We start from the raw sequence: 57,671 nt of genomic DNA, 5'->3' as shown, positions 1-57,671 counted from the left end.
ATGCGCGAGAACCTCGCGGAGATGAAACGGCAGGGCTTCGATGTTCCCGTGATTCTCGGTGGCGCGGCTCTGACTCGAAACTACGTCGAAGAAGAATGCGCCCTATCTTACGGAGATGGCGAGCCAGGCCGCGTCGCATACGCCAGAGATGCGTTTGATGGATTGTCCCTGATGGACAAGATCGCGCAAAAAGAGTTTGACGGCTATCTGGGAGCAATTCAGAGCCGCCGTGCGGGCAAAGCAAGCCGCAAGAATGCGCGTGCTCCGGAAAGTGCTGAAACGCGTGGCTTCGGCACAGTTGATCCCGCCGCCGCCCGGGAGCGTCGCAATCGGATCTCAGGCGAACTGCCTCCTCTCACGCCACCTTTCTGGGGCGCCCGGGTTGTGGAAGCTGCGCCGAACGCCGTGCTGCCGTTCCTGAATGAGCGCTCACTCTATCAGTTCCAGTGGGGCTTCCGGAAACAGGGACGCTCCCTTGAGGAGTTCATGGAGTATGCGAAGATGGAACTTCGCCCCGTCCTGAAGCGCATGCTGGCGCTCAGTGCGGAGCAGGAAATCCTGCGCCCGCAGGCCATCTATGGATACTGGAAAGCCGCCGGTGACGGAAACGACCTGATCCTGTTTGAAGAAGACGGCAAGACTGAAGCCGCGCGCTTCACCCTGCCCCGCCAGCCGAAGGACGACGGCGAGTGCATCGCGGACTTCGTGCGTGACATCAATGATGAGCACCGCGACGTTGTTGGGCTTCAGGTTGTCACCGTTGGGCAGAAAGCATCAGACCTTGCCCGGGAATGGTTCGAGGCCAATCGCTATCAGGATTACCTCTATCTGCATGGCCTTTCAGTCGAGATGGCGGAAGCCATGGCTGAATACACCCACAAACGGATCCGTGCAGAGCTTGGTTTTGCGGCGGAAGATGATCGTGACATGGAGAAAATGCTCTCCCAGTCCTATCGTGGGTCACGTTATTCCTTCGGCTATCCTGCCTGCCCTCGCCTTGAGGATCAGGAGCCAATCCTGCGCCTTCTGGATGCCGAGCGCGTCGGGATTTCCCTGTCTGACGGGTTCCAGCTTCATCCTGAGCAGTCAACGTCTGCTCTCGTGGTGCTGAATCCGCGCGCCAAATACTTCACTGTCTGACTCAACGGAGAACCACGGTCATGGCATCACAGCAAATCGGCGGGCTTCTTGCCCAGCTTCGACTCATCAACGGTGAACGTGGCTTCTTCGCCAACTTTTTTGGCCTCTTCTGCGTGGCCTGTCTTTTAGGACTGGCCAACATGTTCAGCCGCTCTGTCCTGCATGCAGATATGGGCTGGCTGCTCAAACCACTCATGGTGGTCATGGCCCTGTATTTCTTTCTTCCCTATCTTCTTCTGCTCATTCTCGACAGACGCAGCACCAACTAACCCTGAGTTCAGCCTACACTTCCGCGAAGACGCCCCAACATGGGGCGTTTTTCTTATCTGGAGCATGGGACAACACCGCATATAGATTGTCTTTTCAGTCATCAGATTTATAATAATTTTACAAAATTGACGACTTTCCATTTCGGATATTCCATGACGGTTCTTTCTCCTTCCGCTGAAGAACGCCTTCAGACTGTTCTTTCCCGGCTCGCTGCAACACTGGGAAGCCGGATCAGCACAGCCCCCTCCGTGCTGGAAGAACACAGTCACGGCGAAGCCATGGAAGCAGCTCGCCTGCCTGGAGCCGTCATCTTCGCTGAGAGCACGGACGATGTTTCAACCGTTCTGAAGGAATGTCATGCCTCCCGCGTTCCTTTAGTCGCGTTTGGTGCTGGCACTTCTGTTGAAGGGCATGTCACGCCGCCAGAACACGCCATCAGCCTCGATCTCTCCCGCATGACCGGCATTGTAGAGATAAACCCGGAGGATCTGGACTGCCGCGTCCAGGCTGGTCTCACCCGACAGGCTCTCAACACACAAATCCGCGATACCGGACTTTTCTTCCCTGTCGATCCGGGCGGTGAAGCTACGCTGGGCGGCATGTGCGCGACCCGCGCTTCCGGAACGGCAGCCGTGCGCTACGGCACGATGAAGGAAAACGTGCTGGGTCTGACTGTCGTGCTTGCAACAGGCGAAGTGATCCGAACCGGAGGGCGCGTCCGCAAATCTTCCACCGGTTATGATCTGACGTCCCTCTTCATCGGCTCTGAAGGCACGCTCGGGATTATTACGGAAATCCAGCTCAAGCTGCATGGCCGCCCTGACACCCTCTCCGCTGCAGTTTGCCAATTTGAATCTTTGAACGATGCTGTTCAGACTGCAATGGAAATCATCCAATGCGGCATTCCGATTAACCGTGTGGAATTAATGGATAGTGTTCAGATGGATGCATCCATCCGATACTCCAAATTGACCGGCTATCGCCCTCTTACAACATTATTTTTTGAATTTGCGGGCGCGCCTGCTGCCGTACAGGAACAGGTTACAGCGACCCAGGAAATTGCTCTCGCAAACAATGGGCTTGGTTTTGCCTGGGCCGAAAGCGCGGAAGACCGGGCACGTCTATGGAAAGCGCGCCATGATGCCTACTGGGCCGCAAAGGCCATCGATCCAACCGCCCGGGTCATCTCAACAGACTGCATTGTTCCAATCTCACGACTGGGGGAACTGATTGCCGGTGTCTCAAGCGACATTGCCGCATCCGGTCTTAAGGCCCCGCTTCTCGGCCACGTCGGAGACGGAAATTTCCATACGCTCATCATCACCGAACATTCCCCGGACGGCTATGCTCAAGCCCTGGATCTGGACCGGAAAATTGTCGGTCGGGCGCTGGCTCTCGGGGGTTCCTGTAGTGGCGAGCACGGTGTTGGACTGGGGAAACTGGAGTTTTTGGCTCAGGAGCACGGTGAAGGCTCACTCGGCGTCATGCGTGCGCTGAAGAATACGATGGACCCTCACCATATTCTCAATCCGGGAAAGCTGCTTCCCAACGGGCCCGTTTATCGGGGATAACACCACCCTTCTGATATTCTGCTTTTACGGACCCTGCCTGCAATGTCTTCAGCTTCTGCCGCGTTCCCGGATGTCGTTCTGATTGGAGGCGGCATCATGAGCGCAACTTTCGCCGCCCTCCTCAAAGAACTGTCCCCCGAACTCTCCATTACGCTGTTTGAAACACTGGAGCAGTGTGGGCAGGAAAGTTCAAAGGCCTGGAACAATGCCGGGACCGGGCACGCAGGAAACTGTGAACTGAATTACACGCCGCAGCGTGCAGATGGCAGCGTGGATATTTCCAAGGCTCTGGCGGTCAACACCGAGTTCGATATTTCCCGCCAGCTCTGGGCGCATTGGGTGCGGACGGGCCGCATTGCAGATCCGAGCACGTTCATTCACGCCTGCCCTCACGTCAGCCTTGTCTGGGGCGAGGCCGACGTTGCTTTTCTTAAAGCGCGCTACAACGCCATGGCTGGCCACCACTGCTTTGACGGGATGGAATACAGCGAAGATCCTGCAGTGATTGCGAGTTGGGCACCTCTTGCGATGGAAGGTCGGGATCTGTCCATTCCTGTAGCAGCAACCCGCATTAAAAGCGGAACGGATGTCGATTTCGGGGCCCTGACCAGAAGCCTTCTCTCTGGCATGCAAAACACCACCGGCTTCCACAGCTTTTACCGTCATCGCGTGACGGACCTGACCAAAACAACCGATGGTCGTTGGCGTGTCACTGCCGTCAATATGCAAACGGGGGCGCACAGGTCTGTGCTGACGCGGTTTGTCTTTATCGGCGCAGGTGGTGCAGCACTGCCCCTCCTTCAGAAATCCGGTATTCCTGAAGCACGCCGGTACGCAGGCTTCCCAGTGAGCGGCTTGTGGCTGCAATGCACCAACCCTGCCATCACGCAGCGCCATCATGCGAAAGTTTATGGAAAAGCGCCCGTCGGATCTCCCCCGATGTCTGTCCCACATCTGGATACGCGGGTGATCGACGGGAAATCCTGCCTTCTTTTTGGTCCGTATGCGGGTTTTTCCACCAAGTTTCTCAAGAGCGGCTCCTGGCGGGACTATTTCCACTCCTTGAACAACAGCAACATCATTCCCGCCATGACCGCAGGCAAAGACAATCTTTCGCTCCTGAACTATCTGGTGCGCGAAGTAACACAGAGCAACCACAAGCGCTTCCAGTCCCTTCTGAACTTCTACCCTCAGGCTAATGAAAGCCAGTGGACGAAAATTGTGGCCGGGCAGCGTGTTCAGATCATCAAGCCGGACAAAGGCCTTCATGGTGTCCTGCGCTTCGGCACAGAGCTGGTCCGCAGTTCCGATCAGTCGCTTGTTGCAATTCTCGGTGCATCGCCGGGGGCATCCATCGCAGCCTCAGTAGCTCTGCAAGTCGTGGAAAAGTGCTTTTCTCAGAAGATTTCTCCAAATGAGTGGCTGCCACGTCTTAAAGAGATTTTCCCAGCTTATGGGGTGGATCTGAAACAGAACGCTACCCTTTGCCGCGAATTACGTACGAACACCGCTGCTACCTTGAATATTGATGCCTGAGTGCGTCTAAAATTGTAGAAAAGCATTCATCCGTTGTGTATACACAACATTGATGCATAACCGTATTGCTCTCTTCCGGGCTGAACGAGGTCTTTCGCGTAAAGACCTCGCTGAAGCCGTAAAGGTTAACCCCCAGACGATCGGCTATCTGGAACGCGGCGATTACAAACCCAGTCTGGAACTCGCGATGAAGATCTGTGCGGTTCTGAAAGCAGAGGTCGAAATGGTTTTCTCTCTGACGCCATTTGATTCACTTGTCGAACAGATGCGCGCGCGCATGGAGGCTGGAAAACAGTGACATTCTCTCCTCGCCCCACTGACAAATTTTTCAGCGTCATGGACAATGTAGCCAATATCATTGGCCGTCCTGTTTTCTGGCTTGGGGGACTGTTTCCAGACGGAACACCCGTGTCACCGACAAGCACAATTCCCCTCTGGAAACCTGTCACGATTGCAGTCTGCGCGACCATACTTTTCCCAAGTGCAATATTCCTGCTGAGCCCCGGCTGGATGATGTCAGTATTTTTTATTAGCGGAACGTTTCTTTTGAATATTTGCGCCCGGATAAAACTGCAGCATCCTTTATACAGACTGAGTGCCTGGGACAGGGATGAACGAGAGCAGCAAACCATCCTGACATGCCGAAACTCTGCCCTCGTCGTGATGAGTGCAGGAGCTGTCATCATGCCTCTGTTACTGGCTTTTACGCTCATTCATGACCAGTTTCAGCTGAGCCAACTGAAAACAATCAGCCTCATTACTCAAGCTTTTCTCTGCCTCAATTATCTTGTGACCCTCGCGTCGGCAGCACAAATTGGCACACTCGCCTGGCTGGAACGCGATCAGCCATCATCACCGGACGCCGCCTGAAATTCCAATTTTTCCTGTCCGACCCAGAACATAAAAAAGGCCGGCCTTCGTCCCCCGACGAATAGACCGGCCATATCAAGCAGACCTGAAGAGCGGTCAGGCTGCCTGAACTGTATCAACCTTTGGCTTACTGGCGCGCACCGGGGCAGCACTTGCCGCATGCGGCGTCAGGGTGCGCTGAACTGCATTCTGCCAGCCGTCCAGCATGATGCGACGCTGTGCAGGATCCATACGCGGAGAGAACAGACGCTCCTGAGCCCAGGTTGCCGCAACTTCTTCCAGGCTACCCCAGACACCAACATACAAGCCGGCAAGGAAAGCAGCGCCAACGGCCGTCGTCTCGACGTTTACAGGGCGCTCCACATCGGCCTTGAGCATGCTGGCGAGGAACTGGGCAAACCAGTCGTTAGCGGCCATGCCACCGTCAATACGCAACGTCTTGGCCCGCATCGCACCGTCCTGACGCATGGCGTGAACGAGGTCATAGGTCTGATACGCAACAGATTCCAGCATCGCGCGGGCAATGTGTGCCTGCGTCGAGCCCAGCGTGAGACCACAGATCATGCCACGGGCTTCAGGATCCCAATGTGGCGCGCCAAGTCCGACAAAAGCTGGCACCATGTAAACGCCATGGCTGTCCGGAATACGGGTTGCCATATCATCGGTCTGTGACGCATGCGTGATCAGTTGCAGACCATCACGCAGCCACTTGATGCCGGCGCCTGCCACGAAGATGGATCCTTCGAGAGCATAGGTCGTCTTGTTACCAATCCGGTAACCAATGGTTGTCAGCAGACGGTTATTGGACTGAATTGGCTTTTCGCCTGTGTTCAGGAGCATGAAGCAGCCCGTACCATAGGTCGCTTTCGCCATGCCTTCTTCAAAACAGGCCTGCCCGATCAGAGCAGCATGCTGGTCACCCGCCATACCACCGATCACGATGGACTCACCGAACAGGTCAGGCTCTGTTTTGCCAAACAGGCCGCTATTGTCCTGGACTTCAGGCAGAAGCGCACGAGGCACATTGAACAGGTTCAGCAGTTCATCATCCCACTGAAGGGTGTGAATGTTGAACAGTGAAGTACGGCAGGCATTCGTGATGTCGGTTGCATGGCGTTTGCCACCCGTCAGACGCCACAGAAGGAAGCTGTCGATCGTGCCCGCGGCCAGTTCCCCTGCTTCAGCACGCTTGCGGGCACCTGCAACGTTATCAAGAAGCCAGGCAATCTTGCTTGCTGAGAAGTACGGGTCCAGCAGAAGGCCCGTCTTATCACGAACAATTTCTTCGGCGCCCTGCTCACGCAGGCGATTGCATTCCTGAGCCGTCCGGCGATCCTGCCAGACAAGCGCATTATGAATGGGCTTGCCGGTCTTGCGATCCCAGACCACGACTGTTTCGCGCTGATTGGTAATGCCAATCGCAGCAATCCGCCCAACACCACCAGCTGTGGAAATCGCTTCACGCGCCGTCTCGAGAACGTCTTCCCAAATATCTTCCACGTCATGCTCGACCCAACCCAGCTCAGGATAGTGCTGGGGGAATTCGCTACGTGAGATGGACACGGCGCGGGCATTGCTGTCGAAAACAATACTGCGGGTCGATGTCGTGCCCTGATCGATCGCGAGAATGTAGTCTTTCTTTGCCATGCTACTTACTCCGGAAACGGACAGATCAAGAGACCTTGTCGATGACGGGACCTGTCGAGGCAGGTACGGAAGGGTTCGAAACGACGAGCACAGGCTCGGCCAGGTTTAGCGCTTCAGATGATGGCGCAGATGCTACCACAGAAATCCGAGGCATGAAGGGGCGAAGACCATACTGGTAGATCGCGGCACCAATCGGACCACCGACCATTGGCGCTGCAATTGGCACCCACCAGTAGTTAGACGGAGCCGGAATGGCAGCCTGCCCCCACCCTGCAAAGAAGCAGAACAGGCGTGGACCAAAGTCACGAGCCGGATTGATGGCCCAGGCTTCCAGATACCCGGCAGACGCACCGATGATTGCAACCAGAAGACCAATGATCAGCGCACCGGAATTCGCCTGCGGAGCCTGTGTATTGTATTGGCAGGTCACGGCGAAAATACCGAACACCAGAATACCGGTCAGAACAGCCTCATCCCAGAACGCATGAGCGACACTGATGAAATCGCCCGGATGCGTGAAAAACACCCCAGCAGAGCCGCCATCCAGTGCACGCGTCAGGCCATGAGCCGCATTGTAGTGGTCAATGACCGGCACATAGAGCGAGTACACAAGTGCCGCGCCCGCCAGACCACCCAGAACCTGAGCACCAATGTAGGGTACGACCTTCTTCCATGAGAACCCACGGAAGAGCGCAAGTGAGAGCGTCACAGCCGGGTTGGCGTGCGTGCCGCTGACTGCCCCGGTCGCGTAAATCGCAACTGTAACGGACAGCCCCCAGACGATACAGACGCCCCAGTAGGCCGTCTTGTACGGGCTGGGATCGTAAAGCGAATACATGGCAGCGACGCCATCTCCGAAGAGAATAATGATGGCGACAGCAAAGAACTCAGCAAGGAGTTCACCAAGGTAGCGTTTATTCTCTGACATGACCGGATGTCCGACATGAGAATTGAAGGAAAGATCAGGCGACGTCCTGCCGCCATGTTCCGGAGGTCTCGGAGCCAGCCGAACGTTCTGTTCCGGCACGCTCCTCGATATAGGTCTGGAGTGCGGCTTTCTCGGCATCGGTCATGAACAGACCCAGCTTCGAGCGGCGCCACAGCACGTCCTGCGCAGACCGTGCCCATTCGTTGTCGATCAGATAATCGACTTCGCGCGCACTCAGTGTCTTGCCGAACCACTGCCCCATATCGGCTTCTGCCTGCGTAGCGATATCAAACGCCCGCAAACCGTAATTCCGCATGAGCCGCCATGCTGTGTAAGGGGCCAGATGAGGCGCATACGCCTGCAGCTTCGCCACCTGACGGTCAAAATCAGCCGGTGCAAAATCACCGCCAGGCAATGGCGTCTCAGCAGTCCAGGATGGACCGCCCAGCACAGGAAGATGTGGAACCAGCTTTTCAAGTGCATGCTCGGCCAGCTTGCGGAACGTCGTGATCTTGCCGCCAAAAACAGACAGGATCGGCGCACCAGACGCATCAACATCCAGCACGTAGTCGCGCGTTACAGCGGAGGCATTGCCAGAGTTGTCGTCATAAAGCGGACGAACACCGGCATACGTCCAGACCACATCATCCGGACTGACTGACTTCTGGAAATAGCGGCTGACGCTCTCGCAAAGATACTTGATTTCATCTCCTGAGATTTCAACCTTGCCAGGGTCCTGTTCCCAGGGAACGTCCGTCGTGCCAATGAGCGTGAAATCCTGCTCGTAGGGGATCGCGAACACAATCCGCTTGTCCGGATTTTGCAGGATATAAGCCTGCTTGCTCTCGAACAGGCGTGGCACCACAATGTGGCTTCCCTTGACGAGACGCACCTTGTTACGGCTCTGCACGCCAACACGATCCTGAAGAAGCTCTGCGACCCATGGTCCAGCTGCATTCACAATGGTCTTGGCCTGAACTGTCCGTTCTTCACCACTGTCGCGGTCAAGAAGCGTTGCGGTCCAGAGCTGTGGCCCACGTTCAGCTTTCACAAGTTTGGTGCGCGTGTTGATGGAGGCCCCCAGACGGGTGGCATCCATGGCATTGAGCACAACCAGACGGCTGTCCTGCACCCAGCCATCGGAATATTCGAACCCACGCACGTATTCGCTCTTGAGAGGGCGCCCCGTCACGTCCGTGCGGAGGTTCACCGCGCGCGTTTTCGGCAACGTCATGGTCGTGCACAGGTGATCGTACAGGAACAGGCCGGTCCGTAGCAGCCAGGCAGGACGCAGCATCTTGGAGTGTGGCAGAACGAAACGCATCGGCCAGATGATGTGCGGCGCAATCTTTAACAGACGCTCACGCTCAATCAGGGCCTCACGCACCAGCCGGAATTCGTAATATTCCAGATATCGCAGACCACCGTGGATCAGCTTGGTGCTGGCAGAAGACGTATGGCTTGCAAGGTCATCCTGCTCGACAAGGATAACCTTCGCACCACGGCCTGCGGCATCACGGGCAATGCCGCAGCCGTTGATGCCCCCACCGACCACAAGCACGTCATAAGGCGCGCTGTGCGGGCTTGAAGGCGAAACTTCACGAATCGATGACATAACAATCTCCTGCCACCACGCTCCAAAACGAGCATCTGATGTTCGTTTTCGCGCATATTGAACGATAAAGTAAAGAGGGATCTTCGGTTTATAACAGATTAGTGTTCTTTTTTTCGCGCACTACTGTGATGTTTGAGCGATATGTAGCGTCACATTTGCCGCGTCCAGAAGCGCCTGAAATGCGTCCGAGACGGGGCGATCGGTAATCAGATCGTCAATATCTGCCAGTCCACCCACGCGCCCCATGGGCTGCCGACTGAATTTTGTATGATCTGCCAGCAGCAGAACACGGCGAGAATTTCGGATAATCGTACGGGCACACTGAATTTCATTCAGGTCGAAATCCAGCAATGTCCCGTCATCTGCGATACCACTGATGCCGATCACGCCGAACTCTGTCCGAAAAGAATCCAGGGTCTCAATCGCAGCAGCGCCCAGAATTGCCCCGTCCTTGGGACGGAGCTCTCCCGCTGCGATCACGGTTCTAAAATCAGGTCTTCCGGAAATAAGAGACGCAACATGGAGGTTGTTAGTCACGACCCGCAGGTCCCGATGGCCGCCGAGAGAACGAGCGAAAGCCTCGGTTGTCGTACCAATATTAATAAACAGGGACGAGCGGTCAGGAATGAGAGACGCCGCGCAACGGCCAATCGCATCCTTGGCCTTCAGGTTCAGTATCTGCCGTTCATTGTAGGCGATATTTTCAATGGTGGAGTTCGGTGTCGCTCCGCCGTGATGTCGAGTCAGTAGCCCCTGCTCTGCCAGAAACCCAATGTCCCGCCGAATGGTTTGCACCGCCACATCGAACTGCTGTGCCATGTCTTCGTTCGACACATAGCCCTGACTGCGAACCAGTCGGATGATCTGTTCCTGACGAGGGTTGATCCTGATGGTGGGGTTGCTCATGTACACTGACCTGAAGTGATTTACAGAGCAGTGTGACAACACGAACAAAAACGCGCAATCACGAACTTTGTCAGCGACAGACCCCGTGACGCTTTTTAATCACCCCACCATCAAAGACATTTCAGATTTCGATATTCTGAAGAACCTTGAAGCCTTCAAAGACTGGCGGCCCTACGGTCAGCACTTTGCCTTGCCCGGCGCCCGCATGAGCAGCGCGGAACTGCTCAGACTGTGTCCAGCCAACAAAGGCCTCATAAGATTCCCAGACCGTATGAGACGCATAAAGAACATGATCTTCTTTGGCTGGCCCCTGCAGGAATTGAAAACTGACAAATCCTGGAACGGTCTTCAGCAGGACCTCCCGCTCCAGCCAGCGCTGCCGAAAAGCATCTTCGCTATCAGGCCGTACCTTGAAACGGTTCATTGCAATATACATGATGTCTCTCTCTTGTTGATATCTTCCGGCATGACGAGATCATGCGGAACAATGAACGGACGCCCCGTGCTGCAATGTTGATGAATGCAGCCATCAGGAATCCCAAAAACGTCGTGGAGAAGTTCAGAAGTCAGGATGTCACGGGGGAGACCGTGTGATTGTATCCGCCCCTGATGCATAACGACGATACGATCGGCACAGGCCGCAGCCCAGTTCAGATCATGCAGAACCAGCAACACGCTTCCGCCATGCGCGGCATGCATCTTTGCAATCTGAAGAATGAGGCGCTGCCGTGCCATATCCTGTGCGGACAAAGGTTCATCCAACAACAGACAGCCGGGCACGCCGTCCCGCGCTGCGGCCTCAAGCTGCGCCAGCACCCGCGCAAGATGAACGCGCTGCCTTTCCCCCCCGGATAGCGTCATAATGTCGCGTTCCATGAACGATGACAGCCCGACGCGATCCAGCGTGTCCTGTGCAATCGCAACACGCGCAGCCATCGGGCGGCCCTGCCCCGAAATAGCTGTCCCCATAAGAACCAGCTCCAGCGCCGTGAAGCGCGCGCGCATCGGACACTCCTGGGGCAAGAGCGCCCGGCGGCGAGAAAGTTCGCCTGCGGAAAGCGATCCAATTTTTGAGCCATCAAAGCGGATCTCACCGCCATGTAGCGACATCAAGCCGCATGCGAGCTTCAGGAGCGTACTTTTGCCCGCGCCGTTAGGTCCCACAACAGCAACAATTTCTCCTGCCGCGAGCGCCAGATCAAGGTTGTGAACAATCTCACGACCACCTGCTCTGGCTGAGACGTTCTGAATTTCCAGTGTCATGATGGAATGTCCGCTCCATGAATGCGGCTCAAAAGCCAGACAAAGACCGGGGTTCCGAGTGCTGCGGTAATTATGCCAACAGGCAGTTCCGCAGGGGCCGCAACCAGTCTGGCAATCGTATCAGCCGCAGTGAGAAGAATAGCCCCAAGAAGAGCGCTGCCAGGCAGAACCAGACGGTGGTCTGGACCGGTGACCAACCTCACAAGGTGAGGAACTACAACGCCAACAAAACCAATGGCGCCCACAAACGCGACTACCGGCCCGACGGATGCAGCCACCCCCAGCATTGCCAGCCGTTTTGTCCGCTCGACAGGATACCCCATCAAAGCAGCATCTGCTTCACCCAGAAGCATGGCGTTCAGAGGAACAGCAAGACGTGTCGCAATCACGCCTGCAAGGACAAGAAATGGCGAGAGCAGGCCAATACGTTCCCAATTTGCCCCCGAGAAACTCCCAAGAGTCCAGAACGTCAGATCTCGCAGCGCCGTGTCGTTGGCGCGAAAAATGAGAATGCCCGTCAATGCACCAGAAAAAGCTCCGAACGCGACGCCAGCCAACAGAACAGTCGTGACAGAGGTGATGCCAGCGCGGGTCGCAAAGACGTAAAGGAGGAGTGTGACGAGAAAGCTGCCCAGCATTCCGGCCAAAGGCACGGCCCAACCGTTTAGAAACCCTGACTGAGCCATATCAACGCCCAGTACAATGACGCACGAAGCAGCCAGAGCCGCCCCGGAAGACACGCCAATCAACCCCGGATCAGCCAATGGATTCCGAAAAAGCCCCTGCATCGTTGCACCCGCGGCCCCCAAAGCTGCACCAGCCATGGCGGCGAGCACGACACGTGGTGCACGAATATGCGCGATCACCATCCAGGCTAGATTTCTGGTCGCAACGTCCGGTGCATGCAGGAGCGTACCAATGCCTGCCCCGCTTGCACCAACCTCGACTGCGACCAGCATGACAAGAATTAGCAGCGGCAGAAGCGATAGTAAGATCCAGCCCGCATGCACGCGCATTGCCCTCACGCAGGATGCTCCGCTTTTGCCATCAGTCGTGCCAGATCCAGCGCAGCTTCGGGCGTTCTCGGACCAAATCCTAGAAGGCGCTCCCCTTCCATTTCTACAATGGCTTTTTTTTGCCCCGCTGGCGTCAAACTGAATCCGGGGTCGCTCAAGAAAGCTTTGCGGATATCCTCGCCCCCCTGGTTCATTGTGAGAATGATATCGGGCTTCAGGGCTACAAGGGATTCTGTGTTCAGGAGCTTGTAGCCCTGCAGATCCGCTCCGACATTGACGCCTCCTGCAAGCCGGATAACGGCATCGGCAGCGGTGCCACGCCCCGCCGCGAGCGGACGGTTATTCGTCATGCGCATAATAAACAGGACGCGCGGTGACGCAGCATGTGTGTCGCGCCAGTCTTTAAGAGCAGAAAACTTCTGCTGAATATCCTGAGCAAGCTGCGTGCCCGCCTGCTCACGGTTCACAACTTTTGCCAGAAACTGCGTCCGGCCGATAATAGCGTCAGGCGAAGGCGTTGAATCGACAAACACAATCGGAATACCTGACGCCACCAACTGAGACATGGCATCGGCCGGGCCTGCTGCGTCCATCGCAAGAATGAGATCCGGCTTTACGGATAAAACCCCTTCCGAGGAGATGGCTCGCATATAGCCCAGAGATTTTTTATCTTTCAGTGCAGTTTCCGGCCAGGTCGAAGTCGTATCAACGGCGATAATTTGATCGGCGGCCCCAAGACGATAAAGCGTCTCGGTGATTGTTCCTCCAATACAGGCAATTCTGGAAGCGGCTCCCAGAACAACCTGACGACCGCGACTGTCCGTAACCATACGGGTTGCAGCATGCAGACAGGATGGCATTAAAGCGCTGGCGCAGATCAGACTTAGAAAATTGCGGCGTTCCAAACCAAATCCATTCATCGCCCCTGCCCTTCTCGCATCAAGAAACATCTGTCGCCTGGAACCATGCAATCGAAAGTCATTCTCATTTAAAGGCTAGCTCTTTCATTCCGGCTGAACGAAAAATCACGCCCAGAACTCAAAGCGACCATCTGATCAATACAACTGGAGAAGCGCGCAAAGGCTTCTTCAGCCGCAGCAACACACATAGCCCGGTCCAGTTCTGCGTTATCGATTGCCGCTTTGAACATTTTCCACGATAAGCCCCGCCCTTCCGGGGCTGGCGCCAAATGACGAGCTCCAAAACTTTCTGTCAGGCCCAGAGCCATCGCCATCTTGGACAGAATATTCGCCCCAAGCTTCGATCCTTCCGCGACATATAACCAACCTACGGCAACCGAAGGATTGAGCGGAATCACATTCCCACGATGCGCCATCGGGGCAGTAAGACCAAGATCTCTCATGTCAGCTTCCACCCAGGGAAAGCGGTTACGCGCCTTAAGATCAGGGAGAAGATTTCGCAATATTTCGTTTTCGTAAATATTTGTCATATCTCGCAGGAAAACATACTGAGACAAAAGAAAGATCCGATATCCATCCAGACTGGAAAAAATTCCCATGGACATGATCTTATGATCGGTCCGGTCATGAATGGATTTTGTCTTTTCCCGGAGCGCCAGGGACAGCGTATTGTCGGTGAAAAACGCGCTCATATCCGCCATTTCTCCTTTTGATCTCAGCCGGAATGAATACCTGAATCGTTGGCTCGCCTTCTCGAAGAAAAGAGTCGACGCGGCTCTGTGTGGCATATTCATCCGGCACCTTCAATGAAAATGAGAATCACTATCATTTAGATTGACGCTATAAAAATCCCTCGCCATTAGATGCGACCGGTTCTCATTTAAGGGTGATGGCTTCCATGAGCAGACATAGCGTTCGTCCAACACGTTTTCTGCGACAGCCCATGCTGGCGACCTCCGCGCTGGTCTGTATTTTTGCATCGTTACCGTCTGCTCAGGCACAGTCCGGCACCGGCTTGGAGAATGTCGGAGATGCAAAAACAGACAGCATTCCACCGCACGCCGAAGCGGCGCCTACAGTTCAGCTCAAGCCCCTCCATGTTCGAGGGCAGGCCGTTGCAGACATCATTGGGTCAATGAAAGTTGACCCGGATGCGGACTATAGTGCCGTCGGGAAACCGCGTGTCATGACTCTGACAACAACGCTTAAAACACTTCAGTCCCGCATGATTGACAGCATTTCAGACTATGCTCGTCGCGTGGACGCGGGAGTAAATTACAACAATAACAATCTCAGCATTAATATGCGTGGGCTGGATCAGAACCGCATTCTCACCACCATAGACGGCATTCGAACGATCTGGGCGAATGACGGCGCACGTGGTGTCAGCGGCGGTGTTTCATCCTACGATTTCAATTCTCTTGGCTCGATCGACATTGTCAAAAACGCGAACTCCGGCTTTTTCGGAACAGGTGCACTCGGCGGTGTTGTTTCACTCAAAACGCTGGACCCGGAAGACCTTCTGACAGGCAACAAGGCTTATGGCGGCCTGACCAAGCTGACATATGATGGCTCCAGCGAAAGTGGATACCTCAACCAGGCTCTTGCCGGACGTTATCATAACACAATGATCCTGGTTCAGGGCGGCTATCAGACCGGCAGCCAAACCGGAAATATGGGGGGCACAGGCGGCGTTGGGTCCACACGATCAGACAAAGATCCAGCCTCCTACACACAAGGAAACTTCCTGGGTAAAATTCATCAATACGTGGAAGGCGGTCATCGCTTCGGCTTAACGGGTGAAGTGTTTGATCGGAATTACAACGAAAATACTCTGAGCAGTATCAGCTCAACTTACAGCCGCTATCACACACTGGAAGAAAGCAAGCGCACGCGCGTTTCCGGTAGCTACGATTATAAGTCTGAGAAGCCCACAGCCTTTATCAGCGAAGCGCATCTCATTGCTTACTGGCAAAAGGTTAATTCAATCACAGACACAGCCGCCACTCGACTGACAGCTCCCATTGGGGAGTATGACAGGAACAGCAATCTAGCTGTTCAGTCATACGGAACAACCGGCTCCATCACGTCAAATATTTTCACTGGCCCATTCCATCACGTCATTACCCTTGGCGGAGAAGCCTATATTACAGACACCAGCCAATATGCTGCGGGTCTCGATAATTGCAGCCCACGGATCTATTCGTGCAGTTTCTTGCATGTAAACCAGTCCGATATGCCTGATGTTCATGGCACAGATCTTGGAGCGATAGTGCAGGACCGAATTGGTTTCGGGAAAATGGAATGGCTCCACGTTACGCCGGGATTCCGCTTCGATCATTACAGACGCAGCCCACAATACACTGCAAGCTATGCTAGAAATGCCGCATATGAAGGTACACCGGACGGGGCCAGCGGCTCGCATTATTCTCCGAAAGTTCTGGTCGAAGCCCGGGTGCTGAAAAACCTTACGCTTTACGGACAATACTCACAGGCTTTCCGTGCGCCCTCCGCAACAGAAATGTACCTGACCTATGGTGGTACAGGCAGCTATGTCTCGATCGGGAACCAGAACCTCAAACCCGAGACCAGTCGTGGCTGGGAAGTCGGGGCGCGATATGGAGATTCCAAACGCGGCGCAACAATTTCATTCTTCGATAATTACTACCACAATTTCATCGATACGATCACGACAACAGCGGCAGCCGCCGGCATCGGCGGATACTACCCATTTGGTGTTTTCGAATACGTCAACCGCCAGCATGTCCGTATCTACGGCGTAGAAGCACGCGCTAACTGGACTTTCGCCAATTACTGGCAGGTATGGACGTCCCTTGCCTATTCTGATGGCCAGGATACCGATGAACATGTTCACCTGAACTCGGTTGCACCATTCCGCGGAATTGTGGGCGTAGCCTACAATCGGGAACACTGGGGCGCCAATTTCTCCACGACATTCGCGGCTGCACGCAACAAGGTGCAGAACATGGCGTCTAATGTGAACAAGACACCGGGCTATGCACTCTTCGATTTAACAGGCTGGTACTCGCCAAAATTCTTCCCGAACCTGCGCGTGCAGGCCGGCATGTATAATATGTTCAACAAACGTTACTATAATGCATTGGATGTACCTGACAGCATTAGCGTTCCCAAGTCCTATTACACGCAGCCCGGCCGCAGTTTTAAAGTGACAACGCTCATCAATTTCTAAGCGTCAGAACCCCGACCTGAAACACCGTGACCCACGCCAGAATACGTCACGGTGTTTCAAAAAAAACCAAGTGTCTCGCACCCGAAGCCAGCTTTCACTGTTCGCAGCACCTTGCGATTGGAAAGTTGGATTTCAGTCAATGTGCCATCATCTTCATTCGCCACAAGCACTGTTGTGCCATCGGGTCTAAAGGCCGCATCCATCGGTTTCCGACCAACGGGAACGGGGTACTGGTCCCATTGAGGAAGGCTGATCAATGTTACAATCGGTTCAAAATCTCCAATCACAAGAAGCCATTTTCCATCGGGGCTAACCCGCACGATCTGTGCACTTTTATGATGATGCTTCAGTTCAACTTCCTGACGCAGCTCTCCCCCATCGACATCCATTAGAAATAACGAAGGATGCAAGGCATTGCTGACCACGAGAAATTTTTCATCCGGCAGATGATCAATACCAGCAGAGGGCGCAGGAAGAACAATCGTACGCCTGAAGCTATCATCGCCAATACGCAGAACCGTCAGTGTCGCATCTTCTTCGTTTTCCGTGACGATAAGCTTACGCTGCGGAAGAACAGCGAGCCTATGTGCATTCCGGGAAAATGCCTGCAGAACACGTATTACTCTCTTCGTCTCCGGATCTATCACCGCCACGGCAGCGCTTGCCTCACAGCAGACATACAGCAAACCATCTGGACCGAAACGCAACGTATGCGGAGATTCAAGAGGTGTCAGATCAATGTCTGAAAATCTGGTTCTTGCATGCAGATCTATAACTGAAACGAAATGGTTTGGGACAGGATTGTTGCCGTGAAAACCATTTCCGTAGGCTGGTACAAATGCGAGCCCACGACCATTATCTATGGCCAGTTCATGTGGCAGGCTCGGCATGCCGCCAATATGATCCAGCACTTCGAGCGTTATCGGGTCCAGGAAAAGAAGCTGTGCGCCCTTCTTGTCCACGACAATTAATCCGCTGCAATGACTGGAAGTCATAAACCGTCCTTGCTTTTACTTGTCTCAGGATACTCCTGATACAGAACAATATAAAAAGCATTTGGTTTTAGATGGTCCGGCCGAAATGCTGTCACAAAAATGCCAGCGTCAATCAAAACCAGACCATACGTTTTACAAGTTGTACGTCAGACCGAACTAAGATGCGATAAATTCTGCATTATTTCGAAAGACGGATGATCAGGCCATCATAGCTATTGGCATGTCTTTGGCAGAAATGTCTGCAATATGCAGTTTGACGCCCGCTCCCATCATCTTGTCCGCGACATTATCTGGCAGGCCAGAGTCCGTAATGACGGCATCAAAATCCGTCAGATTTGCCAGATGATTGAGCGCACTGATTCCGAATTTACGGCTATCCACCATCAGAACTCGCCGATCGGCCATGTTCATCAGCGCACTTTTGGCTTTGATGAGGTCTTCATCCTGATGGTAGGCCGAAAGTCCGTGAATAGCTGAGGTGGACATGAATAATGTGTTGATCCGAAGCGACGTGACACTGCGTTCACACAAAACCCCGAGAAACGCATCAAAGGTTGGATTATATCGTCCACCCAGCGCAATCAGGCTGATATCACGAGAACGCCCAATCTTCGTGCTGATCCCCAGACTGTTCGTCACAACAGTAAGCTGACCGATTGCCGGCAAGCGTTCGGATAAAAAGCGCGATGTTGTTGAGTCATCCAAAGCGATCGTATCGCCTTCTTCGATCAAACCCGCAGCGATCGCTGTAATACCCAGCTTTTCCTGCACAGCCTGGCGAGCACGCAGCATGATGCTGCTTGCCGCCACAGCATTGGAGAGCGTCGTAACGCTTTCACCAACTTTACGGATCAGGCCCTGCGTTGCAAGCGCGTGGAGGTCACGGTTCATGGCTGCGCGGGTCATAGTGAACTGAACCAGCAAATCCTGGATCAGAACACAGCCATGCGCCGTGACATAGTCCAGAACAGCCTGACGCCGCGCGGACAGAGCCCGGCTTCCATGAAGGATATCGGGTATCATGCAGGTGCTCTTTCCTCGATCACACGATCAATCAGCTTTTCGAAGTCTGGAACTGACCAGCCTGCGCGCCCCACAAATACGCCATCCACATTTGGCTGGTTCACATAGCTACGGGCGTTATCCTGCGTGACACTTCCGCCATAGAGTAGTGGTACGCGATCACCGATATCCTTCCCGGCAATTTCACACAGAACGGCCCGCAACCCCGCGTGAACTTTTGCCACACAGTCAGTGTCGGCAGCGCGCCCTCCTGCACCGATCGCCCAGATCGGTTCATAGGCAATCAGAATTTTCGGGAGATCTGCATGAGCCACATCATGCAATGCAATCTTGAGCTGTCGGGCGAGAGTTTCGGCCGTGACACCGAAATCGTACTCTTCAAGGCTTTCGCCAATGCACAGCAAAGGCCGTAAATCATGACGAAGTGCCGCAGACATCTTGCGACTAACAGTCCAGTCCGTTTCCGCGAAATGCTGACGACGTTCCGAATGGCCGATCAGGACGATATCCGCCCCGCACTCTTTCACCATGGCGGGAGAAATTTCACCCGTCCACGAACCGCTCTCTTCCCAATGCATATTCTGCGCACCGACGAGCACGTCCGCGTCCTTCAGAACACTCGCAACAGCCTGCAGGGACGTAAATGGTGTGATGATGAAGGGCTTCACGCCATCCGGCGCTCGATAGGCCTTAAGCGCTTCTGCAGCAGCCAAGGCCTCGGCAGGTCCCTTGTTCATCTTCCAGTTCGTACCGATCCAGACTGTTTTGCGAGTCACCATTCATCTCCCGAAAGAAGGCAGCGACCATCGAATCTTGATCGCTAAACCTAAGCCATGTTTAGCGTTAAATCATAACACTCCAAAGACATGAAGTTCCGAAATGAATGATATTTTCAATTCAACTCTCCGTACCCGCTCTCCAGGAGGGCCCTAAAGGCAGGTACGAAGATGCTGAAAACAGGAACTTTATTGCCCTTGTAAGTTTTTAAGCTGCCCGCTCCAGAAGAACACTCTCCGTCACCAGACTATCGGCATCCGCAGGACGAAGTGTGGCAATTCCTTTGCGGGCAAGGCCATCATGATAGAAATGCGTTGCCTCATTAGGAGAGAGATCCCCATCCGTGACGCGGCGCATGGCTTCAATCAGCAAAAGCGGGTCCGCAGCATCCACAATCTTGCGACCAAATAGCGCTGCACGAGCACCGCTGCTCTGGGCTTGATGAATCAGCTCCAGACAATCGCGCGTCGTACCACTTCCGCCGCCCATAATTCCGACGATAACGCTCGGGTCATATTCACATAGCTCCGCAAAAGCCTCGCTGCCATTGAACGGCACTTTCAGGAAGACAGGCTTCTCTTCTTTGCGAAGACCAGCAAGTGCACGGGTAACCATATCATTCAGGAACACCCCGAAATCTTCTGGCGCGATATGCCCTTCATTCGGATTGAAGACTTCGAGGAAGTAAGAGAACCCGTTGATTTTGGCTTCTTCGCGGAAGCGCGCAAACTCTTCCAGAGCCAGCGTATCCTGATCAACATCACCGTTAAATGTCATCGAATAGAGGCCAAGATTTGTCTGTGCCCGCTCCAACGATGCAGAGCGGAACGGAACAGATTTTTGCGCGCGGTAGTGTCCACCACGCCCACGCCACAGGTCCGTCGTATCGTTGGCACGGATCGCCTTCTGGATTTTCGTACCCTCGAACGCATCACGCTCCAGCAGATCTTCCAGAATGGAGACCGAGGTCAACATAATATCCACAATATCCTGGCGGATAATGGACTGGATTTCGGACAAATATTGCGGCCGCGTCCGGAACCGGGACTGCCCAGCCCGCGGATTACGGCGATTGCCCATCGCGCTGATGCCCGCTGCCATGTCTGAATCCTTGGCATCCGCAAGGATGAAATCATAACGCGTGTCTTTGCCAGCGCGCATGCGTGCAATTTTTTCTTCGTAGCGGTTCATGGCTCAAGCTTTCAGAGTTTCAAGGGGTTCAGATGACAGGGGAAATTGATCGCGGAGATTGTGGCGTTCCTGCCCTTCTCTCCATGCATCCTGAGCCTGACGGGCGGCTTCCCGCTCGTCCCAGCCCAGCGTTCCTCCAATGATGTTTGCAACCTCCTGCACGACTGCCGGCGTCATGGCGCCACTGAGTGCAATTGTCGTGCGACGGTAGAGAACGTCCGACAGACGCCGAACCAGTTCATTTTCAGCAATGAACATCAATTCACGACGGGTGTAGGACGGGAGCGTTCGCAGAGGGGCGTCTGCCACCTCCTGACAAAATGCTGCGATCTTTCTGGCTAGCGTTCCGTACCGGTCGAGCAGCACGGACGCACGCGGGCGCGGCAGCCCAAAAGACGTCGCAAACCTGTCCAGATAGGCGGTATGCTGATCTGCCTGCGGGAAACCACGGCCGCCGCCGATGGCCAATTCCTGTGTTGACGTGCTTCGCGGATGCCCCAGCAGCGCCAGTACACGATCCGCGACTTCTTCACCTAGCCCGCGAAAAGTCGTCCATTTTCCACCCACGAGAGACAGAACAGGCGTCGCACCCAGCCTGTCTTCATGAACGATGTGATCGCGACTGATCGCAGATGGATCGGCCGCATTGGTGGCCGGTAGCGGACGAACGCCGCTATAACGGTAGGTGACCTGCTCGCTTCCGATATGGAAACCGGGGAACAGATCAGCCAGCATCCGCAGCATGTAATCCTGCTCCTCGTCCGTACAGACAGCCTTGTCCGGATCGTCGATCCGGATATCGGTAGATCCAACCAGGACATGCCCAAAAAACGGATATGCGAGACAGATCCGTCCATCCGGCGTCCCGAAATAGACCATCCGGCCTTTCAGTTCTCGCAGCAGTTCATCATGCTTCAGCAGCAGATGAGACCCCTTGGTACCGCCAATATATTTCGTTGGATGACCCAGGATCGCGTTGATCTGATCAATCCAAGCACCACCAGCATTGACCAAAACGCGTGTTTTTACCGTTCGCACCTCGTCGGTGAGCACATCTCGCAAGACAAGCTGTTCGCCCTGAAAGGACTCTGGAACAACATAGGTTACGGCCTCACAGTTCGGAGCCGTTTCCAGTGCATCCTGCACGCACTCATATCCAAGGCGTTCAGGCTGCGTGATCGCAGCATCGTAATATTGTGCTGTTGCCACAACATCCTTAGCCATATGCGGCCATTCACGGCGCGTTTTCTGGCTAAGAGACAGGGAATGTCGTGGCATGACGCGAGCACGGCGTCCTAGGAAATCGTAGATCTGAAGTCCGACTTCCAGAACCAGCGCGCCACGATCCGTCATTTTGCCACCCAGGTTCAGGAAGCGACGAAATGATGTGACAATTCCCCCAAGCCAGGTGCGGATTGGTAGAACAGTCGGCAATGGCCGAACGAAATGCGGTGCATTCCGCAAGAGCAGATTTCGCTCCAGCGTCGATTGCGCCACAAGCTTGAACTCGCCCGTTTCGAGATACTTGATGCCACCATGGATTAAACGAGATGGTGCACAGGACGCCCCCGTACAGATATCGCTTCGATCCAGAATGAGCGTCTTCACGCCCTGAAGAGCCAGTTCACGAAACAGGCCAGCGCCATTAATGCCCGCCCCAATAATGACGACATCAAATTCGGCATTATCTGGCACGGCTGAAAGTGTCTTCACGAATGCATTTCCTTCGCGATTTCGGCTGAGAGCGCATAATTCATGACCGGTCCCACGGGAGTTTCCGGTTCGCCGCTGACTTCGCTACCGGCCTCGTACAGACCAGACCAGAAAGGCTTCATCGCCAACGTCAATGCGACATATCGGCGATAAATAGCCTCGTAGATTCGTGCGCGAGCGGGATCCGGCTGATAAATATTCATCGGAATTTCCTGAGCGGCCACCGCCTCCTCAAGATCTCCATAAAGCCCGACAGCTACACTCGCTGTGAGAGCAGCTCCTAATGCTCCCGCCTCACGAACACTGGAAATTTCGACAGGCATGTTGAGGATGTCCGCAAACATCTGGGCAATAGATGCTTGGCTACTACCCCCGCCTGACACACCAAGGCGATGCACAGCACCTGTCTGACGCAGGGTTTCAACATGCTCGCGATGGTTAAAGATTGTCCCTTCAATCATCGCCTGAAACAGATCCGCTCGATCATGCCAGGACTGCACCCCGAATAGCGATGCACTTGCCGGTGCCTCATAAGGTGATCCGAAAAGAAACGGATGATACAGCGGGATCGGTCGTTCGCCGCGAGAACGCCCAAGCTTCGCCTCAACTTCCTTTGTGAGAACTTGAGCGGCCTCTTTTTCCTCGGGAAGAAGCATGCGCGCGAGCCATTCCAGATTGCTGGACGACGCGGGCGAAATAGCCATGCAGTTCCACAACCCGCGCCGATAGCCTGCGCGGCAGGACCAGCCATCACCTATGACAGGCCGACTGCGGAAAATTTCATTGATAGAAAAAGTGCCCGCCGTGATCGAAAGATCACCTGGTCGTGTGTAACCTGACCCTACAGCCGCCGCCGTCACATCATGCAACCCGACAGCAACGGGCGTTCCTTCCCGTAGGCCGGTCGCACGAGCAGCTTCTGCCGTGATCGTTCCCCCCTGGTCACAGGACAGTAGCATTTTGGGCAGCGCCCCGCGGATTTCACGCAGATCCAGCACATCAAGGATGCTGTCGCTGTAATCCTGTGTGTAAAGATCCGTGAAAGATGTGCTGGCCTCTGTCAGATCTGTCGCAATTTCCCCTGTCAGACAAAGGCGGATCCAGTCCTTGGCAAAAAAGACAGTGCCAATGGCTTGATAACGAGCTGGTTGATGACGCTTCATCCACGCCAGCAGGGTCGTGGCGGAATAGGGATAAGGACGCTGCCCCGCAATGGGGACGATCTTCTCCAATCGGCCTTCCTGCTTCCATTCGTCATGAATCTCCGTGGCCCGACTGTCGAGCGACATGATCCCTCGACCCAATGGCTGCCTTGAGCGGTCAAGAACAAAAAGTCCGTCACCGTGTGCCGTCACCCCAACGCCAGCAATATCATCCCCGCTCAGTCCGGAAACGTCCAAGGCTTCTCGGACGGCTTCCACAACAGCCTGCCATGCTTCATGCATATCCCGCTCAACGTGACGCGGTTCGTCCATATGCTGGGGAACACGACGACGGCCGGTCCCTACAATTCCACCTGTCTTCGAGAAGATGACAGCCTTCGTCGTGGTAGAACCGCAATCGATCCCGATCGTGAAATCCTGGCGCATTTCGCCCTCCGGACACTCTTGCAATCGGCCTTAGCAAATCGCTCAACCGATAACACCATAAATGTTATTATTAGGTGATATAAGTGTTATCATGCTGCCGTCAATGTGATAAATATCACTTTTCCAGCGTCAAGAATCTTTGTGTGATAATTCCCGTGAAAAGCACACCGCAGAGCAGATCAGAACATTACAAATTTGGTCAGCGCTGGTATGTAGATGTCGCGATGCCATAATTGGCCTTACCCGATGACAAGGATCTTTTTGACAGATGACTGATGGTTCGGGCGTTCCAGCTACCTCCCCCGCCGTCCTTCTCAGCAAACGCAGGGACAACAGTGCCCGTCAGCAGCAGATCCTCGACGTCCTTCTAGAGACAGGAAGTGCCACAATCGAGAATCTGTCTGAGCGTTTTGACGTCAGCAGAATGACAATTCACCGTGATGCTCACGCGCTGGCCGCCCAAGGACTGATCGATAAGCTGCACGGCAGTATTGTTCTCAAGAATCGCGTCGTCACTCAGAAAACCGTCAATTTCCGAAAGTCACGCGCGCCCGATCTGAAAGAGTCGATCATTCAGCGGGCTATTTCGATGATTACGCCTGAGCAAATTCTTGTCCTGGACGATTCCACGACAGTCGCAGCTATGCTGCCTTTGCTGCCAGCGCTAGCCCCCTTGACCATCATCACAAATGCTGTGGGCGTTATTCAGGCACTTTCCCCCTACCCCAACCTGAAACTCATTTGCCTTGGCGGTGACTACAACCAGCCAAGAAATGCCTTTTTTGGTCTCGTGTGCGAACAGGCAGCAAAATCACTCCGCGCCAATACGATGTTTCTGTCCACGTCCATAATCCACAACGAAACGGCGTTTCAGAACGATCAGGACGTTGTGAAAGTCAAACAGGCGCTAATGCAGATTGCGGACCAGACCGTCCTTCTCGTTGACAGCACAAAGTTCCGCAAGGGTGGCCTTCACCGACTGGCCGCATTAAGCGATTTCGATGTTGTTCTGACAGACTCACAACTGAAGCCCGCCATTCGCAAGGCCCTCACGCACGACGGTATCAACGTCGAAATATGCGGCTGACAGTCTAACGCTCAGTGAGTAGAGCAACAAATAACAAACCCACGACGAATTATACAAAATATATCACGCAGAAACTGATACCATCTTGATTGAAGTAGATATATAGCATCACATCGATGTTATATATAACATTTCGATAAATATGCCACTCATCATGCTGATCAGTCCTGATCGAAGGATTTTCAGCATGATATACATCAGCCTTGCCTCTCTCTGGCAAAGGGTTCCAACAAACTCTTTGCCCGCTAGTTTATTCATGAAATCCAACCTTCCATTTGCAGGAGGCTCCTTTTCATGACGCGGCTTCCGCAAATTCTTTCCAGCATCATTGCAGCATTGGGCGCATTGATGGCTGCTTTTCTGATTTACGAAGGCGGTCGCCTCATTGCCTTTGGTGGATCCTGGTTTTACGCGCTCTCCGGGATCGCTCTAGCCGTTTGCAGTTTTTACATGTTTCGCAGGAATATCCTGTCCACATGGATCGCGCTGGGCCTTCTGGCCGCAACACTTCTATGGTCTCTCAGTGAAGTCGGTTTTGCTTTCTGGCCGAGCTTCTCTCGGCTGATCGTGTTTCTTTTCGTGGCCCTCGTGGCCATCCTCATGGCCCCTTGGCTCAGTGGACCAGGAAGAAAATTTTTTACACGCACAACAACCGGTCTTGCCGCCAGCAGCCTCGGCGTTGTCATTTTTGCCTTCATCGCGGGCATGTTCCGCGTCCACCCAACCATTGCCCCCACCGGTCCTACACCTTCACAAGAAACAGCAGCAGCTACGGCTCCTGATCAGACAGAACATGACTGGCCAGCATACGGGCGCACAACGTCCGGAACTCGCTACGCCAGCTTCACCCAGATCAATCGGGAAAATGTCAGCAAACTGAACGTTGCCTGGACATATCGTACCGGCGACATGGCCATCAATGGCGCGGAATTTCAGGGCACCCCCATCAAGATTGGGGACACGGTTTATATCTGCTCTCCGCACAACATTGTCTCTGCCATTGACCCTGATACAGGGACCGAGAAATGGAAGTTTGACCCGCATGCCCAGACGAAGGTCTGGCAGCGCTGCCGTGGCGTTGGATACTGGCACGACAGCACCGCATCAGATGAAAATGCCCCCTGCGCGTCTCGCATTGTCCTGACAACCATTGACGCTCGTCTCATCACCATTGATGCCCGCACGGGCAAGGCCTGCGACAGCTTTGGCTCCAATGGCTCCGTTAATCTCCTGACCGGCCTAGGGCCTACCGCCCCCGGATCTTATTATCCAACAGCCGCACCCCTCGTCGCTGGCGATATTGTTGTCGTTGGTGGCCGCATCGCCGACAATGAACGCACTGGCGAACCCTCAGGCGTCGTTCGCGGATATGACGTTCGCACAGGCGCACAAGTCTGGGCCTGGGATGCGACCAATCCTCGTCGTGGCACCACACCGCTGGCAGAAGGAGAAATCTACCCTGCCGAAACACCCAATCTATGGGGTACGGCAAGCTACGACCCGAAACTGGATCTTGTTTTCTTTCCACTTGGCAATCAGACACCTGATTTCTGGGGCGGCGACCGAAGCAAGGCTTCGGATGAATATAATGACGCCTTCGTGGCCGTGGATGCAAAAACCGGCGTGGAACGCTGGCACTTCCGCACAGCAAACCACGATCTCGTAGATTATGACGCCACTGCCCAACCTATTCTTTATGATATTCCAGACGGCCACGGAGGCACACGCCCCGCAATCATTGCCATGACCAAACGCGGACAGATCTTTGTTCTGGATCGCCGCGATGGAACACCGATCCTTCCAGTAGAAATGCGCAAGGTCCCACAGGATGGAGCGCCAGCAGGGCAGTATCTGGCACCGGAACAGCCCTACTCAGCCGTATCCATTGGAGCCGAGCGCCTGAAAGCGAGCGACATGTGGGGCGGCACCATTTTCGATCAGCTTCTTTGCCGGGTGCAGTTCGCGTCCTATCGCTATGAAGGCGAGTTCACCCCTGTCAATGAGAAGCAGGCCAGCATCATTTATCCTGGCTATTACGGTGGCATTAACTGGGGCGGAGGCGCCGTGGACGAAAGCACCGGAACACTTCTCGTCAATGATATCCGCATGATTCAGTGGGCAAAATTCATCAAACAGGATGAAGCCCGCAGGATTGGCCTCAAGCCATCTGCTGAGGGTGAATATTCCGAACAAAAGGGCACACCATGGGGCGTCGTGCGCTCGATGTTCTTCTCCCCACTCGGCCTACCCTGCGGCAAGCCACCTTACGGCACCATGAACGCCATTGACCTGCGAAGCGGCAAGGTAAAATGGAGCATGCCTCTCGGAACAATCCAGGACATGCCAATTCACGGTTTTGTCCCGGGGGTGCAGATTCCCCTTGGCATGCCCACAATGAGCGGTCCATTGGCAACGCGCACCGGCCTGGTGTTCTTCGCAGGAACGCTCGACAATTATATCCGCGCGATCAATACGGATACTGGCGAGGTTGTCTGGAAAGCACGCCTTCCTGTCGCATCTCAGGCCGCTCCAATGAGCTACGTCTCTGACAAGACTGGCAAACAATACGTTGTTGTCACAGCAGGTGGCCTCACCCGCTCAGGCGTCAACAAGAATCGTGGCGATTATGTTATCGCCTATGCCCTCCCTTCAGAATAAGGCGGGGCAGATTACGGGCCCAAAGCCCGCAATCTCTTCACGAAATCGCGAACACAATCCGCCCGAGAAATATCAAAGTTACAGTCTTGCATGACAACCATGCAAAGCCCTGACACTCATTTCTCTACAGAAACCCTTATGGCTCTGTACCGCCCGTAGGTATTGAACCCAAAAGCGGCTCTTTATCGCCCGGTGAGGTATTTTCCAACAATACGTTTCAAAAAATAACACATCCTTCAGGAGTGAAATTAACGATATATTGACGAAAAACACAAACTCCGCGTACGACATCGTCAGATCTTCTTCGAGACACAGGAGATGCTGATATGTGCAGCATAACGTTAAACGACTTCCTGAGTGTCACGAGATGGACACCCGCGGACCTCGCAACCCAGATTGATCGCCCGCAGAGTGATGTGGAATGGTGGCTCGATCATCATGAGCACATCCCTGAGCGACTAAAGCTCTGGATGCACCAGATTGTGGAAACCTTTCAGAAGAACCCTCCCCCAAAGGGTTACGCAATGGAGCGGTCCGAGGACTGCCTGTTCAATGAGGATCCGTCCATCACCGTTGTCTGCTCCGTCTGCCGCTTCGCATCGAGCTGTCATTTCGCACGACGCCAGCGCAACTGAATACTCAGTTTCGCCGCCGGTCCTGAGACACCTTTGCAGTGAACTGTGCCAGCCCGCCTTTGAGAGCAACCTCAAAAGCTGACAGGGTCTCCGGCCCAACATAATGCTCAATACCTTCAGCATCGATCCGGGCGTTTTCCTCACTAACCCCTAAAGCCAATAAAAACGCTTCCACAATTCCGTGCCGGTGACGCGCCTTGTGGGCCATCTGCTCCCCTGTGTCCGTCAGAAAAACCCCACGGTAAGGCTTTTGCGTAACCAGCCCCTCCGCTGACAGACGCGCTAGCATTTTAGCCACCGTAGGCTGAGAAACGCCCAGACGCCCGGCGATATCCACCTGCCGCGCCTCCTGCCCCTCAGCCAGAAGATCAGAAATCAGTTCGACATAATCTTCCACCAGAACCTTTTGCCTGGCAGCCCGGTTCGCCCTGAACCCTTCTGAGTGGAGCTGCATGTCCACCAGAGATTTTTGTCGTTTTTTCTTCTGTTCCATTCTCAAGATAACCACTCAGTCAATTATTCCCGCCGGAATAAAACATTCCTCCCATTAATTCCATAGGCCACCGGTCTAGCCTTCTCGCAAAAAAAATAAAGACAACGTTCATGAATATAGCATGTTGCATATTTTTCCGTTCCACGATTGAATAGCATTCTCATGTACAGCCAGCACTCCAATGCCCCCACTCAGAAGCCTCAGACTAAATCGGCTTGGCGTTTTTCGCGCCATGACGATGCGGAACGACCAAGCCTGCCTGAGGTTTTTTCGAGCGTTCGGGTGCCTGACGGAAGCACAACGTGGCTAAAGCGTTTTCTTGCTTTTGTAGGCCCTGGCTACATGGTTTCGGTTGGATATATGGACCCGGGGAACTGGGCGACCGATCTGCAAGGTGGCGCGCAATACGGATATACGCTGCTATGCGTCATCATGCTGTCCAACCTGATGGCTATCCTTCTACAAGCTCTGGCCGCACGGCTGGGCATCGCTACAGGCCGGGATCTGGCGCAGGCATGCCGCGATAATTTCAACCCTGCATTAAACATCGTCCTTTGGCTGGCCTGCGAACTGGCAATTATCGCATGCGATCTGGCTGAAGTGATCGGAACGGCCGTTGCGCTGCAACTGCTCTTCGGCCTGCCGCTTCTGGGCGGAGCACTCCTTTCCATTCTGGATGCTTTCGTGGTTCTGCTTCTGATGGGGCGCGGCTTCCGTTATCTGGAAGCATTCGTCATCGGCCTGCTGTCGATCATTGCCGTGTGTTTTGGTGTGCAGCTTGTTGCGGCAGCCCCTCCTGTTGCGGCAATTCTCAAAGGTCTTATTCCAGCGCCGGAAATCGTAACAACGCCGGGAATGCTTTACATCGCCATTGGCATCATTGGCGCTACGGTTATGCCGCATAACCTTTATCTGCATTCCTCCATCGTTCAGACACGCGCCTATGACCGGACGCCCGTGGGGCGTCGGGATGCCATTCGCTGGGCAACCTGGGACAGCACAATTGCCTTGATGCTCGCACTGTTCATCAATGCAGCTATTCTTATTGTAGCCGCGGCTGCCTTCCACGAAACAGGCCATCAGAACGTTGCCGAGATCGAAGACGCCTATCATCTTCTCTCCCCTATTCTTGGCCTTGGCATAGCTTCCACGCTTTTCGCACTGGCCCTGCTGGCAGCCGGAACAAACTCCACCGTTACCGGAACGCTGGCAGGCCAGATCATTATGGAAGGCTTCCTGCGCCTTCATATCCCACACTGGGCAAGACGACTGTTGACCCGCGGTTTGGCGATCATTCCCGTGGCCGTGGTAACTGTCCTCTATGGAAGCCATGGTGTGGGAGCCTTGTTGATGGCCAGTCAGGTCATCCTGTCCCTTCAGCTTCCTTTCGCAGTTATTCCCTTGGTGATGTTCGTTTCTGATCGTCGCAAAATGGGTGAATTTACCATCAGCAGCTTCATGACTACCCTCTCATGGATCGTCGCAGGTCTTATCCTCATCCTGAACTTCAAGCTTCTGTACGACACTCTGGTGGGCTGAACGCCACCTCCTGACAAGATTGAAAACCAGCCATGGCAACAGCATTTTTACGTTCTAAAATCGCTCCACGACATAGCAAATGCTATATTAAAGAGCATATCGCAAAATCCAGAATTTCAGTTGCGCCTTTTCGGGTTGCAATCGCAGGAACAACACTCCTCACCGGCCTCCTGGGTGCGGATGTCTTTGCTGCTGATACATCACCATCGACCGCACATCAGAAAAAAGCCGCAAAAAAAACCGAGGAGCAACGCGCTCAGACTGAAGGAAAGTCCGCTGAGCACGTCACGGTCATGGGACATCTGGACCAGGCACGTGGACGCATTTTCCCCAGTCTTGGCGCAGTCTCTTACGGCATTGACCAGCGACAGATTCAGGCAACCCCTCAAGGGCAGAATGCTTCGTTCAGCCAGATCATGCTCAGAATGCCCGGCGTCGTGCAGGACAGCTACGGAGAAGTTCATGTCCGAGGCGAACATGGTGGCCTGACGTACCGGGTGAATGGCGTCCTGCTTCCGGAAGGTCTGAATGGTTTCGGACAGGAACTGGATACACGCATTATCCAGTCTGTTGACCTTCTGACCGGAACACTTCCCGCCCAGTTTGGCTTCCGAACGGCAGGGATCGTAGACGTTCACACAAAGAGCGGATCCACCCTGAAAAACAACCAGCTTTCACTCTATGGTGGCAGCTACAATACTTTTGCACCGTCCTTACAATTGGGCGGCTCAAAAGGGCGCTTCGAGTATTTTACAACGCTTTCGATGAACCGAAATAATATCGGTATCGAGAACCCAACAGCGTCCTTCCGGGCAACGCATGATACGACACAGCAGGAAAAAGCATTTGGCTATTTTTCGTGGAAGCTGAATGACAACGACCGTATCTCGCTCCTGACAAGCGCATCTTACGCCGACTTTGAGCTCCCTAATACGACGGGCCTGCAACCAATCTACCAGCTTGAAGGCACAGACTGGTCACACCCTTCCGTTCAATCGCGCTTTCTGGATGACAGCCAGACAGAGCAGAATTATTACGCCGTGGTGTCATACCAACACAGCGAGGACAAACTGAACCTTCAGCTTTCACCGTATTTCCGTTACGGCCGCATCGATTATACGCCAGATCCAGCGCGGGACCTTATTTTTCAAGGGGTGGCCGAACATGAAGTGAACGACTTCACCACTGGAGGCGCGCAGTTTGATTTGTCGTACGACATCGCTCCGCACCATACTCTTCGAGCCGGTCTTCTGGGCCAATACACATCCGAGCGCCTCGATACCAACTCCCTTGCCTTCCCAGTGGGCGAAGACGGCCAACAGACATCGTCCACCCCGCTCCGCCTGATTGACAATACAGGCAACTGGTCCGTTGAAGCAGGCGCTTACGTGCAGGATGAGTACCGCATTACACGGAAGCTCACCTTCAACTATGGCATCCGCTATGATCGGTTTGCCTCGTCTTTCGGAAATGAAGGACAGCTCAGTCCTCGCGCTAATCTGGTGTGGAAGCCATTCCGAAGCACTACCTTACATATCGGCTATTCGCGGTTCTTCGCGCCGCCTTCTCCGCAATATGTCTATCCGTCCACCTTGGCGCGCTTTGCTGGCACCACCAATGCAGCAGCCAACCTGACAGATACGCCAACAAAGGTTGAAACATCCAACTACGTGGATGCTGGTATCCTGCAACACATTACGCCCGAGTTGCAGATTACAGTCGATGCCTACAGCAAGTGGGCACATAACCTCACAGATCTTGGGCAGTTCGGTCGCGCGGTTATTCTCGCTCCCTTCAGCTATCGCCGTGGCCACGTCTATGGCGCGGAGTTTGGAAGTTCCTGGAGACGAGGCCCCTGGTCGCTGTTTGGCAATTTCTCTTTCGTGAAAACGGCAGCACGCGAGATTAATTCAGCGGAATACCAGTTCGATCCGGAAGAGCTGAGCTACATCCGCGCACATGCCATCCAACTTGACCATCAAGGACAATATACAGCCAGCGCAGGCGCGTCCTATTCCACCAAGCATCATCTGGCTTATGTAGATTTCCTGTATGGCTATGGACTGCGAAGTGGCTTTGCCAATCTGGAAAAGCAGCCCCAGTACGACATTTTCAATATCGGATATCAGTATACGTTTACCCGCGTCCCACTGGGTCATGACCTCAAGGTCCGCGCCGATGTGGTTAACCTGTTCGACAAACGCTACCAGCTTCGAGACGGTAGTGGCGTTGGTATTTATCAGGCTCAGTACGGACAACGACGGGGCACATATTTCTCTATTGTGTCCGACTTCTAAAAACGTTCTTCTTCAGGCCCGCTCTGGGCCTGAGGAGAAAGACTTGCGACGCAGAACAGGTTGACCGGCTTCCGGGCGCACAGCCCAGAGCATCAGGAATGCGCCATAAAGAATGGCGAACCCATCTACAGCCAATGCCGAAGCCTGCATGGAGGAGAATGGTGTCACCACAAATGCAGAGAGCGGCATCATCCATGTCAGAATTGCGGAAAATGCCAGAAGCACGCGAATAGCTTCTCGTTCCTTGAGCCAGAACGCTATCCCAATACATAGCAGAAAAATCGCAAAATAGAGAGCCTGCACGATCGTCATCTGGCCGCTCGCCGGAAGCAAAGGCGCAACACAAAACACAGCCGATACACCTGCTACGCATCCGAGCGAACATCCGATCGTCAGCGCGCACAGAATCCGTGTTGATCTCGTATCGTCCAGACGTCCGGTTCCACGCTCACGACGTCTGCGAGACACTACCCAGAGCTGGTTCCCAGCATAGAACATAAACGCGCCTCCAAGTCCGAGGAGAACGTACCCCCAGCGAACACCCTGCCCGCCAAAACTTCCAAAATGCAGAACGAAGAATGACGTCAGAACCGACTGAGCCCAACTCTGATGACCGGGCATATACTCTGTTGACACAAGCTTGCCGCTATAGGGATCGACGCCAGCAAATCCACCACCGGCCCCACGTGCACCATATCGCGGATCACGTCCCGTTATTCTCAGAGCAAGGTGGCTACCATGACTGTTACTATAAGCCAGAGTTTCAGGAATAAATCCCGGCGCCTGCAAGGCAACAGTTTTGACAATCTGAGCCGGATCGAGAGGTATCCGAAAATCTTCTGACCCATTATGAGAATGCTGCCCGCGCCCGGAACCGGACGCAACATGCTGTGCCTGAGGTTGTATCAGGAGCGCCTGTTCAGCCATGTAAATCTCGTCATGAAATGCGAAGACTACAGAAGTCAGCGCCATGATGATATGAAACGGCAGGGAAAACAGGCCCAGCATACTGTGCATATCCAACCACATTCTCTTGACGTTCTGACCGAGGCGAATTGCAAACAGGTTTTTGATAAGCCCAGGAATAACAACGAGCGTTCCTGAAATCAGAGCAACAGCATACAGCAGCGCGATAACACCCATGAAAAGCCGCCCGGCTTTATGAGGCATCGAAAGCCCAACCTGCTGATGCAGAACATTGATGAAATATGCAGCCTGAGATGGCTCTTTACGCACCGTTACCAGAGAGCCGTCTGCTGCAAGTGCTGAGAAATTGGCAGAAGATGGGCCGTGCATTCTTCCTGGCATCCCCCAGACCAGTGACGCAGGCTGAGACGCGGTCGGGTGCAGAACAATCGTGTAATTGCGTCGCGCCTCCGGATGCGCAGAAAACGTCTTCTCCAGAAGTGCAGGCATTTTTTCCAGTGCAACGGGCGGCGGCAAGGCAACTGGTGCAGAGGCCCAATCCTGTAAGGGCCGCTCAAACATTGTTACTGATCCAGCATAAAATGCGACGAACAGAAAAAGCCCGCAGACAATTCCGACCCAACTATGGATCTCGCGATACATCCGGACGATATCAGAGCGGATTTTCACGATACCATACTCCGCACACCCATATAAACGGCCCAGAGCACCGCATTTGCCAGACCGAGCATACCCCAGGCATGCCAACCTGACCGAAATAGAAAACAGGTCCCAAGAATTCCTGTCCAGACTGGCACTATGAGCCACATCAGGAACTGCGAACCAACTGCACGAGGCTGCCCATCAACATGTGATACCAACCCGAGAACACCCATCAGAGCACAAGAAAGCGTCAGCCCGAGAACAAGGCCTGCGCTCGCTTTTGGAAACCAGTTTCGGCTTGTCAGCATTGCAGGAACTGTTGTCATGACACTTTCTTTCGCCACACAGCAGCAGCCAGAGGCACTAAAGACCAGACACTCATAAGAAGTGTCAGAAACTCAAAAACTGCCGTTCCGCTTCCCTGGGTAGCCAGAAGAACAAGCAACGATATGCTGAGCATGACACATCCTGAAACCACACATCCCCGAAATGCCGGGCGTCGCGTGCACAGTTGCTGAGCAGGTGAGGCCATATAAAGCAGGACAGCACCCCCCGCCCCCAAAACCATTGCAATCCCTGTCGTCATCATAACGTTCCCATCAGATTACCAACGGTATTCAAGACGGGCTGTCAGGTTACGGCCCTGTCCGTAATAGCAGGCCGAAAGGGCGGTGCAGGTTGCGACAAAGCGCTTGTTGACAATGTTCCGGGCATTAAACGAAAAGGACAGACCTTTGTAACGCGGATGAGCCGTTGCGAAATCATATCGAAGAAATAAATCGAACAGCGTGTAATCTGGAATATGCAGTGTATTTGCAGTATCCCCGAAACTCGTGCCCGTATAACGAACCCCACCACCAAGACCGACGCCAGCGAATGTCCCATGCTGGATGCGCTGATCCACAAAGAGCGATGCCATCCACTTGGGAGCCTGTCCAAGATAATTACCGACCTGTGATGCCGTGTTGGAGCGAGTGATCTTTGCTTCACTGCGGGTGCCGGTAAAGATTACGGACATATCCCACGGCAGGTTTGCCTTGCCTTCAAGTTCCAGCCCACGAACCCGGCCCTGCCCCGTCTGAACCAGGCACGTTGATGTGCCACAAAGCGTGCCATTCGGATCATAAGTGGTCATGTTGTTCTGAGTGATCTGGTAGCCACCAAAAGTGACGTAGATACTCTTCCCATACTGGTACCGAATGCCGCCTTCATACTGATCGCCTGTTGTCGGCTTGAAAGCCTTTCCTCCCAGAGACGTCGACGGGTCAGAGACTTGTGGCTGAAACGACTGAGCGTAGCTGAAATAAGGCACCAGACCGTTATCAAACATATAAACGGCACCTGCTCGCCAGGTGAACGCGTTGGAATTCGTGATGTAACGAGATTTCGTGAGAACGTTCAGCGTGTCATCATGCGCCCAGTCCTGACGCCCACCAATCGTGACCCGAAGACGATTAAACTTGATCTGATCCTGGAAATAAATTCCGTTCTGACGACTTATCGTCGCCGTATAGATCTGTGGATTGAGGTTATCTGAATAGCCAGCACTTCCACGTGCTTGTGGATTAAAGATATTCAGAATGGGCAACACGTAAGATGATGCCACCAGATCACGACTATGACGCCAGTTCGTATAAAAATAGTCTGTGCCAACCAGGAGTAAATGCCTCACCGGCCCTGTGCGAACATGCCCTTCAAGTTGTGTATCGGTCGTGACACCTTGAGACTGGCCTCTGCCTTCCACGGCACGGCGATTAACTGTTTCGCCAGCAATACATCCTGTGACTGTTGCCGCGCATCTTGCTAGCGTATCGCCGGAAAGCACTGTCGCTCTGTAAAGCGTGTTCAGATAAGTATAGCGTGTATTATTTCGGACCGTCAGGAAACGGTTAAATTTATGTTCCAGAAATGAGCCCGCCAGAGCCTGATTGCGATCAAATGTATCCCAGTTCGGCTCACCAATATTCGCGTCATTTGCAATATGGCGGCCTTTGGATGCGTAAAGTGTGCCTGTTGCTGGCAGGAACTGGAACGTAGAGCCACCCTGATCACGCTGATACTGCGCCAGCAAAGTCCAAACCGTTTTGGGTGTGATTTTCCAGGTCAGACTTGGGGAAATGTAATATCGTCCCGTGCGCACCTGATTGACCTGAGTGTCACCATAGCGCGCAAGGCCAACAATTCGACCGGTCAATGCGCCATCATGGGTCAGTCGGCCGGAAACATCACCGGAAGCCTGCCCCTGCCAGTTAGACAGGTTCGTAAAGCCGCTGCTCTGTAGAAAGAACTCGCCTTCACTTTTTTCTGTCGGGCGCTTGGTGACAAGATTCACCACTCCTCCTGGTGCCGTCTGACCATACAAAGCACCGGAAGGCCCTTTCAGAACTTCAATCTGCTGAAGTGCGAACGGATCAAAGGACGTTCGGGTCCACTGCCCGCCTGAAGGCAAACGCAACCCATCCACAAAGTTATTGTTCGATGAAAACCCGCCTGCCCCAAACCCGCGCACGGACACTTCATCCACTCGACTGTCGATACCAGATGGCTCAGCCTGCACACCTGCCGTGTAAGCAAGAGCATCGGCGATGGTCGGAGACGCACGCAGTTCAATTTCTTCGCGACTGACGATGGAAATTGACTGAGGCGATTCAATAATGGGCGTGCGGGTCTTTGTTGCGGAAGACGCATGAGACATGCCCGTCGCCGTCACAACAATGACTTCTGCCTTGGACTTTGATGGCTGCGACTGCCCGGTTTTCTGAAGTTGTTTCTGGCCCCTGGACGGAGCTTCATCCGAGACCGCGGACGCATCTGCTCCTACGGCAGCGGATGTCAGCCCCGCCAGCACAAGAGCAGGAAAAACAGTATATTTAACAACAGAAGAGGACATGCAGGCTCACCGAGAGAGGATCGGAACTGGAGCCCTCATATTTGCAATTGATAATTATTGTCAATTAGGAGTCATCAAGGGAATTGCATCAAAGAATGCCTACCCCGCAGGCAGGCAAACACACCTCCATAAATATCGATATTTTTCAGTGATATATAAAAAAATAAGCCGCCTCAGCTCAGTGACTGGCGCGGAAAACATTCCATCCCGTATGCTGAACAAGACGCTCCAGAGCACGTGTTCCCAATAGTGAATTGCCCTGCGCATTCAAACCGGGTGACCATACCGCAACAGATGCCACGCCTGGAACAACAGCCAGAATACCGCCGCCAACGCCCGACTTCCCTGGCAGACCAACCCTGATCGCAAAAGATCCGGACCCGTCATAATGTCCGCACATCATCATCAGAGCGAGTACGGTCTGGGCATTTCGCGTGGAAATGACACGCTCGCCCGTTCTGGGATTAATACCGCCCGTCATAAGATAGGTGCCCATTTCTGCAAGCTGCCTACAACTCATGGTCAGCGCACACTGGTGGAAGTACAGGTCCAGCGTTTCATCAATGGGGTTATGAATATTCCCGAACGTCCGCATATAATTGGCCAGAGCCTTGTTGCGAAATCCGGTTTCTTCTTCCTGCCGCGCAACATCCCGGTCAATCAGGATGGTATCCGGATCTGAACTCATGGGTTTCAGGAAGCCCAGAAGCTCATTCTGCGCACCGTCCAGACCATACTGGGACGTCAGAATATCTGATACGACAATTGCCCCCGCATTGATGAACGGATTTCTCGGAATTCCGTTTTCACTTTCAAGCTGGATGATTGAATTGAACGCACTGCCTGACGGCTCCTGCCGCACGCGGCTCCAGAGCCCGGCGTCCACAGCATTAAGCGCCAACGTCAGGCCAAAAACCTTTGAGACGCTCTGAATGGAAAAGGCTTCTTCAGCGTCTCCAACAATGTGACTGCCGCCTTCTGCATCGATAATGGCCATTCCAAAACGGCCAAGATCGACGTTTGCCAAAGGCGGAATATAGTTTGCCACCTGCCCCCGGTCTGTCTCGGCACGCATTTCCTCTGCGATTTCCGTGATAATGGCGGTGAGTGAGGGCATAAGGGGTCATCTCCAGTTCAGGCGCTTGTAAGACCTTTCACAGAGTAGCCTATTGAAAAAAGGCCTTTTTTAAGAACAGGAGCCATGCAGCTTACGCGCAGCTCTTTGTTCACGGTGAAACAACGCGATGACGAACAACCTCACCCACAATCACAAGCGCAGGCGAAGAGACCTGCGCTTCGGCTGCCTGAGCCGCCATTGTTCCAAGTGTTCCCGTCAACACGCGCTGCCCCGGCTGGGTTCCCCGCTCCACGATAGCCGCAGGCCAATCTGATGGCAGGCCATTTTTTATCAGACCCGCCATCAGGGCAGGTAACGTCGAAATCCCCATATAGATAACGACAGTCTGACGGCGGTCAGCCATATCGTCCCAAGGCAAATCGAGCACGCCATCTGCTCGTGCATGCCCCGTCACAAACAGACAGGCCTGAGCACAATCCCGGTGAGTCAGTGGAATGCCCGCATAGGACGCACATCCGCTTGCTGCGGTAATGCCCGGCACAACGCGAAAAGACACACCTGCGTCGACCAGAGATTCAATTTCCTCGCCGCCACGTCCAAAAATAAACGGATCGCCCCCCTTCAGCCGCAGAACCCGTTGACCGGCTTTCGCATGACGGACCATCTCATTGTTGATTTCAGACTGAGGCATCGCATGGCGATTACGCTGCTTACCCACAAAAATCAGTTCGGCGTCACGTCGAACACGTTCGAGCAACACTTTCGGTAACAGATTATCGTAAAGCACCACGTCAGCATTCTGCATGAAATGCAGTGCCTTCAATGTGAGAAGATCCGGGTCTCCCGGCCCCGCCCCCACAAGCCAGACTTCCCCGGCTGCCCGCTGTGCTGACAAGAGCACATCAAGCACAGCATCCGCACGCACTTCATCGCCTGCCAATGCAGCTTCTGCGCCCGCTCCATCCAGAAAATCTTCCCAGATCCGTTTCCGATCCTGAACTTCCGGATATTGGGCAGACACGCGCGCCCGGCGGGATTGCATGTAAGCTGCAAGTTGCCCGGTTCCGTGAGGCATCCAGCTTTCAATCTGTTCGCGCAGTCGGCGTGCCAAGACCGGTGCTCCGCCGGCTGTTGAAATTGCAACCCGCACCGCCCCACGCCGAACCTGCGCAGGCGTGATGAACGTGGAGGGTTCCGGATCATCAACAGCACAGACTGGAATGTTCAATGTATCAGCGAGAGCAGCGACCGTGCGATTGACGCTCCGATCGTCTGTCGCCGCATAAACCAGACGACATCCTGGCATGACAGTTTGTAAAATAGTGGAATCAACACGGCCACCTACATGCCGTACCAATCCCGCATCCACCCACTCCTGAACAACAGTATTCAGGGTTTCCGCAACAATCTCGATATGCGCGCCGTGATCAAGCAAAAGCCTGCCCTTGTTGACGGCAACTTCACCGCCACCAACCAGCAATACGCGTGCACCTTCCAGACGAAGGGAAATGGGAAACCAGCCTGTCTCAACCCCGGATGCGGGCATCTCTATATCCATGTGCGTTCAGAATAACAGTTCCAGAACGGAACGCTGCTCCTCTTCCCTACACGGCCACCCTGAACAGGCAAAGACAGGATAACCTCAGAAGAACGACAAACCGCTTTGGAGCCGCCCTCCTGTAAAGGTAACGGTCAGCGACGACCGTATCCACCCCCGCCGCCTACATAGGGTCCGCCTCGGCCCCCATGATGATGATGATGTCCCCGCCCGTGATCATACGGCCCGTAACACGCCATTAACGGTGCCGTCAGACCGAAAGCGAGCAGTAACATTGCAAAACGCTTCATGGATCAAACCTTTTCGAAAGACTGAACTGGCAAAGATTATACCCAAGCAATATGGCTGCTTTCCGGCGCAATGTCGGAACAAAATGCAACTCATCTTTTAAATGCCCGGTTACATTTCTGGCCCTCCCTGACAGGGAGTTACCATTTTAACCGTTTTCGCATATAATTTCCCATGAGTGCAGGACAACCGTTCCTCTGCGCTCGTGCCAGGAGTACGACATGATGGCTGAATTTATCGTTAAGGCGATCAAATCGATCCAGAACGGCATGGGCTTTCCAGTCCTTCTTGGAATTCTGGTCTTACTCGTGATTGCCGGATATCTGGTGCTTTACGCGCTGGTGATGTGACAGGACGCCATCTCTCAAAATCAGGCCTGACTTTGGCCTCAAATTTCCAATCGTCAGGACCCATTTTAATGACTACACACGAGATCAAGAAGCGTCTCGATTTTCTCCGTGAAGCCTCCAAGCTCAAAGATGTTCTCCGCCGCGCCTTTACTCTGGGTGGCCAGGCTGAAAGCACCGCAGAACACACCTGGGGTTTATGCCTTCTTGTTATGACCTTCGCTGACCAGCTTGAAGGCATCGACCTGCTGCGCCTTCTCAAAATTTGCATTCTCCATGATCTGGGCGAAGCGATCCATGGCGATATTCCTGCCATTTCCATTGACGCTTCAAGCAATAAGTCCCAACAGGAACGCGAAGATCTCCTGACCGTCATGGCCCCTCTTCCAGACCACCTGAAAGAGGAGTTTCTTGAGCTCTGGGATGAGTACGAAAATGCCTCCAGCCCTGAAGCCAGGATGGCCAAGGCTTTCGACAAACTCGAAACAATTTCTCAGCATAATACCGGCATCAATCCGCCGGACTTCGACCATGAGTTCAATCTGACTTATGGACGCCGCTATACCGATCACTCGGCATTAACTCGCGCGATCCGGGATGTCATTGACAGTGAGACCATGCGGAACGCCGAGAAAGTCTGAACACACGCTGATTGTTTCGGAGAATTTTGTTTCTCGACAAAAAGAAACAGTTTCCCCCAAAATACCCCACCATGGTTCTGCGTCAGGTAGTCCCAGACGCTCCTTCCAGCTCCAAAGACAAACGGAGCCCACAAACTCGCATTACAGGAGATCGGCAGGCCACTGCATGACCAGCCACCATTCTGGCATTCCTGCCGCTACACGCCGCCGATTAACCCTCCAAAAGCTGACGTGCTGCGGCTTCAGCGCCGCTCTTTCCTGTAGCTCGGCTCTAGCGCAAGGCGCCAATACGACGGGCGCAGTGTCCTCCAACGCATCCGGCAGCACGACATCCACAACGGAGCATATCGTCGTCACCAGCCACAAGCCGGAAGGAGCCGTTATTGGTGCGCCAAAGCCACTCATGCAGATCAGCGCAGATGAGATTAAATCCTATGGCGTCGATACCGTAACGGATCTGTTGAGCACAATTTCCCCCGAAACACGCTCTGGTCGCGGTGCAACGGGAAATGCCCCCGTTATTCTCCTAAACGGCAAAAGAATTTCCGGCCTTCAGGAGGTTAATGACCTTCCCTTTGAAGCAATTGCACGTGTGGAAATTTTTACGGAAGAAGAAGCCCTCCGTTATGGCTACGCCGCAGACCAGCGCGTCGTCAACATCATCACCGTCAAACACTTCCGGTCCGTTCGTGCGCGCGCATATGGCGAAACATCCACGGATGGGGGAGGAGAAAATGGCGCTCTTTCCCTCAGCTTCACGCGCCTGCAAGACGAGCGTCGCATCAACCTCAGCGCTCGTTACACGGCCAGTTCATGGCTGAGAGACAGCCAACGCAGCGTGGCTCCCCCGGCGGCAAACTCACTCTATGCCACACAGGGCAATCTCAGTACGTCCGATGGCACCAGCCTGGATCCAGCCCTTGACGCACTCTCCGGACAGACCGTCACAACCGCAGGGAGCCCATCCTTGCCTTTCGGGCAGGCCGCAACACTGGACGATATTCTTCCCTACGCGAACAATCCGAATACCAGCACGAATGCCTCAGCCTATACGCTTCAGCCACGCAAACACGAATTGAACCTGAACGGGGTTTACGCTGATCGTATCACTGAAAATATCAGCTCGTCTCTCAATGTGAGCTTTGATCATCAGGATCAAATCAGTCTGCAGGGTCTACCCCATGGCGTACTCACGCTGCCCAGCGGAAGTTTCTATTCACCATTTACCCAGTCTGTTCAGCTCTTCCGCAGCTTTGGAAACATCGCCCCCCTTCAGCAAACGGCACATACCGAAACAGGACACGCCGGCCTTAATTTCAATGGGAACCTCGGTGACTGGAAGTGGAATGCCAAGGGCAGCTACGACTACACCCAAACAGTCACGAACAGCCAGACTGGGCTTTCGCTCACAACGGCCCAAGCAGCCCTGAATTCCAACGACCTTTCTTTCGACCCATGGACAACAGTTTCCCCAGCCTGGTTAGGCACGCGCCTCATCAATCACGGCCGCACCACAAGCCATCAGGGGCAGATCAGCGGGCTGCTTTCCGGTCCGGTTTTTACGCTTCCTGCTGGAGATGCCTCCACCAGCATTGCCGCCACGGGAACACTCAGCCAGCAAAACGCTGTATCCACCGTCAATAATGTGACATCTCGCGCGGCCATCAGCCGAGATATTGGTACAATTCGGATCAACGGCGACCTCCCAATCGCAAGCCGAAAGAACCACTTCCTGTCTTTTCTTGAAAAGCTGGATGCCAATGTAAACGGTGCAGTCAGCCAGGTGTCTCACTTCGGGACATTGGGAACCGTCGGTGGAGGAATTACATGGGCACCTGTCACATGGATCCAGCTTCCGCTCTCCATTACTGAACAGACAGAAGCCCCCGCGGCCTCGTCATTGGTGGCGCCCATCATCGAAACTCCGAACGTCACAACATACGATTACGTGCGCGGAGAGTCCGTTCAGGTCACGACTGTATCTGGGGGCAACCGGAACCTGCGGTCCGCTGATCGACATGAAATCAGCCTAGGTGCCATCCTCTCCCCTCCGTTTCTGGACGGATCACGACTGCACATCAATTACGTGCACGACAACACACACAATCCGGTTCTGTCTTTACCGACTGCCACCGCAGCCATTCAGGATGCTTTCCCGGATAACTACCAACGAGATGCTGACGGCGTTCTGGAACGTGTGGATTTAAGGCCAGTCAACGCCGACTATGAGAAACGGACAGAATGGAACACCACTTTCTCGCTTTCACGTCCTTTCGGAAATAAGCCTGACAAAGCGCATGGTAAAGGACGGCCAGGCAATACCACGCAGGGCCGTTATTACGTTGTCCTGACCCAGGTCTGGCGGTTGAACGATACCGTCCGATTACGATCAGGCCTCCCCGCGATAGACCTCCTAAACGGCGGAACGATAGGTGGCCTTGGCGGCAAACCCCGTCATGAAGTGGAACTTCAGGCAGGCGCGTATCGAAATGGTATTGGCATCCGGCTGGATGGTAAGTGGCAATCAGGCACATCAACTCTGGGCAGCACGTCCGCAGGCAGCCTGTATTTCAGTAGCCTCGCGACCCTGGATTTTTCGGTTTTCGTCACTTTGGGAGACGTCCCCCGCTGGAAACACAGCAACTGGGCTCAGAATTTTAGAATCATGTTGTCGCTGGATAATGTCTCGAACAACCGCATTCACGTTCATAACGGAACCGGCGCCACCCCAGCCGGCTACCAACCCGCTTTCATGGACCCGATGGGTCGGACTATCGGGCTGTCCCTTCGCAAATCGCTCTGAGATTGCTCATCACGCCTTCTTGGCAGGACGGCGCTCAAGGGGCTGAGCAACCGTTGCCTTAGGCACAAACACGAAATGTGACCTCGCCTGTAATCGCTTGAGACACTTACAATTCTGCGCGTTTTTCGCTTGTCGCTCTCATTCCAAACCGCTTATTGGACACCAACCTGTAAAGCCGAATGCAACGTTTGGTCATAAAATGTGAGTTTAGATTTTCGCTTGAGACCCTATGTGTGAAGCGAATTTGTGACAACGATTTGACAGCCATGAAAGTTCCCTGCGCCTGATGCCGGCCGAAGAACCGCCTTTACAACTCCCGAAAGTGGCTGGTGTCCGACGCGTCATGAGCAATGTCGGCGTGCTGCTTGGAGGGCGTGTCATAAATGCCCCTCTGAGTCTCCTCCATATCTGGATGGCAACACATCTTCTCGGAAGTTATGGGTTTGGTCTTATCGCCATGATGTACGCTTTCGCACGTACAATGGGTGATATGGTAGATTTCCAGTCTTGGCAGACTGTTCTGAAATACGGCCTCCGCCCCCTTACAGACGGAAACCGGACAGGATTTCAGCGCATCATTGCGTTCAGTTTTCTTCTGGACGGCCTTGGAGGCCTGCTCGGATTTATCGGTGGCCTTCTCATCAGCATTTTTGCGATGAAAATGCTTGGCTGGCCGCCTGAAATTCACCAGACGGGAATAATATTCTGCCTTTCGATTTTGTTCATGGCGTCCGCCACGCCCACAGGGCTTCTGCGCATCTTCAACCGATATGATCTGATTTCCATTCAGGGTGTCGTGGCCACCCTGGTTCGTGTCGTGGGTACTTTCTTCCTCGCCATAAAAGGGGCGTCAGTACCCGCACTGGCAGTCGTCTGGATGTTTGCTGAATTTGCAGCCTGGGCGACGCTCGGATTTATGGCTGTTCGAGAACTGCTCCGCCGAGATCTGACGCGTGGCCTTACAAAAGAACTATGGAATTTAATCCCTGACCTGCTGAATGGGCATTTCTTCCGAACCCATTTGGGCATCCGGCGCTTTGCGCTGTCCACGAATATCAACTCTGCCCTCGCCCTGACCTTCGGGCACATAGGGACACTTGTAGTAGGAGCCTTCGTCGGCCCGGCAGGCGCCGGATACTACCGGGTCGCCAGCCAGATTGCCGCAGGTATCGCCAAACCGGCCGCGCTGATTCAAACGACCGTCTATCCGGAAATGGCGCGCCTCTGGCGCGATCGAGCAACGACAAAACTTTATCGCCTGACCATTCAGGTCGCTCTTGCAGCAGGCGGAATCGGTACAACCCTGCTTGCCCTGACCCTTCTGGCGGGCCGCCCCCTTCTGCAGTTCTATATCGGTCCGACAGGCGCAACACAGACAATGCCGGTCACACTCTGGCTCCTCGCGGCCGAAGTTGTTGCTGTCTGGGGCCTGCCGCTTGAGCCCCTCCTGTTCACGACAAACCGTTCAGGCGCTGCGACGTCGGCCCGCTTTCTGGACTTCCTGCTGTTTTTTCCGGGGCTTGTGCTCGTTGTCCGCAGATATGGTCTGGACGGCGTAGGGCCCATCACACTGTGCGGCGTCATGCTCCTGATCGGTCTTCAGCTTTTTCTGGTTCTTCGCACGCCTCCTCTGCGAACGGTTCCCCAGTCATGAAAGTCGTTTTTCCCCTGATTGCCCAAAGGCACCAGACCCTACATGCCCTACCAATCGCGCTGGAAATGTCGGCGCGATACCCAGAAGTCGCTGTTCATATTGCCTGCCTGACCGCAAGTCATCTCGAGCTCGCACGGTCCCTGGCTACGCTTTATCCGGAGTCACGCGTTCAGTTTGACCTGCTTCCGATTTCAGATGCACTTCGGCATCGGATTGAAGCGCAGGGGCTACGAGTCCTTGACCGTCTCATGGGGCTGTTTTTCTCCCGGAAGTATTTCAAGGGCTTCGATGCCATCATCGTTCCCGAAGCAACCTCTCTTCAGCTTCGACACATGGGTGTTCGCGCGCCCCGCATGATCTGGACGGGTCATGGCGCCGGCGATCGTGCCATCGGCTTTGCCAAGCATCTCAGAAAATTTGATTATCTTCTGGTTCCCGGCCGTAAAGTCGAAGAACGGATGCTGGAAAAAGGCATCATCCGTCCCGGCTTCTATCACCGTGGCACATATGCAAAGTTTGATCTGGTTCGTCGGATGCATGCACGTCGGCCACCGCTTTTTAATAACGGTCGGCCGACAATCCTGTATAATCCGCATTTCGTGCAGCGTTTCTCGTCATGGCGCATGATGGGTAAGAAGCTGCTTGATTTTTTTGCAGCACAGGATCAGTACAACCTGATCTTTGCTCCTCATTTCCGGCTGTTTGACAACCACCGCCCGGAAGGAGAAGCCCTCAGACGAGAATATGCGGGTCTGTCCCATATGCTGATCGACCCAGGGAGCGAACGAAGTATCGACATGACCTATACCATGGGCGCAGATCTCTATCTCGGGGATGTCAGCAGTCAGGTGGCGGAATTCATGATACGACCGCGCCCCTGCCTGTTCCTGAATGCGCATGAAGCCGACTGGCAGGACAATCCGAATTATCAATCGTGGACGCTCGGCCCGGTGACGGATAATATTGCCAATCCTGAACAGGAAATCATGAAGGCGTTTGACACACACTCACGTTTTCTTGAGACCCAGCGCCAATATGTACTAGAGACATTCGAAACTTTGGGCGAACAGCCCACGGCGCCTGCCGCAGCGGACGCCATAGTTAACTTTCTACACAAGGCCGCCTGATGTCCGGCGATCCTAATGGAGCTAGTCTAGGTTTGACCGAGGACACCCAGAACCCAACTCTTCCCTCCGCTCCGACGCCGAGCCGCTCTGGCCTGACCAGACGGTACGGGGACTTCACGAGCTTTGCCGCAGCCCTGGACTATGCAGCCCAAGGCGAAAGTGGATTCAATATCTACTCCGGCCGCGGACAACTGCTCGAAGCCCTGCCGTACCGAACGCTCCGCGAACAGGCGATCTCCATGGCACAGCGCCTGCTCGGCCTCGGGCTGGCAGCGGGAGACCGGGTGGCTATCGTCGCAGAAAGCGATGGTGATTTTGCCCGCATCTTCTTCGGATGCCAGTATGCAGGACTTGTTCCTGCTCCGCTGCCGCTTCCTGTCGCTTTTGGCGGACGTGAAGGATATGTTTCCACCCTCCGTGGCATGATCCAGAGCGCTGCAGCACGCGCTGTTGTGGTTCCGGACGTAATCGGAAGCTGGACATCGGAGATCGTTGAGGGTCTGGATCTGGTTTTCGGCGGCTCCCCCGCTGACCTCTACCGTCATGCCGAAGCCAATGTAGAGCTTCCGGAAATCAAATCCGAAGATCTGTCCTACCTCCAGTTCTCGTCCGGCAGCACCCGTTTCCCCATGGGCGTTTCTGTCACTCAGGCTGCTGGAATGGCCAATGCACGCGCGATTGCCCGTGACGGTCTCAAGGTTTATCCCGCAGAAGATCCCCGCGATGATCGCTGCGTGTCTTGGCTGCCACTCTACCATGACATGGGCCTGGTCGGGTTTTTCCTGACCCCCCTGACATGCCAGTTAACGGTTGATCTGCTGCCGACCCGCGAATTCGCACGTCGCCCCCATGTGTGGCTGGACCTGATTTCGCGCAATCGCGGCACGATCGCCTACAGCCCCTCCTTTGGCTACGAGCTATGTTCGCGTCGCAGTGGCCAGGCGGATCTGGACCTCTCCTGCTGGCGCATTGCGGGGATCGGCGGCGACATGATCCGCCACCATATCCTCGAAGGCTTTGCCGAGCGTTTTGAATCCAATGGATTTGATGCCCGCGCGTTCGTTGCCAGCTACGGTATGGCCGAAGCAACCCTGGCCATCAGCTTTGCCCCGCTCAACACCGGCATTCAGACCGACACGATCGATCTGCGCACGCTGGAAAAAGACGGCCTCGCCAAGCCTTCCAATGATCCTTCTCACGCGCTCCGCACTTTTGTGCTTTGCGGTGAAGCCCTTCCTGAGCACGAGATTGAAGTCCGTGACCCGCTCGGTAACATTCAGCCTGAGCGCCACGTTGGTTGTGTTTTCGTCCGTGGACCGAGCCTCATGTGTGGCTATTTCCGCCGGCCGGAAGAGACAGAAGCGGTTCTCGATGCTGATGGGTGGCTGAACACTGGCGATCTTGGCTACCACCTGAACGGCCAGATTGTCGTAACAGGCCGCGCCAAGGACCTTATCATCATCAACGGCCGGAATATCTGGCCGCAGGATCTGGAATGGTCTGCCGAGAGCGAGATCAGCACACTCCGGTCCCGCGATGTCGCAGTTTTCTCTCTGGAAACGGAGACAGGCGAGAATATCGTCGCACTTGTTCAGTGCCGTGCAACGGAAGAAGAAAATCGCAACACGCTCCGTGATGAAGTCACGAGCCTGTTCCGCCGTCAGCATGGTGTGGACGTGCAGGTTATTCTGGTTCCGCCCCGCACCCTTCCACAGACGTCTTCCGGCAAGCTGACGCGTGCCCGTGCCAAGACAATGCTTCTGTCAGGTCAGTTCGATCTGCAGACTGAGCCAACCAACTCCGCAGCCTGACGGACACACCTGACCGCTTTTCCTCTCCCTGCTCAGGGAGGGGGTGGCGAACAGACGTGCTTTGACGCATAAAGCGCTCACAAACTGCATAGTAAGACCGAGAGTTCAATTCCATGACTGACAGCGTCGCCGGCATCTCCGGAATGATCATAGAAAAGCTGCTTGCCAACCCGAAAGTGCCGCGGGACATCAATGGCAACAGCAAGATCGTCGAAGATCTGGCTTTTGACAGCCTCGCCGTCATGAACTTCGTCATGGAAATTGAAGATGAGCTGGACGTGTCTGTCCCGCTCGACAAGCTGGCAGATATCCGCACCATCAACGATCTGGCTGCTTGCCTTCATACGCTGAAGGCAAGCCACGCGTGATTGACATCTTTGCAAAACACGCCGCCCTCCGGGCAGCCTATAACGGATTGACGGCGGTTTCGCCACGCAACCCGTTCGAGGTCGTGATTGAACGCCCGCTCTCAGCCACGGTCGGTCTGATTGAGGGGCGCGAGACGCTTCTGTTCGGAACCAACAATTATCTGGGCCTCAGCCAGTCAGGACACGCAGCGGAAGCCGCGATTGAGACAGCCCGCACAATGGGCGTCGGCACAACGGGCTCCCGGATTGCCAATGGCACTTTCGGCCTGCATCGCAAGCTGGAAGAGCGCCTCGCTTCTTTCTTCGGCCGCAAGCACTGCATGGTGTTCTCTACGGGATATCAGGCCAACCTCGGCACGATTTCCGCGCTGGTCAACAAGGACGATGTGCTGCTTCTGGATGCAGACAGCCATGCCAGCATTTATGACGGTGCAAAACTGTCTGGTGCGCAGGTCATCCGTTTCCGCCACAATGATCCGGTCGATCTTGAGAAGCGCCTTGCACGCCTGAGCGATCATCCTGGCGCCAAGCTGATCATCGCAGAAGGCATCTATTCCATGACGGGGAACGTTGCCCCGCTGGACAAGTTTGTCGAAATCAAGAAGCGCCATGGTGCTTACCTGATGGCTGATGAAGCACATTCCTTTGGTGTGCTGGGTGAAAACGGTCGCGGCGTTGCGGAACTTCAGGGCTGTGAAGACGGCATCGACTTCGTGGTCGGGACGTTCTCAAAGTCGCTCGGGACAGTGGGCGGCTATTGTGTGACGGATAATGATGGCGTTGATCTGATGCGCCTCTGCTCTCGCCCGTATATGTTCACGGCCTCCCTCCCCCCGGAGATCATCGCGGCAACGCTGGCTGCTCTTGATGATATGGTTGCGCATCCAGAACTTCGCACCCGCCTTCAGGACAATGCTGCACGTCTTCATGCCGGGTTGAAGGCCGCAGGCCTCCAGACAGGCGAGCATGTTTCGCCGGTGGTTGCCGTAACGCTGGAAACGGTGCCTCAGGCTGTCGGGTTCTGGAATGCCCTTCTTGAGAACGGCGTTTATGTTAATCTGTCTCTTCCGCCCGCAACGCCTGACAACCGTCCGCTACTGCGCTGCTCGGTTATGGCCGCTCACAGCCCGGAAGAAATTGATCAGGCAACAGCTGTCTTCAAGCAGGTCGCCGAGCATTTTCGAGACTGAGTACAGCGTCGCTTAAAACGCAAAAAAGGGACTGTCTGGGACAGTCCCCTTTTTCTGTGGGCTTTATCCTGAAAAATAACGTCAGACAGCTCTGCGTAAGCGCTTCATACGCCAAAGCAACGCAGGCAAAGTTAGCAAGGGATGGCGACGCTCAAAATCAGAAAGGGCTAGATCCAGCCCTGTATGGCGCTGAATTTTCCATGCCAGATAAGACGCGCCATTTTCAAAAGTAAAAGCAGCCTTCACCAGTCGGGCGACATTTCGCGGTTTGCCTGACGTCCCAACAAGCGCCCACCGGCGAGCCGCTCGTTTGCGCAGGGTTGCCGATATTGTAGGTTCAAGCATCTGACCCGATGCAGCATAACCAAGATGCGCACGCGCCCATCCCAGTGTCAGCATGCTACTGAACCGCTTCTCTTGGCCTGCGAGCAGGCTGTTCCCGCGCCCTTTTTTCTCAACCCTCAATTCAGACGCATAGGTATGAGCAAAAAGTGTTTGCCAATACTCAAGGGCTGTCATGCGCGGAGCGCCCAGAAGAGCTGCCCAACAGGACGCCGTCGTCACACACCTTGCCAGCAGGTCCAGCAATACGTCCGCTGCGCGCTCATCCCGGACCCAGACCAGACGTACAGGCTGACAAAAACGTGCCCATAGTGTCGTATCGAGTGCGCCTAGAGATGTGCGTTCTTCAAACTGCTCCCGCGATAACACCGCAATCTTTGCCCGCAACGTGCGACTACCGTCCTTGAACTCCGCGTAGCGCACATTCGGAGGAAGAATCAGGTTGCCCGTTCGGGCGACCACACTGCCGGTAAAATCCTTCGAGCTTTCTGTCACGATATAAAAATCGAGAATGCCTTCCGGGTCCGCTGCACGAAGTACTGACCCATAGAACAGAACACCCAGAGGTGGACGCGGGAACGCACGGGCCAAAGCATCTGCGAAAGCGACAGCCCCCTCATCAACCGGCGTCGTCAACTCTTTGATCAGGAGTTTTTCAAGGGCATCAGGCATGGAGGAAACGGAAGGCAGGCCCACGTTCAAGGCGAATACGTCCACTCTCTGAGGGCGTAAAAACTTCCCCGTCGAGGACAAAATCACTTCTGGTTTCAAGCATCATGTCATCTGTCCGACCGCTCACATAGTCTGGATGACGACGCAACCAGCGAGGCGCTCGCCCACACAGCAGCGCAGCAGTCGCGCGGGCAAGGTTTTCCGGATAAGCGCTGACGTCAAGATATCGAAGACCTTCCACATTCGGCTCCGCATCCCAGAACGGCCAGATTCCGTGGGAAAGTCGTGACAGCCCCGTTGAAAGAAACATGAAGCTGTTCCCATCATAAGCATGACCAGACGTTTCAACCCGTAAAGGCTCGCCCGCCAGCCAACTCTTGCGGCTTTTCCGGAAGAGCAGACTGACAACTGTGCTGAACAGCGTGAAACCCACGGCCAGATCATGCGGAGCAAACCGCACGACGGTCGGAGAATGCGCGGTACGGACAGCTCTCGCGTAGCCTGTACAGCCCCCGAACAATCCCAGAACCGGCTTACGGTCGGTATCGGGCCAAGACAGGCAGATAGGCGTGCGAGTACTTGATCGCATGGCGGCTCCCTGCTCCAGACGATCAATGGCTTCCATTCCCCTCAACCCAAACCCGACATCACCCGCAATGAGGTTGGTGTTCCCCGAGGCAATGACAGCGATGTCCGGAAGACGATCAGCAGGGTATGCGCGGGCGATAGCTGTCAGCGCTGCGCTGATGGTTCCGTCTCCACCATCAATGGCGATGGTTCGGACTCCCTGCCTGCAAAGGTGATGAACATGCTCTGTCATTCCTTCACGGCTGTCTGATGGAACGAAATTCTCTCCGAGAAGCGCCTTGGCCTCCGTAGCGAATACGGAACCGCCGCGCCGGTTCTTGCGGCTGCGAGCATTATGAATAAGGGCAAATCGCACTATAGGGGGAATTCTTCGTTTTTGTTCGGAGCTATGCGGGCGGGTCTAGCACGGCTATGATGTTTCGGCCAGAATGCGAGCTTCCCCTTCCGGCAGAAAGACTGACAAGGCTTCATTTTCCCAATGCCCCATGATCTTCCCGCAGAAACGTCTTCTCAGCGGGAGACGTGCGCCGTCGTTCTGGCCCATCTTTCGGACCCCCACCTCCCCCCGCCTCCAGTGCGCTGGTGGGAGGCTCTGAACAAGCGGGCCCTGAGTCTCATTTCCTGGAAAAAACACCGCCAGCACGTTCATCTGGCGGCCACATGTGCGGCAATTGTACAGGACATCGCCAAGGCTGACGTGGATGCCGTTCTTGTCAGCGGAGACCTCACAAACTTTGGCACACCTGCGGAATTCACCCTGGCTGCCGAGTGGCTTGAAAAACTACCCGCGCCGGCACTCGTCATTCCAGGCAATCATGATTACATGATCCGGCAGTCCCCAGAAAAGGGGATCCTGCAATGGGAAAAATGGTCGGCAGCGACTTACCCGTACGCGCGCATCCACAATGGCGTTGCGGTTGTCGGCGTAAATTCCGGCATTCCGACCCCGCCCTTCATGGCATACGGCCGCGTTGGCCGCAGACAGCTCACCCGACTGGAAGCATTACTGAACCAGCTGGGCGATGCCGGGCTCTGTCGCGTCGTCATGATCCATCATCCGCCCCGTAGAGGGCTTGTGCCGTGGCGGAAGTCGTTGCTTGATCATCCCGCTCTGGCAAAGCTTCTACAGAGGACGGGCGCGGAAATCGTTCTGCACGGGCATTCCCATGATGCGACTCTGACTCATATTGCCGGAACCGACATACCGCTGCTTGGTGTCGCATCAGCGTCTCTGACGGATAAACGCGCCCATCGGCAGGCCTGCTGGAATCATCTGAGCATTCGGCCTCGAAAGAGCGGTTGGACGATTGACCTTGCCCGTCACCGGCCGGATGGAAGCATCACGGAACAGGCGTCCTGGTTCCGCCCTCAAGGCAATGCGACATGAAGCAGCGCGCTTCCATTCTGGACAGGTATCTGTTGTGGCAGATGATGCCACCGTTCGTCATTGCGCTGTTCGCCATGCTCGTGGCGCTTCTTCTGGAGCGCCTGCTCGTCCTGTTCGACTATCTGGCATCAGCAGGAAGCTCGCTGGCGACCTGTATCGCGCTGCTCACTGACCTCCTGCCTCATTATTTCGGGATTGCTCTCCCTGCGGCACTCTGCATCTCGGTCTTTCTCACCATTCACGGGATGAGTGATAACAACGAGATCGATGCCCTTCAGGCTGGTCGCGTATCGCTCCTGCGGATTAGCCGCCCTTTCATGATTGTAGGCCTGCTTTTGGGTGCTGTCAGCGTGTTGCTCTACGGCTATATTCAGCCGGTTGCGCGATATGATTACCGGGCAGGCTTCTACTTTGCAGCCCATACCGGCTGGGCTCCCCATCTTCAGGCAGGAATGTTCGCATCCACGTCTGACACGGCAGTCATGACCGCAGACAGTGTTAGTCATGGCGGCACACACATGAAGCGTGTCTTCATCCGGGAAGTGAACAAGAAAGGCGTTGCCCACATCATTACGGCCCGCAGGGGCATGCTCACAATTTCGGACAAGACACGCAGCACGCAGATGGATCTCTGGGACGGCGAAATCGTCGATGATCCCTTTCCCGGGGCGACGAACCACAAACCAACGGTGACGCATTTTTCCCACGTCGTTCGGGTTATTGATCACCCGGCGAAAGAGACATCTTTCCGCTCCCGAGGAATTGACGAGCGGGAACTGACGCTCTTTGAACTCGCGCATGACCTGCGTTATGGCGTCCCCGGCATCGAATACCGGACGCTACGGGCAGAAATAGATTTCCGCATCGCCCACGCCCTTGCCATCCCGTTCATCCCACCTCTGGCTGTGGCGCTGGCCATTGGCTCACGACGCAGAAAGTCCGTATGGGGACTGATTGCCGTTTCCGGTATCCTTGTCGGCTTTGATCAGATGCTCATGTTTGGACATAGCCTGGCCGCAACTGGCCGCCTCCCTATCTGGCTTGCCATCTGGGTGCCTGAAGCGATCTTCTGCATTGGCTGTCCCGCCACTCTGCTGCGTCGGTCACGCGGCTCTTGGAAACGCCGCAAACTGGTTCGCCCCTCATGACCGCCCACGCACCTCGATATGTTCTGTACCGCTATCTGAACCGCGCGCTTTTGGGGCGCTTCATGCTCTGTGGCGGCGTGCTGGTATCTTTGCTTGAGATCCTCGCTCTTCTTGAAAAAACTACGCCTATTCTCAACCGGAATCTGGGCTTCAAAGGCATCCTGACGTTTGCGCTGCTGCATCTTCCTGCACTCAGCGTTGAGATCATGCCACTGGCATTCATGGTCGGGGCCTTGTTCCTCCTGATGCAGATGACGCTGTCGTCAGAAATGTCAGCCCTGCGCGCCGCCGGACTTTCTACGATCAATCTCTACAAGCGCTTTCTGCCTGCCGTCCTGATTGTGGGTTTCACTGGGGCAGCCATGCAATACTGGCTTATTCCCCCTTGCGAAAATGCGCTTGCCACATGGTGGAACAAGACCGACCCTGACGCAGCAAAACCCGACACGCCCGTAAAACGCATTCTCTGGTTTCGCGCCGGGCCGACTCTGGTGCGCATCGGCCAGTATGCCAACGGTGGTGCTTTCCTTCGGGATGTCACCATTTATAACCGTGATCCTGGCGGTCTTCTGACAGGAACCGAGCACGCCGCAACCCTGACTTATGATGGTAAGGACTGGCACCCCACCGGAGCGCAGGACCTCACGCTGACGGACAATGGCGCTTTTGTAAAAATCACGGGTGGTGACAATAATTTTGCCATTCCGGCGACGCCATCAATGATCATGACGTTGTCGGAAGATAACGCCGCCGTGACCCCAAGTCAGATCAGGGCGATCCTCCACAAGGGGGCACCGGCCAGTCTTCCACGCGCCACGTACCGCATGGCGCTCTTCAGTGGCATTATTCTTCCGCTGCAGGTCGCAGTAATGCTTTTATTAGCGCTACCAGTGATCTATATCCCCCCTCGGGCAGGACTTCGAAACCCGCTTCCGGTCTATGTGCTGGCCGCGGGAATGGGCTTCGTGATCCTGCAGGGAATGATTTCCGCACTGGGCAATGCCGGAACGCTTGGTGCGCCGCTGGCCGCCTGCGCGGGCCCGCTTCTGGGTGCCCTTCTCGGGCTGACCTGGGTCCTGAGGATGGAGGAAAAATGAGCAAGTCCAAACCATGGCAGAACATGTCGTCCCTCCGCACGGGGCGCAGCTTCGACCTCGGAAAGATGTCGCTGCCCCAGTTGTGGATTGCCTACCTCACCTACCCGACCATTCTTCTGTATTTCGTACTGATCGTTGCAGCAGCTTTCGCAGCACTTCACTTCTCCCATAGCCTGCTGACAACGCTGATCCCCGTTCCGGTTGTGATCGTGGTGTATCCGCTGGCCTGGTACATGATCCATCGCTTCATCCTGCATGGACGCTGGCTGTATCGGAACCACTGGACCGCTTCGCTCTGGAAGCGCATCCACTTCGATCATCATCAGGACCCCCATCTGCTCGACGTGCTGTTCGGCTCACCTCTGAACACCATCCCGACCATGGGCCTCATCACCATGCCGATCGGATACCTGATCTGTGGCTGGAGCGGAGCATTCTGCGCCCTGTCCACAGCCCTCGTCATGACGTGCATCTACGAGTTCTTTCACTGCATCCAGCATCTGGCCTACAAGCCGCAGTGGAAATGGGTTGCGCGGATCAAGCAACTCCACGTGCTTCATCACTTCCACGATGAGAACGGCAATTACGGAATCACGAACTACGTACCAGACCGCTTTTTTGGCAGTTTTTACGGTGAAGCCCGTGAGCGTGCGCGTAGCCAGCACGTCTTCAATCTCGGTTACGATCTGGATGAAGCCAAGCGCTATCCCTGGGTTATGGACCTAACGGGCTCTCCGCCAAAGGATCGTCCTGATGGTGCGCGCCCGACCTCAGACAACAGCCGCACAGCGTGAGCCTTCCCGTTCTCGTACTCGCTGGTTCTCGTGATGGTGAGCGTGATGTTCTGGCACAACTCGGGAAAGTCTCGCACAAAGCGCTCCTTCCGGTCGGCGGCCAACCCATGCTGGGGCGCGTCCTGCGCGTGCTGGAGAGCATGCCTGCTCTCGGGCCGATTACGGTCAGCATTGAAACACCAGACCGTATTCGGGACATTTCCGGCCAAGCCCATGTTCTCCAATCGGCACCGTCTCCCAGCGAAAGCGTTGCGGAAGCTCTCACCAAGGTCGGAACGCCCTGCCTGGTGACAACGGCTGATCACGCGTTGCTGCGTCCAGAATGGATTTTAGAATTTCTTGGTAAAACGGCTGGATGTGATCTGGCTGTGGGCGTCGCTCTGCGGGAAACTGTAGAGCGCGACGTCCCAACCACGATGCGCACTTATATTCGCCTCGCGGATATGAGCTTTTCCGGATGTAATCTCTTCTGGATGGGCACACCACAAGCTGCAGAAGTGGTCGAACTGTGGAAGCGGCTTCAGAAAGACCGCAAACGCCCCCTGAGAATGGCTCGAACACTTGGGTTTGGAACACTTCTTCGGGCACTGACAGGCCGCCTGGATTCCACGGCTCTGTGTCGTCGGATCGAAGTTCTGACGGGGGCGAAAATACGTCTCGTGCCGCTTTCTGACGGTCAGGCCGCCGTAGATGTCGATAAGCCTTCTGACCTGACACTCGCTGAACAGCTTCTGGCACAACGGTCTTCATGAAAATTGCTTACGTCATCAACTCGCTCGAATGCGGTGGCGCGCAGCTTCCCATTCCGGACATTGTCTCCGTTCTCCAGCAGCGAGGTGGCGAAGTCACAGTTTTCAGCCTTGAAAAGCGTGATGGCCTGGCCATTCCCGTTCTGGAAAGCCACGGCATTGAGGTTCGTGTGCGGTCCGGTGGCAACAAAGACCATTTGGCTGCTTGGCGCTGGTTGCGCGATGAAATGGACGCATTCCAGCCCGATCTGATCTGGACGTCCCTGACCAGAGCTACCCTCCTCGGCCAACGCGCAGCCAACAGGCTTGGTGTCCCGGCTGTCCACTGGCAGCATTCTGCCCGTTTGAAGTCCGCCAACAGCCTCCTGCTCCGGCTTCTCTGCCGGAAAGCGAAGCTATGGATTGCAGACTCCCCTACGGTTGAAGATTTCGCCCGCAAAAGTCTGGGACTACGGAACCGCGTTCTTTCCTGGCCGATTTTCCGGGCCAATCCTCACAGCCCGACAGCAAAGGCCTGGCGCAAAGGACAAACCGTCCGCATCGGCAGTCTGGGCCGACTACATGCCGTCAAAGGGTATGACCTGCTGTTCGAAGCACTGGATCTGCTCCGTGACCACCCGGACCTTCCCCCTTATCGACTGTCCTTAGCCGGAGACGGCCCAGAAAAAGAAGCACTGGAG

The 57,671-nt window shown here is 54.7% G+C and carries 50 protein-coding genes (2 of these 50 only partly in view); 26 read left to right on the top strand and 24 right to left on the bottom strand.

Annotated elements, in window-relative coordinates; translation table 11 throughout:
• From metH to KP702_RS03890, 6 genes are all read left to right on the top strand, one after another.
• A protein-coding gene (gene metH, locus KP702_RS03915; RefSeq protein ID WP_215768514.1) for a methionine synthase crosses the window boundary here: on the top strand, nt 1–1,140 show its 3' end. The gene continues 2,367 nt to the left of window position 1, outside the view; 1,140 of the gene's 3,507 nt are visible here — the last part of the coding sequence; its start codon lies beyond the left edge, outside the window; the stop codon is at nt 1,138–1,140.
• Nucleotides 1,141–1,160: 20 nt separating this feature from the next.
• Entirely contained in the window at nt 1,161–1,409 is a 249-nt protein-coding gene (locus KP702_RS03910; protein WP_202206733.1) for a hypothetical protein, read from the top strand.
• 153 nt (nt 1,410–1,562) lie between these two features.
• Nucleotides 1,563–2,981 (top strand): FAD-binding oxidoreductase, encoded by a 1,419-nt coding sequence (locus KP702_RS03905; protein WP_202206732.1) that lies wholly within the window; start codon nt 1,563–1,565, stop codon nt 2,979–2,981.
• A 42-nt stretch (nt 2,982–3,023) separates the two neighbouring features.
• Entirely contained in the window at nt 3,024–4,517 is a 1,494-nt protein-coding gene (mqo, locus tag KP702_RS03900; RefSeq protein ID WP_202206731.1) for a malate dehydrogenase (quinone), read from the top strand.
• Between the two features lie 52 nt (nt 4,518–4,569).
• A complete protein-coding gene (locus tag KP702_RS03895; RefSeq protein WP_211516457.1) occupies nt 4,570–4,815 on the top strand; it encodes a helix-turn-helix transcriptional regulator in 246 nt (81 codons plus the stop codon).
• Complete coding sequence (locus tag KP702_RS03890) at nt 4,812–5,387, top strand: hypothetical protein (RefSeq protein WP_046899497.1); 576 nt, start codon at nt 4,812–4,814, stop codon at nt 5,385–5,387. Before KP702_RS03895 ends, KP702_RS03890 begins: the two co-directional genes overlap by 4 nt.
• Nucleotides 5,388–5,483: 96 nt before the next feature.
• Here KP702_RS03890 and glpK read toward each other — a convergent pair whose 3' ends face one another.
• From glpK to KP702_RS03845, 9 genes are all read right to left on the bottom strand, one after another.
• Nucleotides 5,484–7,034 (bottom strand): glycerol kinase GlpK, encoded by a 1,551-nt coding sequence (gene glpK / locus KP702_RS03885; RefSeq protein WP_202206729.1) that lies wholly within the window; start codon nt 7,032–7,034, stop codon nt 5,484–5,486.
• A gap of 25 nt (nt 7,035–7,059) precedes the next feature.
• Nucleotides 7,060–7,962 (bottom strand): MIP/aquaporin family protein, encoded by a 903-nt coding sequence (locus KP702_RS03880; protein ID WP_046899839.1) that lies wholly within the window; start codon nt 7,960–7,962, stop codon nt 7,060–7,062.
• 34 nt (nt 7,963–7,996) lie between these two features.
• Nucleotides 7,997–9,577 (bottom strand): glycerol-3-phosphate dehydrogenase, encoded by a 1,581-nt coding sequence (glpD, locus tag KP702_RS03875; protein WP_202206728.1) that lies wholly within the window; start codon nt 9,575–9,577, stop codon nt 7,997–7,999.
• A gap of 120 nt (nt 9,578–9,697) precedes the next feature.
• Complete coding sequence (locus KP702_RS03870) at nt 9,698–10,483, bottom strand: DeoR/GlpR family DNA-binding transcription regulator (protein WP_202206727.1); 786 nt, start codon at nt 10,481–10,483, stop codon at nt 9,698–9,700.
• Between the two features lie 121 nt (nt 10,484–10,604).
• Nucleotides 10,605–10,919, bottom strand: coding sequence for an antibiotic biosynthesis monooxygenase (locus KP702_RS03865; protein WP_046899501.1), 315 nt, complete (start codon nt 10,917–10,919; stop codon nt 10,605–10,607).
• Nucleotides 10,904–11,746, bottom strand: coding sequence for a heme ABC transporter ATP-binding protein (locus KP702_RS03860; protein ID WP_202206726.1), 843 nt, complete (start codon nt 11,744–11,746; stop codon nt 10,904–10,906). Before KP702_RS03860 ends, KP702_RS03865 begins: the two co-directional genes overlap by 16 nt.
• Nucleotides 11,743–12,762 carry an iron ABC transporter permease gene (locus KP702_RS03855; RefSeq protein ID WP_086633933.1) on the bottom strand — a complete coding sequence of 340 codons (1,020 nt, stop codon included), beginning with the start codon at nt 12,760–12,762 and terminating at the stop codon, nt 11,743–11,745. The genes KP702_RS03860 and KP702_RS03855 overlap by 4 nt, the downstream gene beginning before the upstream one ends.
• Nucleotides 12,763–12,767: 5 nt before the next feature.
• Nucleotides 12,768–13,682, bottom strand: a complete 915-nt coding sequence (locus KP702_RS03850) for a hemin ABC transporter substrate-binding protein (RefSeq protein WP_202206725.1) — start codon at nt 13,680–13,682, stop codon at nt 12,768–12,770.
• Nucleotides 13,683–13,750: 68 nt separating this feature from the next.
• The gene (locus KP702_RS03845) at nt 13,751–14,374 is read right to left on the bottom strand and encodes a biliverdin-producing heme oxygenase (protein ID WP_202206724.1); all 624 of its coding nucleotides are present in this window, start codon (nt 14,372–14,374) and stop codon (nt 13,751–13,753) included.
• A 251-nt stretch (nt 14,375–14,625) separates the two neighbouring features.
• On the opposite strand from KP702_RS03845, the gene KP702_RS03840 reads away from it, so the two are divergent.
• Nucleotides 14,626–16,893, top strand: coding sequence for a TonB-dependent hemoglobin/transferrin/lactoferrin family receptor (locus tag KP702_RS03840; protein ID WP_202206804.1), 2,268 nt, complete (start codon nt 14,626–14,628; stop codon nt 16,891–16,893).
• 56 nt (nt 16,894–16,949) lie between these two features.
• Here the strand turns inward: KP702_RS03840 and KP702_RS03835 are convergent, their stop codons facing one another.
• The 6 genes from KP702_RS03835 to KP702_RS03810 all read right to left on the bottom strand — a co-directional run bounded on the left by KP702_RS03835 (nt 16,950) and on the right by KP702_RS03810 (nt 24,181).
• Complete coding sequence (locus KP702_RS03835) at nt 16,950–17,888, bottom strand: beta-propeller fold lactonase family protein (protein WP_202206723.1); 939 nt, start codon at nt 17,886–17,888, stop codon at nt 16,950–16,952.
• A gap of 198 nt (nt 17,889–18,086) precedes the next feature.
• On the bottom strand, nt 18,087–18,911 hold the full coding sequence (locus KP702_RS03830; protein ID WP_202206722.1) for a DeoR/GlpR family DNA-binding transcription regulator: 825 nt from the start codon (nt 18,909–18,911) through the stop codon (nt 18,087–18,089).
• Entirely contained in the window at nt 18,908–19,690 is a 783-nt protein-coding gene (locus tag KP702_RS03825) for a triose-phosphate isomerase (protein ID WP_202206721.1), read from the bottom strand. Before KP702_RS03825 ends, KP702_RS03830 begins: the two co-directional genes overlap by 4 nt.
• Nucleotides 19,691–19,895: 205 nt before the next feature.
• A complete protein-coding gene (locus KP702_RS03820) occupies nt 19,896–20,879 on the bottom strand; it encodes a hypothetical protein (protein WP_202206720.1) in 984 nt (327 codons plus the stop codon).
• Between the two features lie 3 nt (nt 20,880–20,882).
• Nucleotides 20,883–22,592: a glycerol-3-phosphate dehydrogenase/oxidase gene (locus tag KP702_RS16510; protein WP_202206719.1), complete on the bottom strand. Its 1,710-nt coding sequence runs from the start codon at nt 22,590–22,592 to the stop codon at nt 20,883–20,885.
• Nucleotides 22,589–24,181: an FGGY-family carbohydrate kinase gene (locus KP702_RS03810; RefSeq protein WP_202206718.1), complete on the bottom strand. Its 1,593-nt coding sequence runs from the start codon at nt 24,179–24,181 to the stop codon at nt 22,589–22,591. The genes KP702_RS16510 and KP702_RS03810 overlap by 4 nt, the downstream gene beginning before the upstream one ends.
• Nucleotides 24,182–24,449: 268 nt before the next feature.
• On the opposite strand from KP702_RS03810, the gene KP702_RS03805 reads away from it, so the two are divergent.
• From KP702_RS03805 to KP702_RS03795, 3 genes are all read left to right on the top strand, one after another.
• Nucleotides 24,450–25,268 (top strand): DeoR/GlpR family DNA-binding transcription regulator, encoded by an 819-nt coding sequence (locus KP702_RS03805; RefSeq protein ID WP_202206717.1) that lies wholly within the window; start codon nt 24,450–24,452, stop codon nt 25,266–25,268.
• 294 nt (nt 25,269–25,562) lie between these two features.
• Entirely contained in the window at nt 25,563–27,926 is a 2,364-nt protein-coding gene (locus KP702_RS03800) for a membrane-bound PQQ-dependent dehydrogenase, glucose/quinate/shikimate family (RefSeq protein ID WP_202206716.1), read from the top strand.
• Between the two features lie 326 nt (nt 27,927–28,252).
• The gene (locus KP702_RS03795) at nt 28,253–28,561 is read left to right on the top strand and encodes a hypothetical protein (RefSeq protein WP_202206715.1); all 309 of its coding nucleotides are present in this window, start codon (nt 28,253–28,255) and stop codon (nt 28,559–28,561) included.
• A 4-nt stretch (nt 28,562–28,565) separates the two neighbouring features.
• Here KP702_RS03795 and mntR read toward each other — a convergent pair whose 3' ends face one another.
• Nucleotides 28,566–29,054 (bottom strand): manganese-binding transcriptional regulator MntR, encoded by a 489-nt coding sequence (gene mntR, locus KP702_RS03790; protein ID WP_202206714.1) that lies wholly within the window; start codon nt 29,052–29,054, stop codon nt 28,566–28,568.
• A gap of 162 nt (nt 29,055–29,216) precedes the next feature.
• Here mntR and KP702_RS03785 point away from each other — a divergent pair, with 162 nt between their 5' ends.
• On the top strand, nt 29,217–30,593 hold the full coding sequence (locus tag KP702_RS03785; protein ID WP_202206713.1) for an Nramp family divalent metal transporter: 1,377 nt from the start codon (nt 29,217–29,219) through the stop codon (nt 30,591–30,593).
• Between the two features lie 32 nt (nt 30,594–30,625).
• Nucleotides 30,626–32,890, top strand: a complete 2,265-nt coding sequence (locus KP702_RS03780; protein ID WP_215768513.1) for a TonB-dependent receptor — start codon at nt 30,626–30,628, stop codon at nt 32,888–32,890.
• Between the two features lie 12 nt (nt 32,891–32,902).
• On the opposite strand, the gene KP702_RS03775 is transcribed toward KP702_RS03780, so the two are convergent.
• The 6 genes from KP702_RS03775 to cysG all read right to left on the bottom strand — a co-directional run bounded on the left by KP702_RS03775 (nt 32,903) and on the right by cysG (nt 39,973).
• Nucleotides 32,903–34,486, bottom strand: coding sequence for a PepSY-associated TM helix domain-containing protein (locus tag KP702_RS03775; protein ID WP_215768512.1), 1,584 nt, complete (start codon nt 34,484–34,486; stop codon nt 32,903–32,905).
• The gene (locus tag KP702_RS03770; protein ID WP_202206710.1) at nt 34,483–34,785 is read right to left on the bottom strand and encodes a hypothetical protein; all 303 of its coding nucleotides are present in this window, start codon (nt 34,783–34,785) and stop codon (nt 34,483–34,485) included. The genes KP702_RS03775 and KP702_RS03770 overlap by 4 nt, the downstream gene beginning before the upstream one ends.
• Nucleotides 34,782–35,048 (bottom strand): hypothetical protein, encoded by a 267-nt coding sequence (locus KP702_RS03765; RefSeq protein ID WP_202206709.1) that lies wholly within the window; start codon nt 35,046–35,048, stop codon nt 34,782–34,784. Before KP702_RS03765 ends, KP702_RS03770 begins: the two co-directional genes overlap by 4 nt.
• A gap of 15 nt (nt 35,049–35,063) precedes the next feature.
• Entirely contained in the window at nt 35,064–37,349 is a 2,286-nt protein-coding gene (locus tag KP702_RS03760; RefSeq protein ID WP_202206708.1) for a TonB-dependent siderophore receptor, read from the bottom strand.
• Nucleotides 37,350–37,527: 178 nt separating this feature from the next.
• Nucleotides 37,528–38,466 (bottom strand): glutaminase, encoded by a 939-nt coding sequence (locus tag KP702_RS03755; RefSeq protein ID WP_202206707.1) that lies wholly within the window; start codon nt 38,464–38,466, stop codon nt 37,528–37,530.
• Nucleotides 38,467–38,575: 109 nt separating this feature from the next.
• On the bottom strand, nt 38,576–39,973 hold the full coding sequence (gene cysG / locus KP702_RS03750) for a siroheme synthase CysG (protein ID WP_237389850.1): 1,398 nt from the start codon (nt 39,971–39,973) through the stop codon (nt 38,576–38,578).
• A gap of 521 nt (nt 39,974–40,494) precedes the next feature.
• Here cysG and KP702_RS16390 point away from each other — a divergent pair.
• From KP702_RS16390 to spt, 8 genes are all read left to right on the top strand, one after another.
• A complete protein-coding gene (locus KP702_RS16390; protein WP_255494176.1) occupies nt 40,495–40,623 on the top strand; it encodes a hypothetical protein in 129 nt (42 codons plus the stop codon).
• Between the two features lie 68 nt (nt 40,624–40,691).
• Nucleotides 40,692–41,261 (top strand): HD family hydrolase, encoded by a 570-nt coding sequence (locus KP702_RS03745; protein WP_202206705.1) that lies wholly within the window; start codon nt 40,692–40,694, stop codon nt 41,259–41,261.
• A gap of 166 nt (nt 41,262–41,427) precedes the next feature.
• Entirely contained in the window at nt 41,428–44,064 is a 2,637-nt protein-coding gene (locus tag KP702_RS03740) for a TonB-dependent receptor plug domain-containing protein (protein WP_215768511.1), read from the top strand.
• Between the two features lie 286 nt (nt 44,065–44,350).
• Nucleotides 44,351–45,718, top strand: coding sequence for a lipopolysaccharide biosynthesis protein (locus tag KP702_RS03735; RefSeq protein ID WP_202206703.1), 1,368 nt, complete (start codon nt 44,351–44,353; stop codon nt 45,716–45,718).
• Nucleotides 45,715–46,845 (top strand): sensor domain-containing protein, encoded by a 1,131-nt coding sequence (locus KP702_RS03730; RefSeq protein WP_202206702.1) that lies wholly within the window; start codon nt 45,715–45,717, stop codon nt 46,843–46,845. Before KP702_RS03735 ends, KP702_RS03730 begins: the two co-directional genes overlap by 4 nt.
• Nucleotides 46,845–48,656, top strand: coding sequence for a fatty acyl-AMP ligase (locus KP702_RS03725; protein ID WP_202206701.1), 1,812 nt, complete (start codon nt 46,845–46,847; stop codon nt 48,654–48,656). The genes KP702_RS03730 and KP702_RS03725 overlap by 1 nt, the downstream gene beginning before the upstream one ends.
• A gap of 113 nt (nt 48,657–48,769) precedes the next feature.
• Complete coding sequence (locus KP702_RS03720) at nt 48,770–49,024, top strand: acyl carrier protein (RefSeq protein WP_046899528.1); 255 nt, start codon at nt 48,770–48,772, stop codon at nt 49,022–49,024.
• Nucleotides 49,021–50,214 carry a serine palmitoyltransferase gene (gene spt, locus KP702_RS03715; protein WP_202206700.1) on the top strand — a complete coding sequence of 398 codons (1,194 nt, stop codon included), beginning with the start codon at nt 49,021–49,023 and terminating at the stop codon, nt 50,212–50,214. Before KP702_RS03720 ends, spt begins: the two co-directional genes overlap by 4 nt.
• An 81-nt stretch (nt 50,215–50,295) precedes the next feature.
• Here the strand turns inward: spt and KP702_RS03710 are convergent, their stop codons facing one another.
• Both KP702_RS03710 and KP702_RS03705 read right to left on the bottom strand, forming a co-directional pair.
• Nucleotides 50,296–51,228: a hypothetical protein gene (locus KP702_RS03710; RefSeq protein WP_202206699.1), complete on the bottom strand. Its 933-nt coding sequence runs from the start codon at nt 51,226–51,228 to the stop codon at nt 50,296–50,298.
• Entirely contained in the window at nt 51,221–52,171 is a 951-nt protein-coding gene (locus KP702_RS03705; protein WP_202206698.1) for a diacylglycerol kinase family protein, read from the bottom strand. Before KP702_RS03705 ends, KP702_RS03710 begins: the two co-directional genes overlap by 8 nt.
• A 123-nt stretch (nt 52,172–52,294) precedes the next feature.
• On the opposite strand from KP702_RS03705, the gene KP702_RS03700 reads away from it, so the two are divergent.
• The 6 genes in view from KP702_RS03700 to KP702_RS03675 are tightly spaced (each overlapping or abutting the next) and all read left to right on the top strand, a layout consistent with a single transcriptional unit that may run on beyond the window.
• Nucleotides 52,295–53,203 (top strand): metallophosphoesterase, encoded by a 909-nt coding sequence (locus KP702_RS03700; RefSeq protein ID WP_202206697.1) that lies wholly within the window; start codon nt 52,295–52,297, stop codon nt 53,201–53,203.
• Nucleotides 53,200–54,351 (top strand): LptF/LptG family permease, encoded by a 1,152-nt coding sequence (locus KP702_RS03695; protein WP_202206696.1) that lies wholly within the window; start codon nt 53,200–53,202, stop codon nt 54,349–54,351. Before KP702_RS03700 ends, KP702_RS03695 begins: the two co-directional genes overlap by 4 nt.
• Entirely contained in the window at nt 54,348–55,448 is a 1,101-nt protein-coding gene (locus KP702_RS03690) for an LptF/LptG family permease (RefSeq protein WP_202206695.1), read from the top strand. Before KP702_RS03695 ends, KP702_RS03690 begins: the two co-directional genes overlap by 4 nt.
• Entirely contained in the window at nt 55,445–56,242 is a 798-nt protein-coding gene (locus KP702_RS03685) for a sterol desaturase family protein (protein ID WP_202206694.1), read from the top strand. The genes KP702_RS03690 and KP702_RS03685 overlap by 4 nt, the downstream gene beginning before the upstream one ends.
• Nucleotides 56,239–56,994 carry a nucleotidyltransferase family protein gene (locus tag KP702_RS03680; protein ID WP_202206693.1) on the top strand — a complete coding sequence of 252 codons (756 nt, stop codon included), beginning with the start codon at nt 56,239–56,241 and terminating at the stop codon, nt 56,992–56,994. Before KP702_RS03685 ends, KP702_RS03680 begins: the two co-directional genes overlap by 4 nt.
• A protein-coding gene (locus tag KP702_RS03675) for a glycosyltransferase (RefSeq protein ID WP_215768510.1) crosses the window boundary here: on the top strand, nt 56,991–57,671 show its 5' portion. Its footprint extends 420 nt past the window's final position; 681 of the gene's 1,101 nt are visible here — the first part of the coding sequence; the start codon lies at nt 56,991–56,993; its stop codon lies beyond the right edge, outside the window. Before KP702_RS03680 ends, KP702_RS03675 begins: the two co-directional genes overlap by 4 nt.

Origin of the sequence: Gluconobacter sp. P5B12 (assembly GCF_018812035.1) — a bacterium.
In the GTDB taxonomy this organism is placed as follows: domain Bacteria; phylum Pseudomonadota; class Alphaproteobacteria; order Acetobacterales; family Acetobacteraceae; genus Gluconobacter.
This window is presented reverse-complemented; position numbering and strand designations above follow the sequence as displayed.

What these genes read in the sequence shown, in the direction of transcription:
- KP702_RS03755 (WP_202206707.1), bottom strand. Translation starts at nt 38,466, where the DNA reads ATGCCCTCACTCACCGCCATTATCACGGAAATCGCAGAGGAAATGCGT.
- glpK (WP_202206729.1), bottom strand. Translation starts at nt 7,034, where the DNA reads ATGGCAAAGAAAGACTACATTCTCGCGATCGATCAGGGCACGACATCG.
- KP702_RS03830 (WP_202206722.1), bottom strand. Translation starts at nt 18,911, where the DNA reads ATGATACCCGATATCCTTCATGGAAGCCGGGCTCTGTCCGCGCGGCGT.
- KP702_RS03740 (WP_215768511.1), top strand. Translation starts at nt 41,428, where the DNA reads ATGACCAGCCACCATTCTGGCATTCCTGCCGCTACACGCCGCCGATTA.
- KP702_RS03710 (WP_202206699.1), bottom strand. Translation starts at nt 51,228, where the DNA reads ATGCCTGATGCCCTTGAAAAACTCCTGATCAAAGAGTTGACGACGCCG.
- KP702_RS03795 (WP_202206715.1), top strand. Translation starts at nt 28,253, where the DNA reads ATGTGCAGCATAACGTTAAACGACTTCCTGAGTGTCACGAGATGGACA.
- KP702_RS03760 (WP_202206708.1), bottom strand. Translation starts at nt 37,349, where the DNA reads ATGTCCTCTTCTGTTGTTAAATATACTGTTTTTCCTGCTCTTGTGCTG.
- KP702_RS03835 (WP_202206723.1), bottom strand. Translation starts at nt 17,888, where the DNA reads ATGACTTCCAGTCATTGCAGCGGATTAATTGTCGTGGACAAGAAGGGC.
- cysG (WP_237389850.1), bottom strand. Translation starts at nt 39,973, where the DNA reads ATGCCCGCATCCGGGGTTGAGACAGGCTGGTTTCCCATTTCCCTTCGT.
- KP702_RS03810 (WP_202206718.1), bottom strand. Translation starts at nt 24,181, where the DNA reads ATGCGCCAGGATTTCACGATCGGGATCGATTGCGGTTCTACCACGACG.
- mqo (WP_202206731.1), top strand. Translation starts at nt 3,024, where the DNA reads ATGTCTTCAGCTTCTGCCGCGTTCCCGGATGTCGTTCTGATTGGAGGC.
- KP702_RS03820 (WP_202206720.1), bottom strand. Translation starts at nt 20,879, where the DNA reads ATGAACCGCTACGAAGAAAAAATTGCACGCATGCGCGCTGGCAAAGAC.
- KP702_RS03910 (WP_202206733.1), top strand. Translation starts at nt 1,161, where the DNA reads ATGGCATCACAGCAAATCGGCGGGCTTCTTGCCCAGCTTCGACTCATC.
- KP702_RS03800 (WP_202206716.1), top strand. Translation starts at nt 25,563, where the DNA reads ATGACGCGGCTTCCGCAAATTCTTTCCAGCATCATTGCAGCATTGGGC.
- KP702_RS03770 (WP_202206710.1), bottom strand. Translation starts at nt 34,785, where the DNA reads ATGACAACAGTTCCTGCAATGCTGACAAGCCGAAACTGGTTTCCAAAA.
- KP702_RS03905 (WP_202206732.1), top strand. Translation starts at nt 1,563, where the DNA reads ATGACGGTTCTTTCTCCTTCCGCTGAAGAACGCCTTCAGACTGTTCTT.
- KP702_RS03735 (WP_202206703.1), top strand. Translation starts at nt 44,351, where the DNA reads ATGCCGGCCGAAGAACCGCCTTTACAACTCCCGAAAGTGGCTGGTGTC.
- KP702_RS03745 (WP_202206705.1), top strand. Translation starts at nt 40,692, where the DNA reads ATGACTACACACGAGATCAAGAAGCGTCTCGATTTTCTCCGTGAAGCC.
- KP702_RS16390 (WP_255494176.1), top strand. Translation starts at nt 40,495, where the DNA reads ATGATGGCTGAATTTATCGTTAAGGCGATCAAATCGATCCAGAACGGC.
- KP702_RS03825 (WP_202206721.1), bottom strand. Translation starts at nt 19,690, where the DNA reads ATGGTGACTCGCAAAACAGTCTGGATCGGTACGAACTGGAAGATGAAC.
- glpD (WP_202206728.1), bottom strand. Translation starts at nt 9,577, where the DNA reads ATGTCATCGATTCGTGAAGTTTCGCCTTCAAGCCCGCACAGCGCGCCT.
- KP702_RS03850 (WP_202206725.1), bottom strand. Translation starts at nt 13,682, where the DNA reads ATGAATGGATTTGGTTTGGAACGCCGCAATTTTCTAAGTCTGATCTGC.
- KP702_RS03685 (WP_202206694.1), top strand. Translation starts at nt 55,445, where the DNA reads ATGAGCAAGTCCAAACCATGGCAGAACATGTCGTCCCTCCGCACGGGG.
- KP702_RS03855 (WP_086633933.1), bottom strand. Translation starts at nt 12,762, where the DNA reads ATGCGCGTGCATGCGGGCTGGATCTTACTATCGCTTCTGCCGCTGCTA.
- KP702_RS03725 (WP_202206701.1), top strand. Translation starts at nt 46,845, where the DNA reads ATGTCCGGCGATCCTAATGGAGCTAGTCTAGGTTTGACCGAGGACACC.
- KP702_RS03845 (WP_202206724.1), bottom strand. Translation starts at nt 14,374, where the DNA reads ATGAGCGCGTTTTTCACCGACAATACGCTGTCCCTGGCGCTCCGGGAA.
- KP702_RS03780 (WP_215768513.1), top strand. Translation starts at nt 30,626, where the DNA reads ATGGCAACAGCATTTTTACGTTCTAAAATCGCTCCACGACATAGCAAA.
- KP702_RS03690 (WP_202206695.1), top strand. Translation starts at nt 54,348, where the DNA reads ATGACCGCCCACGCACCTCGATATGTTCTGTACCGCTATCTGAACCGC.
- mntR (WP_202206714.1), bottom strand. Translation starts at nt 29,054, where the DNA reads ATGGAACAGAAGAAAAAACGACAAAAATCTCTGGTGGACATGCAGCTC.
- KP702_RS03870 (WP_202206727.1), bottom strand. Translation starts at nt 10,483, where the DNA reads ATGAGCAACCCCACCATCAGGATCAACCCTCGTCAGGAACAGATCATC.
- KP702_RS03765 (WP_202206709.1), bottom strand. Translation starts at nt 35,048, where the DNA reads ATGATGACGACAGGGATTGCAATGGTTTTGGGGGCGGGGGGTGCTGTC.
- KP702_RS03805 (WP_202206717.1), top strand. Translation starts at nt 24,450, where the DNA reads ATGACTGATGGTTCGGGCGTTCCAGCTACCTCCCCCGCCGTCCTTCTC.
- KP702_RS03730 (WP_202206702.1), top strand. Translation starts at nt 45,715, where the DNA reads ATGAAAGTCGTTTTTCCCCTGATTGCCCAAAGGCACCAGACCCTACAT.
- KP702_RS03860 (WP_202206726.1), bottom strand. Translation starts at nt 11,746, where the DNA reads ATGACACTGGAAATTCAGAACGTCTCAGCCAGAGCAGGTGGTCGTGAG.
- KP702_RS03840 (WP_202206804.1), top strand. Translation starts at nt 14,626, where the DNA reads ATGCTGGCGACCTCCGCGCTGGTCTGTATTTTTGCATCGTTACCGTCT.
- KP702_RS03720 (WP_046899528.1), top strand. Translation starts at nt 48,770, where the DNA reads ATGACTGACAGCGTCGCCGGCATCTCCGGAATGATCATAGAAAAGCTG.
- KP702_RS03880 (WP_046899839.1), bottom strand. Translation starts at nt 7,962, where the DNA reads ATGTCAGAGAATAAACGCTACCTTGGTGAACTCCTTGCTGAGTTCTTT.
- KP702_RS03865 (WP_046899501.1), bottom strand. Translation starts at nt 10,919, where the DNA reads ATGTATATTGCAATGAACCGTTTCAAGGTACGGCCTGATAGCGAAGAT.
- KP702_RS03785 (WP_202206713.1), top strand. Translation starts at nt 29,217, where the DNA reads ATGTACAGCCAGCACTCCAATGCCCCCACTCAGAAGCCTCAGACTAAA.
- KP702_RS03700 (WP_202206697.1), top strand. Translation starts at nt 52,295, where the DNA reads ATGCCCCATGATCTTCCCGCAGAAACGTCTTCTCAGCGGGAGACGTGC.
- KP702_RS03695 (WP_202206696.1), top strand. Translation starts at nt 53,200, where the DNA reads ATGAAGCAGCGCGCTTCCATTCTGGACAGGTATCTGTTGTGGCAGATG.
- KP702_RS03895 (WP_211516457.1), top strand. Translation starts at nt 4,570, where the DNA reads ATGCATAACCGTATTGCTCTCTTCCGGGCTGAACGAGGTCTTTCGCGT.